Here is a 55,985-nt window from a genome sequence, read left to right as displayed (position 1 = left end):
AAGATGAGTCAGACCGGATCAATACCTACCGTTTCGATCTACGGCATTCCTTTTTCCAAACTGACGATGAAAGAAACGGTAAAGGTTCTCCAGGAAGCTGTGCTGTCCAAGCAGACACCACATCAGGTCATTACAGCCAACCCCATTATGGTTATGGCAGCATTGGAAAATCCCGCAATCATGGAAGTCATGCAAGCTGCGGAAATGATTGTTCCTGATGGAACAGGTGTCGTATGGGCTGCGAATTATTGTGGAGATCCTGTAGCTGAGCGAGTGCCGGGATTTGAGCTTTTACATGAATTGCTGCGTGTTGGAGAAAACTATCGATGGGGCGTATATCTGCTTGGTTCCACCCCTGAGGTGATTCAAGAAACGGCAGTTCGGTTACAACAGCAATATCCGGCGATTCGAATTGTGGGTTATCGCGACGGTTATTTTGGTCCGGCTGAGGATGAACAGGTCATCGCTTCCATTCGGGAAGCGGCACCTGATCTGTTGTTTGTAGCACGTGGGACGGACACCCAAGAACCGTGGATTCACAAGCACAAAGATGCATTACAGGTTCCCGTAACCATGGGCGTTGGCGGTAGCTTTGATGTGATTTCGGGCAAAACCAAACGTGCGCCTATGCTGTTCCAAAAGTTAAGGCTGGAGTGGTTCTATCGCTTATTGCGTGAACCAAGCCGGGCAGGCCGGATGCTTGCGCTTCCGAAATTCGCTGTTAAGGTGATGCGTGACAAAGAAAACGTGACGAAAGTCCGTTAAAAACAGGTAATTGCGAGATAAATGCGTGTTTTTGCTAGAAATTGAGGATGGCTTTTCGGGTGTGATGAGCGTATAATTCATTCCGGATTACATGTGTGCCACTCCATGAAAAACGGAAGTTGTTGCACACGGCCACTTCGATGTCAGAATAACCTTTTGATCGCTGTTATCTCTGGATTTCTTTTATCCACCTTTACAAGGTTGAAATCCCGCGATAAAGGCGAACGCTTCGCTTCTACAGGTTATTTCTGCCCTCTCCGTTCTGGTGCAAATTGCATTTTTCATCAAAAGTGACTAACAAATAATTTTTATATATAAAAAGAGATCAGGGGATTTATAATTTCGTACAGGTATTATAATTGGGGGTCGAATGTTCAAATGGTAGCGATCTTTATCATTGGATTTATCGTGTCAATGGGACTGGCTCTTGCCCTGACACCACTTGTCAAAAAGTTCGCAGTCCGCATTGGCGCAATGGATACGCCGAATGCACGTAAAGTACACACACGGATTATGCCTCGTCTTGGTGGTCTGGGGATATTCCTGGCCTTTATTATTACAGTTGCTGCATTGCTTCCGTTTGTATCGGCATGGTTCACAACTCGGGACATGAGTTTTGTCAGTGCGTTTCTGATTGGTGGAACAATTATCGTGCTGATTGGAGCATTGGATGATCGGTTTGAACTGTCGGCCAAAGTGAAGTTGCTTGGTCAGATTATTGCTGCTTCTGTCGTTGTATTCGGATTTAACATCCGGGTAGATTTCGTTAACATTCCTTTTCAGGATTCCTATTCTTCACTCGAAGCTTGGGTATCCATTCCGCTGACGATCTTCTGGATCGTTGGTGTAACGAATGCGATTAACCTGATTGACGGCCTGGATGGTCTGGCTGCCGGTGTATCTGGTATTGCAATTGGTACCATTGCCGTGATGTCCTTCCTGATGGGTAACATGATGATTGCCTTGATGTGCCTTGTGTTGTTGGGTAGCATCATTGGATTCCTGTTTTTCAACTTCCACCCAGCCAAGATCTTCATGGGGGATACCGGATCGCTATTCCTTGGTTTCTCTCTGGCGATGCTATCCATGCTGGGATTCAAACAAATTGCTATCGTGTCCTTTATTACACCGCTGATCATTATCGGTGTGCCACTCTCGGATACCTTCTTCGCGATTATCCGTCGTGCGGTACAACGGAAACCGATTTTCGCACCGGATAAAGGTCACCTGCATCACTGCTTGCGTGAACTTGGATTCAGTCACCGCCAGACGGTACTGATCATTTATGGAATTGCCGCATTCTTCGGAGTTTTGGCGATTATCCAATCATCCGCTGCCATGTTCGAAGCGAACTGGGTAACGTTCGTGGTCATCTGTATCATGATGTTCTTCCTCCAGGTGGGAGCAGAAGTCATCGGACTTGTTAGCAAAACGAGAAGACCGGTTATTAACTTTCTGATGCGCATGCGCGTCAAGTTGAATCCGGAGACCCGTTCGAAATCATAAATAGATAAATGTAATGGTTACAGCTATTCTTGAATATTATTCCAGACCCAACCTTATCCCTAGTGGATAAGGTTTTTTGTTTATTTTGAGATTTTTACTAAATAATTGGAACCTTTTGCCGATATATAAAGGTAACTGACTTAAAAGAGGAGAGATGATTGAATGCAACGTACGAAGAAGCCGTTAATCTGGCTGATGATGGTGGCGCTGGTTGTATCTCTAATACCAGCTGGCCTTGCACCAGTCGCATCGGCGGCGGGACAGACAAGTTACTTTACTCCTGATAATACAGCCAACGTTCCATTGAAAAGTACAGTAGGACTCAAAATGACTGGAACAGGCTCTGATGTTCTTTCTCGTTCGACTGCTTTTGTGGTAACTAGCGCGGAGCAAGCTGTAACAGGCACGTTTACGAATGTTACTGGCTCTACGTTAGGTGCCAACGTACAGCTATTGAATTTAAAAGATGGAACATGGGTTCCAGACAGTTCAAGATTAGCACCAGCTGTTGTCACAGTTGATCCTAATCGCCCGGATAATCGCTTTAACGCAACACTTACTTTGTTCCCTGGAATGAACAAAGTAACGTTTACCGGTTCCCAAGGTCCAAGTGAGCGTTCCGAAAGTTTTTATATTTTGTATGACTCTATACCTTACATTGAGAAACTGCAGGTTTTGGGTGGAGCGGATAATCTCGATCTAAATGAAGGATCGCAGGTTGTTGTGGATACAGGTGATGTGACGATTCAAGGTGTAGCTCACAACTCCTCCAAAGTAACAGTAACACTGAATAATGGTGAGGCTTTACCAACATCTTTATCGACACAAGATGGTACATTCTTCTCACCTATGCTTCGATTAAAATCAGGTAAGAATGATCTGGTTGTAACGATTGAAAGCGGCGTAGACAAAAATAAATTCACGTATTCTCTGCTCTACTATGATGAAGAAAATCCGTTCTCTCAACTCGATCTGAAAGAGGGCTCAGATGGGCTGTCTCAGAGTATGTTAACTGATCGGCCTACGTATGGGGGGGATCCTGCACAAGCCCGTGTAATGGTTGAATTGCTTTTGCCGGATGATAAAACCACTGCTGTTCCTGAAATCTCTGTGGATGGTGTGTTGACTAATATTGTTCCCAAGATTGAACCCATTCCTAGTGTGGGGATCAACACACCTTCATATTCTCTGTTTTCATTCGAAATTCCATCTTTGAAGTTTACAGAATCAGCAACTGGCACACCTCCAGTCACTTCGATTGATTCTTTACAGAATCATTCGTTGACTGTCAAATATGGAAAAAACACAGCCAGTGCAAACATGAATTTTCAATATCTAGAGAACGAAACGGTAATTACGGATTTAAGATACCTTAAAGACTACAGCGGTTCTGGTGATGCACCAGAAGGGGTACCACTTTCGGGTTCTAGTGTCACTTCTGCAGATTTCTATATCCTTGTAGAGACTAGCAGAAATCCTAATGGAAGCCTGTTGACAGCGGAATATCTTCCAAGGAGCACAAGCCCAATTGAACTGTCAACAACGCCTATACAGGTATCTCCAACGAAATATATTTATCAAATTAAAGGTTTCAAAAACGGAAATCAAACGGTTCAGTTTAAATTTACTGGATCAAAATCAAGCAAAAACGCAACGATTTCGTTTGCGTCCAAAAACTATATTTTTGTGAGCAACCTGACGGATGGCCAAACATATGATATGAATTCCAAAAAAACAGATAAATTGTTGCTTGAAGGTAAGTACGTTGATTTTGCCACATTAGATAGCAAATACTTTGTAGCAGAGATTTTTGCGAACGGAGTTAAAGTGTATTCAACACATCCTGCAGCGAACACAAAGCAAAAACAATTGACTTTGGGTGCTGATGGAAGTTTCGAGGATGTTGAGATTGATATCGATGGGGACACAGGACCATTATTCTTTGGGGAAAACCGTATTGTATTAACGGGAACAGGAACTGGAGATAAAGGCCAACTGAATGAAGTAACTAAAGAATTGCGTATTTACATCAATGATAACAATGTATCTACAATCAATAATTTTCAACCTGCACCAAGTAAAAATCGCTCGACATTCCTTGATCCATATAATCCGGATGACCAATGGGTGAAAAACCTGTTTAACCTTTCCACGGATTTCACATTTGCGGACAAGAAATATACGACCAGCCTGAAAAACTTTGACTTGGCTATCCGTGGTGCAGGGGCGACTCGAATGAGCTTGAGTATGGGTACTCAAACGATTTTTGACTTGAACATACCAGATGGATCGGCAACTAATACAACTTGGCAAGATCCAATAATCTCTCCTGAGTATGCACTGAACAATGGTAATGTTATTGTGGATCGTTCCGGAAGTCAGAAGGACTTTGTGGTGCGGTTAAGAGACTTAAAAGCGGAGACACCAGGAACATATATCTACACACTGGATTTGTATAACAAAACAGGTGCAAAAACGAGCCAAAAGGTAGAAGTGGTCAGAGAAGCAGCGGGTTATCGCATCTTGGCTCCACGTCCTACTTCAGGCAGCCAAATTGTTGTAAGCAAAAACTTTGTTCATTTTGATATTGAGGCTGAAGGAGCTACTTCCGTTGTTATTGACAAAGAAACGGCTAAAAAGCTTCAAGGCACAGAAACAGATCGTTTTGCTTTGGATTATGTGGGGCTCAAGGCTGACAAAGTGAATAAAATCAAGTTGACGATTGATCGAAATGGTGTCAAAACAAATGATACAGTGGAAGTGTACTATACAAGCAACACTGGTGTTGACTCTCAGTATATGGCGCCTAAGGTAGCCAACAAATATTCAGCATTCAATAAAAAGCTGGAACTGAGTTTCCCGAAAGGCACGGTAATGCAAAGCACGGACCTCAGCGGGATTGCTAAATTCTATCCAAACAACAAGCTGCTGTTTGGTATTGCTGACCCGAACACAGGAATTGTGGAGCGGAAGAACGACTATGGAAGCATCGTTGGTTTCAGAACAGAAGCAGAGGACCCGAATCCATTAAGCGTTCCCGATGACTATTATAGAAGGTTCTCCGCAATTGTAGGGGACTCTGTAAACTTTAGTCCAGTTTCCGAAATTTACTGGGTAAGCGGCGGCCTTGGGGAGTCCGGTACAAGAGGAGATAATAATTACAAAGAGCCAACGAATGGAATTGGCCCTTATACTGTAGATTCCTTATACGGTAATCCTTTGACGCCTGCAGAGCGAAAAATCAAGCCTTCACAACGGGGTACATTAACTCTTGCTTATGATCCAAATGTAGTAGATGATGCTGGTTCAACCATTTCCGTATTTTACTATTCTCCAAGCAGAGAGTGGAGACGGATTGGCGGCGAAGTGGATTCGAAGAAGCATACAGTGACCGTTCCTTTTGATGAGTTTGGTTATTATAAAGTAATGAAGCTGAGAAGAAGTTATAACGATATCACCAACCATGGGTGGGCAAGAAATATTCTAAATGCACTCTATGCTAAAGGGTTCATGGCTCCATTGCGCTTTGAACAATTCGGTACAGATGACCGTACTTCGCGTGGAGAGTTTGCGACTCTTCTTGTGAAAGGTTTGAATTTACCAATTACGTCCGATAGCAGAAGAACATTCACGGATGTTGCACCAGGTACAAGTTCATTTACATGGGATTATGACAGTATCGAGACCGCAGCGAGAGCGGGTATCATTACTGGCCTGACAGATGGTGTGTTCGGACCGGATCGTCCGCTGACACGTGAACAGGCTGCAGTGATGATTGCTCGGGCACTAGAACTGAAAATGGTTGCTAATGATAGCAAGCTTCAAAGTGCACTTGCTAAGGCATTCATCGATTCCGGCAGCATGGAGAGTTATGCTGGACCAGCGGTACAAGCTGTGACGAAAGCCAAGATCATGGAGGGTTCTCCGGTTACAGTGGCTGGACAGAAGAAGCCGCAATATGCATTCAACCCGAAAGGTAATCTGACACGTGCAGAAGCGGGTAAAATTGCAGTTGAATTGCTTAAAAAGAGCACAAAAGTATTCCCTAAAACCTTGAGTTAATTCATTTGATACATCGATGCAATTTAGGAAGGACCTGTCCCTTACTCTAAAGGGGCAGGTCCTTTTCATGGCTGTCAATGAATTGACATAGAGTACTTCTATAATAGAAGAAACAGAATTTTTACCAATAACTATTTTTGTAATTTGCTAGAGTATAAGATACAATAACGGTAAATACACAATGATCTAGAGGGTGAAGTTAGCTAATGAAACCGATTTATTCAAAAGCCCAGCTGGGCTACATGAAGGCAAAGACACAGTTTGAGAAGCAGGCAGTCATTCTGGAGAAAAAGTTGGAAGATACACGTAAGACTCAGGAAATCTCTCAGGAAGTTATGGAAGGGCTTGTACAGTCCACTGGCTTCCATGATGCGTACAACAATCTGGTGCTGGCTGAGAATGAGTTGATTGAATGGTCTCATACAACGATGAAGCATGAGAAAACGTACCGTGAGAACAGACAACCAATTGACGATATGTATCTGAGATTGAACAGCGATCCAAATATGCGTGCCCAAATTATTGAACTCGCGATGAAGATTAAATAACTTATATTTCCAGAACTGCAGGAAAAGCATCCCAATAGGGGTGCTTTTTTATTTTATTTTTTGTGAATTTTGTCGCTTCATAGGTTGAAGTTGCGGGTATAAATAAACGTTGGTAGCACAGACAAACCAGAGATCACAATTCCAGATTCACTGCTGTATCAACGGTTTGAAAAGGTTTTGAATGGCTTCAATACCCGCACTGTACCTATACATAAAAAAAATCGAAACTTTTTTTGTGCAATCCGCAACTTTTTGAAATCTATTGCGTTTAAAGTGTAGAGTCGAAAACATTGGGCCTGTTACCAAGAATGACCTCGTGAAGAATCTTGTCTATTTTTTAGAAAAAATTGCTTTACGGCACGAGGGACCCATTGTATAATACGTAAGGTAGGATTAGGAAACTACTCTATTTACGTGTGATTCTGCTTTACAAACTAGTTTACAAGTTTCTGTGATATGCTCACAGACATCATTTATATTAACTTGCTCACAACTCTGGGAAGGGGGTGCAACAATATATGAGGAATACGAGCGACCCTATTAAAAAAGAAAATTCAAATGTTATGAACGCCCAAGGAGGAGAAAAAAAGGTTATGAAGAAAATTTTATCCGTAGCATTGTCTACAGCAATGGCATTCTCAATGTTTGCATCTGTAGCATTCGGTGACACAGCAGTTTCCGCACAACAACAGTTTGATGCATTGAAAGCAAAAGGTATCTTCAACGGTTATCCGGATGGTACAGCAGGTCTTGACAAAGACATGACTCGCGCTGAGTTTGCAAAAGTTATCACTAAATTGCTGGGTCTGAAAGAGATCACTGGAACTCTTTCTTACACTGACAAAAACTACACAGCTAAAAACTGGGCTGTACCTTACATCGAAGCAGTAACTGCTGCGGGTATCATGGAAGGTAAAAACGTTGAGAAGAAAATCTTCGACTTCAACGGTAAAGTGACTGTGTCCGAGATGGCTACAATCCTGACTCGTGCATTGGATCTTGAAATCCCAACTGAAACAAACAACACTGCTCCAGCTTGGGCTAAAGGTTATGTTCAAGCAGCAATCAACGCTGGTTTGGTTGATGCAAACACTAACTTCACAGCTAACGCTTCCCGCGAATTGTTGGTAGGTGCAGCTTTCGCAATCGATCAAGCTCAAAGCTTGAAAGTATCTTCTTACACAGTAACTGAAGCTGGTAAAGTTGTTGAGTTCAAAATCAGCGACGGCGAAACAGTAAAAGTAACTTTGGATAAAGCTCTCGAAGCTAACAAAGAAACTGAAGTGAAATTTACTTACAAAGATAAAGAGTTCACTGAAAAAGTTACTTATGTAACTACAGTAGCTCAAGCGGTATCTTCCGTATCTGCTACAAACTTGAAAGAAATTACAGTTAAGTTTGATGGTACTGTAGATCCAAACTCTGCTGAAAGCACTAATAACTATGTTGTTAGCGGATTGACTTTCAAAAGCGCTACATTGTCTGAAGACAAAACTACTGTAACTTTGTTGGTATCTGAAGGTAACACTTCTTTGACTAACCAAAGATCCACTAGTCTTCAAATCAACAACGTTAAAAATGCTGATGCAACTAAAACATTCACACAAAAAGTAGAGTTTACTCCACTTGATGTTGCAGTTCCAGAAGTAAAAGAAGTTAAAGCTTTGGGAACAAAAGCTTTCAAAGTAGTATTCAGCGAGCCGGTTAAACCAGAATCTGTAAACGCTACTTCTTTCCGTGTAGATAACAACGTAATTGCAGCTTCTGTAAAATACGTTTATCCTAACACTGCAATTGTAACTACAGATCTGACTGCTGGTGAGCACACATTGCGTGTGAGCGGCGTACAGGACTACTCTGGTCTGTCCATCGTTCCAGTGGAAAGCAAATTCACAGCAACTGAAGATACAGCTGCTCCTAAAGTAGTTGGTGTTAAATCCAACGACTTGAAAGAAGTAACTGTTGAGTTCGACGAAACAGTGAAAAGCGTTGCAAGTGCATATGCTAACACTACAGGCAACACTGCACAATCCATTGAAATCAACGACAACAAAGTTACATTGAAATTCAACAATCCGTTGAATGTATCGGAAAACACAGTTTACTTGACTGCAGTATCCGACTATAGCAACAACTCTGCTTCCGTTGATACTAAAGTAACTCCAACATTGGACACAGTTCGTCCAACAGTTGTAGATACTAAATTCAAAATGGAAAATGGTAACTACATTGCTGAAGTTCAATTCAGCAAATCACTGAAATTGGATTCCGCACAAAACCCAGAGAACTATGTTCTCAAAGATGCAGATGGTAAAGTTGTAACTGCTTCTGGATTGACTTCTAAAGGTCACCCAGTAATCACACCAGTTTATACTGATAACAATAAAACTGTTAAAGTTAACCTGGGAAGCAGCTTGAAATCTGATGCAACTTACACTCTGACTGTATCTGGTGTTATCGATACTGCTTACATCGGAAATGTATTGTTGCCTTACACTGCGACACTGAACGCTAACACAGCTCAAAACGGTAGTGTGACACGTGTATGGTCTGATGTGACTAACGGTGTTCGTTACGTGTATGTTCAATTCAACAAAACTTTGGCTACTTCCGGTGACGGTAATGCTCTGGATGCAGCTAAATATATGGCAGTAAATGTTGATGCTAATGGTGTTGCTACTGGAACAGCTCAACAAATTGCTAAAGAAAACAATGACATCACATTGATTTCAACAAACACTGTTAGAATCGCTGTTACAAATAATTCTAGCATTGACTGGACTCAAGGCGTTAAAGTATCCGCGAGCTACATTAAAGATTCCGAAGGTAAATACTTCAACAGTGGTAACTACACTGTAGGATCTAACGTTGGTTCTTCCGAAGTACTTGCGACAACTAACGATGTATATGCTACAAGCCGTAACGAAGTTAAAGTTAAATTCAACACAGCGTTGTCGAATGTTAACTTGGGAGACTTCGATCTGAACGGAATTCGCCCTACAAGCTACACAATGGCTGATTCTAACAAAACTGTAGTTCTGAAGTTTGCTGACAACACAATCTCTAATGATGTTGCTGGTTATACTTTGAAAGCTACTAACCCTAGCACTCAAGATAGCTTCGGTAACAAACTTCAAGCGTTCACTGCAACCGTAAAAGATGGTATTGCTCCAACGGTAACTTTGAAAGATATCGTTAGAACTGGTAACACGGTTACAGTAACTGTATACGCTTCTGAAGCTCTTACTCAAGATGGCAACTATGGTGCGGCTTACATCCAAGGATTGTTCAGCATTGATGCGGGTAGCGGCGTGACTACAACAGTTACAGGTGCTTCTATCGGTACTGATGCAAGAACAATTACAGTTACTGCAACAGTAGCTGGTAATACAGATGGAAAAGTAGCAACTGTTAAATTCGACGGTGCTAAAAACAAAGCAGCAAAAGCTATTAACGACGCAAACGGCAATGCATTGGATGAGTTCTCATTCGGTAAAGAGCTGTAATTTATATCTTACTAAAACAGCCTTGCATCTTTATAGATGCAAGGCTGTTTTTTTTTCGCCTTGCAGGGGTAATAAATTGGCGGTTAGTCTGAAATAGTTTAACAGTAGGAAATCACCCGCTTGAGGTACTGATGATTGCGCTCAAATGGTGAATCACCGTATGCCGAATGCTACGTACGAGAGTTGAGAGGTAGGCTACTCAATTAATGAGAGTCCTCCCTCTCGATTATATTTAACTTAGAGAACTTTTAAATTGTTGATAGACAACAACATCGTAACTTTCTCTCCTTTCCAAACGTTTATACTATAAGAGCAACAAGCAACTTATGGGAGGTTTGGGAGTGAATCAAAAGAAAATGTTTGTGAGCTTGCTCGCGAGTGTCTTGTTGATCAGTTCAACGGCTGGCATTACCATGGCAGCGAGCACAACCAATAAAACGTCTGCCACCAATTCAAATAGCAGTACATCGAAGAAAACGACAACAATGCAGAAGGTTGTACATACACTCGGTAACCTATCGGCTGTTAAAGTGACAGCACGAAGTTCGGTAAGGTTAACAGATGTAAATATCTTGGCGCAGGACGATGGGAATGTGGTTACATATACATTGTCTTACAAGAACAATGACAGCACCCCAATGATGATGCTCGATTACTGGAGCAAAGTGAAAACCAAGGGTGGAACATCATTCTCGCCCAAACTGATCGCAAAAGATCAGGAAAAGAAAACAGTCTCGCCTGGATCAACAGTTGAGTTGACCTATGTCATGAAAGTGGGTCGCGAGGTGAAACTCAGTGATCTGAACTTCCTCATCGTGAAATGGGATTTCAGTCAGGCTAACTATGAACGTACGCTGGGTAAGTTTAACGTGCCCGCATCCTATAGTATTACTACACCTATAGGTAAACCAAAGACGGTTCGTCTAAGCGACTCTGCGGTGAAGGTGAAAGTATCTGGCATTAAAGTGTTTCCAGGTGAAGATAAGAATCAGTATGTGAAAATTGGCGTGAATTTAAACAATATTAGTTATAAATTGCTTGAAAATCCGAATATCAAATGGATCTTGCGTACACCAAGTGGTACCAATTATCCGTTAACTCCGGATAAAGACAGTACGAGTGTCAGTATCCAGGCTCAAGCTAATAAGGCCCTCAGTCTGATCGCATCTCTTCCTACGTCAGTGAAGCTGCAAAAGTCTGAGCTGTTGCTAGTAGAGGAACAGGGTGAAGAGAAAAGTGTTCTGCCTGTTGCTGCATTGCAATTGCCAGAGGCTAGTAAAACGAATGTAGAAGTCGCTGCCAATCAACCAAACATGATTTCAGTTGAAGGACAACGACTGTCCACATTGCTTGAATCCGCTAAAGTCCGAATCGATGATGGTGAGTATAGCCTTAATCTTCAAATGAAGCTCAAGAATGAAGGCAAGAAAGTCATTAAGGTGCCGATGTATACCTTTGAGGTACGGAGTACAGACGGAACAGTCTATCCAATCGAAACCAAAGCATTGGATACATTGAAGTTGAACCCAGGCGATATTAAGACAATTAAGCTCAGTACAACCCTTCAGGGTGATGGTAATACAAGCAAAATCAAGCTTTATGTAATGAGTCCGGTAGACAAAAATGAAAGCACAGAATCCACAACGTCTTCTCCTACGAATGGATTTGTCTTCTCCTATCCTGTAGGTGTCTATGGTATTCCTGAATCGGTATCCAGCGGAGATGGGTTGACGACCGAAACGGTCATTAAGAATAACAAAGGTACATTTGGTGTGTCTTTTGGATCGTTACAGCGGTTGCCGTGGCTTGATAGTGATATTATTGCCGCAAAAGTGACCATTCGTAATGCAGGTAACAAAACAGTTCAACTTCCTGAGCTTGAAGCGATGTTTATGATTGATTCTGCTGAGATTGAAGGAGACAAGAAGCTAATCTACACACAAAGTGGAAAGTTAATTGGAGCCGGCATGACAACAGAGGCTTACCTGTTAACCAAGATTCCTTCCGAATTGCGTATATCTCGTCTGGAACTAAGTTTGAACGAGAAAGTTAGTGAAGAAGAGACGAATGAGTGGATCACGTTAAATACGTCCGGATTAATTCCACCCTTATCTTATGTTGGAAGCGGCAAGACATACACTTCGGGTACTGCTGATAAAGAGACGGAAATGGGTGTGCGGAGAACGATTCGTTATCCGGGAACATCATCGGACATCGTATATACCGAATTCGAAATGACGAACAAATCATTGCGTCAAAGTGGTCTCGGTAAACTGGTAGGTTACTACAAAACATCGGATGGCCAGTATTACAGAGCAACTGCGAAACAAGCAGAGCGTCTGCCTGGGCCGGGTCAGAAGTCAATTGTTACGTTCTGGGCTAAGATTCCGAAGTCCGTTACCTTCTCAGACCTGCGCCTAATAGTGGGTGAAGGCATTGCAGACAGCAAGTTTGTAACCGGTGAAGGGGAAGCGACTGCTTATGTGAATGCTTTGGCATTCGAAGTACCGCCAACTTCCATTAGTGTTCAAGGCACGCTGACCAATATTAATCTCTATCCTTACTCCTGGACTGCCAACAGTGTAAGAGCATATCTGGCAGGCAGCTCGTCTGTACAGATCGAGATGAATTACAGCTTATCCCGTAATGAAGAGATTGAGATGGGTGAGAACGAGCACAAGTTAATCCTTACAATGACCGATCAAGCAGGTAAATCATATGAAAAAGAGCTGACCTTAGGAACCGATCTGAAAGTGGGAACCAACCAGACACTGAGCTGGAGCGTAGAAGACAGCTTCTTCGAGAAGTTGCGTGGTGGTTCTTATCGTTTGACAGTATATGATCAATTTCAAGGACAACGTATCCGTCTTGCAGAGCAAAGTTATGGATACGACATTTCTAAGCTTCCAAAAGAAGAACCGGAGTTCCCTACGTTCCCATCGGATGGGTTTTGAAATAGAACAGGCAGCACTATAATTATCCACAAAACCTCGTTTCCACCCCAACGGAAACGAGGTTTTGCTTGTCGCATCCCTATTTTTTCTCTATAGTTAAAGTTAATAGATTACCAGAGGAGGAAAATGATTCACATGAAACCTTATATGAAAGTATCCCTCGCCGCGCTTGCCATTGGTGTTGGCGTATGGGTTGGGTCGGTATACAGCAATACAGCCATCGGTGCAGGTACAAGCCAGCCAGGAACAGCAGACGATCCGGTTGTAACGAAGAGTTATGTAGACCAGCAGATTCAAAAAGCAATGGGTGGTGGCGTTAGCACGGGTTCTGGCAACTCATCCGGTAATAATTCCGGATCTACGGGAACCGGGAACTCAGGTAGTACAGGTGGAGACACTTCTCTTCCTCCACTGGTCTCGGGCGCTTCTGAAGCCGTTGAGATCGTAACCGTGAAGCCGGGGCAACAGCTGATCGGTAAGTCTGGCGCGGAGTTCATTGTACGTAGCGGCAAAGCTGTGATCGTCAGTGAAGGTACGAATGGTGTAGCTGATCTGACGGACGGGATTGACCTGACGAATGGACAGGCAGCACCGACCAATCACCTGCTCTCTTTTCCAAGGGACGGACGGGGGATCACGGTCTTGGAAGGAAACAAATACAGCTTAACCGTAATGGTACGTGGTGGATATACTCTGAAATAGGTTTTGTAGCTGTTAAAGGAATTATTCATTAGTCATGCATTTCATTTGCTCAGATTACCCAGTTCTAACAAACATTAATACGGCTAGCCAACCTTGTTCCTGCTCACTCTATAACTGTTGACAATCAATTAATGGAGGTGCAGGAATCATGGCTAGAAGCAATCGCAAGGTGGTACCCGAAAGTCGTCAAATGCTGGATCAAATGAAGTATGAGATTGCTGCAGAGTTTGGTCTCAATGTAGGTTATGGTGGCAGAGGTTTAGCTGGTGCGGATACAGAATTTGGATCTGAACTGGGTGAAGTGAGTGATCACTCTTATGGGCAATACAAAGGGTGGGGACATCTGACTTCCCGCGAGAATGGATCGGTTGGTGGAGAGATCACCAAAAGGCTAATTCGCCAGGCAGAACAGCACTTATAGGGCATTTTCCTTACCCCATTTCGTTTGACACGTCTTGACAAATACGTTAAGATGGCACTTGAGGTATGCAACCTTTTCCACTAGGGAAAGGTTGATTTTCGTTTGAGGCAATTACCTGAAAAATCCTTATCTTCGGTACTGCGGACCCTGCGTCCTTATTCCATTTTGGAAAGCTTCGAGGGTACAGTGAACGAATCGCTGTCATGTTTTGTTCGGGCAATCGCCATACTACTAGTTATGGGAGGTTGAAACTTCATGTCTGTTAAAGGCCGGCATCTATTTACATCGGAGTCTGTAACCGAAGGACATCCGGATAAAATCTGCGATCAGATCTCAGACGCCGTATTGGACGCGTTCCTGGCGAACGATCCTAATGCTCGCGTAGCTTGCGAAGTTTCCGTAGCCACAGGCTTAGTGCTTGTCATCGGTGAAATCAGTTCAGCTTCTGAATACGTGGACATTCCGTCCATCGTTCGTAATACAATTAAGGATATTGGCTACACACGTGCCAAGTTCGGTTTTGATTATAACACTTGTGCAGTTCTGACTTCTCTGAATGAGCAGTCCGCTGATATTGCCCAAGGCGTTAACGCAGCGCTTGAGAATCGTGACCCGGAACAAGTCGCTCGTGAAACAGAAAACATTGGTGCAGGTGACCAAGGTCTGATGTTCGGTTTTGCAACGAACGAAACACCAGAACTCATGCCTTTGCCAATCGCTTTGTCCCACCGTATCGCACGCCGTCTGGCGGAAGTGCGTAAGAACGGTACATTGGAATATCTTCGTCCGGATGGTAAAACTCAAGTAACGATTGAATACGACGGTGACAAGCCGGTACGTGTGGATACAATCGTTGTGTCTACTCAGCACGCTGAAGAGACTACACTTGAGCAGATCCAAAAAGACATCAAAGAACATGTAATCTTGCCTGTCGTTCCAGCTGAATTGCTGGATGAGCAGACTAAATATTTCATCAACCCAACAGGACGTTTCGTTATTGGCGGACCTCAGGGAGATGCGGGCCTTACTGGACGTAAGATCATCGTAGATACCTACGGCGGTTATGCACGTCACGGCGGTGGTGCGTTCTCTGGTAAAGATCCAACTAAAGTAGACCGCTCTGCAGCATATGCGGCTCGTTACGTAGCGAAAAACCTTGTAGCCGCAGGTCTTGCAGATAAAGTGGAAATCCAGCTCGCTTACGCGATTGGTGTAGCCAACCCGGTATCGATCAACGTGGATACATACGGAACTGGCAAAGTCAGCGAAGAGAAATTGGTTGAGCTTGTTCGCAACAACTTTGATCTTCGTCCGGCTGGCATCATTCGTATGCTGGATCTGCGTCGCCCAATCTACAAACAAACCGCTGCTTACGGTCACTTCGGCCGTACAGATCTGGATGTACCTTGGGAACAAGTGGACAAAGTAGAGCTTTTGAAAACTCAAGCAGGTCTGTAAGTTAGGTGCAATAGTAATGAAGCCCTTGATTCCGTTAAGGAATTAAGGGCTTTTTTGTGCTTCCATCGATTTCACTGCTTGTCATGGACAAAGGAAAAATTATGGAATATATCCCCAAATAACTAAATGAAATCCCTTCTCCAACCGAAATACATAATGAGGTCTGTACATCAGACAGGAGAAGAAATGCAGATAAGGGGGAAGATCAGTGGAATTGAAGAGAATTGCAAGAAAAGGCATGCTCGGAATCTTAATTGTTATGCTGACGGCTCAAGGTTGGCTTACGGGTTGGAGTGGAGTCGAGCAGGAAGCATATGCGGCCAATGAATTAAGTGCAAATGGAATAACGAATACTGTTCCTGCGGTGAACGGCAAAAACGTCGATGGATCATTGCCGTTACGTATTGAATTTGCGAGACCGGTTTCAAAAGTAATCGGTCCGGAAAGTAAGATATCCATTAAACGTGTCAACGATGATTCAGAGGTTGTTTCTGTAGACGTATCCAGTGAACTGGTAACGATTGAAAGCTTAGGGCCAATCACGAATCCTTCTGTACCTATGAACGATACCGAACCGTCTACAGGAGAAGATACAGCTTCACCACCACCTGAAGGGAAATTTGTAAGCATCCAACTCCCAGAAGGAAATATTCTTCCTGGTGGAACATATTACGTTCAAATTGATGCAAATGCATTTGCTTACATGGATGGTGAGAATCTTACTTTATTTCCAGGATTATTGAACAAAGCGTGGACGTTTAGTACTCAAAATATAGGCTTGCCGGCAGTTACAGGCAAGATACCCCAGAACGCAGCTGTTCAGGTGAAACCTTCGGATCATTTGACAGTGTCGTTTAGTCTACCGGTTGTTGCTGGAGCAGGCACACTTCAAATTTATCAAGGGAGCGGAACAGAAACTTTATTTGAAGCAATTCCAATCACGTCTAAAGGATCACCACGAATTACTGGTCTTGGCACTAAGACGATTACAATTGATCCTGTAAAAAATTTCAATAACAATAGTACATATTATATCGTGATACCTGAAGGTTTTTTACGAGATCAGCAGGGGAATGACATCCGTGGAATCAGCGGCATGGATTGGGGATTCAATGTGCAGTCGGACCCAACTTCCCTAACGGTGTCCACCTTGTCTCCTACCAATGGCACCACGAATGCGCCTTTGTCGGGCAACCTAACAGTGACGTTCAACAAGGAACTGGACCGTAGCTTCCCAGGTCAAGCCATTCTCAAGAAAGCGAATGGAGCAACGGTTGATTCGAGGACAACTTTTAGTTCGAACAACAGACAACTGATTATTACGCCAACAAGCACATTAGAGAATAATATGAACTATGTTGTCGATATTCCTGCCAATATGTTTCGTGATCAAGCAGGTAATACATTCGCAGGTTTGAATGGATCTACATCATGGGCTTTCAAAACCTTAAGCAGAGATACAACATTACCTGTAATTAAGAGTGCCAAGATGCATAGTAACAACACGATTCGTCTAACGTACGACAAGTGGCTTAGTAGCATCAGCCCACTGAGCAGCAGTTATACCGTTACCGTGAATGGAGAGAATCGAAACGTTAGTTCCAGTTATATCTCAGGTGACAGTGTATATGTTGTCTTGGATACGGGTGTAGCGGTAGGGCAAGTTGTGCGGATCGCATATGCACCCGGTACTACAGGTAATCGTCTTACAGATCAATCTTCCAATGCTGCGGCTGCTTTTGGCGCAAGAGATGTGGAGAACGGTTTAGATTCTGTCATGTCCAAGCCGCGAGAAGGTAACGTGTATTACAGTACAATGACGTTGTACTACCCTGAGACGGTATATATCACTTCAAGTGATGCAGCAAGACAATTCAGTGTAACTGCGGATCAGTCGGCTGTAGGCATCAATAGCATATCGATCAATGGCAGCTCTGTGGTGACGTTGAATCTTAGTCGATCCATTACGGATGGTGAAGTCGTTCAGGTTGCATACACGCCAGGTTCATGGCCTGTAAAAGATACACGTGGACAGGCCCTTGCTGGATTCAGCGGCTTCTATGTCCGCAATTCAATTGATACCAAACCACCTGAGTTTAAGAGTGCTGAGGTGAGTGGTAACAAGTTATGGATGCGTTACAATGAACCACTGAACACGACGAATAAACCGCTCAATAGCCAATATTCTGTTCTGGTCGATGGTAAGCCAGTCTTCGTTAATGATTCCGAGATCGAAAATGATCTGGTTACGTTAACGCTGGCTTCAGCGGTGAAGGATACACAAAATATATCGCTATCATATGTACCTGGAGCATTGCGATTAACGGATCTGAACAATAACCCAGCAGGATATCTCAATCTGACTCCAGTAACGTACACATATGGAAATGGCAAAATTCTTTCGGCTACGCTTCAGGGAGACACGGTTCAGATTAATTTTCGTGATTCAATCCAGTCCCAGGCTGCACTAACAGCATCTCAGTTCAGTGTAGTGATTGGTAATTCAACCACAACTGTATTGTCTGCTTCAGCTTCTGGCTCTGTGGTGACGTTGAAAGTGGATACTTCAGCAGTAACATCGACAGCTACTCAGACGGGAACGGTGAGTTATGTACCTGGGGCTTTGCCGTTGCGGGATGCGTCGAATGTCACGATAACAGCATTTGGCCCACTTACGTTACAACAGACGAATAATAGTTCGAACAATAATCAGTCGGGAAACCGTCCTTCCTGGTTGGCAGAATTGGATGCATCGAGCTATGGTCAGTCTTTACTTGTGATGAATAACACTACGGCTTCTGCTGTATCTGCGATGTCCCACTATAATCGCCCGACTCGTCAATTCAACGTGGATGCAACCAAGTTGATTCAGTCCTTTGAATACGCTGGAGCAAACGGGAAATTGACTCAGCCGGTGGTATTTGAGATTCCGGACAGTGAATCGGCTGCGTATGTTGGATTCCCATTAAATGCACTGACTCAGATTGCTGCAAGTTATCGCACTGGCACTATTGGTGTGAAATATGGCGATCTTCTCTGGACGGTGCCACTGTCTAATTTAGATATGGCGGCTATGAGTCGGAGTGTAGGAACATCAAACACAAGTACTACGACAGGAGCAGCGGTCCCATCCTTATACGTTCAGTTAGAGACGGTACCTGTGTCTTCATCGGGAACGATGGAAGGCTTGATTGCAGGTGCAGGAGCGCAGAAGCTTGGCAACTATACGGACGTATATTTGTATACCGGTAATGGAACAAACGATCAACGTGTAGATCAGAATGTCAAAAGCCAACTGGCCATGCAATTGGCTGCCAATACCCCAAGTGTAACATCCGGATTTACGTATATCGATCCAGTTACATTTAGGTTATCCAATGTACCTAGTTCCTTTAAAAATACGACAGGTGGTGTAGTTGTTCAAGGACAGCTGAATGGCAATCAGTCGGTAGTCCCTGTTAACAACATCGTTAGTTATCCGGATACGGCGTCACACTGGGCTAGTGAGGTCATTAAGGAGCTCTCTGCCAAATGGATAATTAACACACCAGGTGGTTCCTTCTACCGACCGAATGAGAACATTACACGTGCGGAATTTGCTGAATTGGTCGCTAGAGGTCTAGGACTGAATGGAGAACCTACTGCAGCAAGTCGTTTCCAGGATGTTCGTAGCGGTAGTGTAACAAGTGCCTATATCGGTGCTGCAGCTGAAGCGGGGATCATTACGGGGAATACCGATGGTACGTTTAAGCCGGATCGTCCCATTACGCGTGAGCAGATGGCACTTATGATGGTACGTGCGATGAACTACGGTGGGAAAACAGTCTCTCTTCAATCTTCGGCTGCTAGCACTCTATCCAAGTTCAAGGACAGCAACAAAATCCAGTCCAAGGATTCTGTTGCCAAAGCGGTGGAGGAGGGGATCATTCAAGGCATGACAGCGAGAACATTCGAACCCCAAGGGAACGCGACTCGCGCTCAGGCAGCAGTGATGTTGAAACGGGTACTGGACAAATTAGGATATCTATAAATTAATAGGAACACTTCAAGGAAGCTCATTTCTTGAGGTGTTCTTTTTATATAATTAGATAAAGGACTAAAGAGAGCTGAAGTTTTATAGAAAGGATGACTTTTTTTGAACATTACTAAGATACTCAAAAAAGTATTATATGAACGACTTCGAAAATTATCATTCGTTTATCAAGACTCTTCATCCAATCCTTGGGAAGGAAATATATGAATCATAAATGGACTTCTGTTGTGCTTACTCGTGCACAACAGAAGTCTATTTTTTGATTAGTTTAACTACATAGCAGAATCGTATGGAATTGATTAACCAATATATACCTCAATCTTGGCTGAGGGCGTAACTTTTTCCACAAAAAGCAGTCTATTAATAGAAGAGTATACTAGAGATCTCGCTATCGGCTGCCTACTTGGCAGTGTTCGTGATGTCTAAGATTGATATACAAGATGGGAGAGACGTTTCAGACATGCTGGGGAAACATGAGAAACAGCTGGAAGACGTTAAGGGCAGTAAGGTGAAGAAATGGGCGATTGTGACGCTGGCGGGTGTGATCTGGATTGCACCGGTGATGAGCGCAGGCGGGCAGATGTGGTCAGGCACTTCGTGGCAATCGGTGGCCGCTGCAGCATCTACGAATACAAGCAAGTTGAGTGAAGAAATTCTGACTTCGGGTGCGAAGCTCATGAAATACAGATATACAACAACACGTTCCGGTTCCAAGGTCAACGTACTGGCGGATGTAATCCAGGTGGATTTGCAGAACCCCTATGTGAAGCTGGATGTGATGACAGGCAAGGGCGGTAATCTAAACAGCAAACAGAGCACAGGTGCCATGGCTAAGGAAAATGGTGCAGTAGCCGCTGTGAATGGCGATTACTTCAATGTAGCCGGAGAGCTCGCCCCTATTGGTGGACAGGTCTCCGATGGCGTACTGGTCTCCACACCTTCTGAGCTGTCGGGTATGTATGCCCTCACGGTGACCAAAGATGGAAAACCGATGATCGATGAGTATTCCTTTGACGGAACAGTGAAGGCGCAGGATGGTTCAACCTTCGCTTTGCGTGGGATAAATAAAGAGGATTATACGGTAGAGTCGGGTGCGGTGAAGTATAGTCATGCCAACTCGATGTATATTTATACACCGGCATGGACCTCCTCCAAACGTCCAAATGATCCTTCCACAACTCCAACAGAGGTTCTCGTGCAGAACGGAGTAATCACCCAAATCTCGGATAAAAAAGCGCTAAACATGACGGTGCCGAAGGATGGGTACATTTTGCGTGCGCATGGAACAGCGGCGACATGGATCATGAGCCATCTATCCGTTGGCCAAACCTTGGATGCGGATTACAAACTGAAAGCTAAAACAACTGGGCAATCGGTCGATCCCAGTAACCTGGAGATGATGATTGGCGGTCACACCATTTTGGTAAACGGTGGCAAGGCAGCTTCCTTTTCCCGTGATATCGCATCTTCCGGCATTGGTGGCATTCGTGCAAGAACGGCAGTAGGGTACTCCCAGGATGGTCGGTATGTCTACATCATCGCAGCGGAGAAAAACAGTAACAGCAGCGGGATGTCGCTGACGGAACTGCAATCCTTTATGACCAGTGTGGGTGTCTGGAAAGGCATGAACCTGGATGGAGGCGGCTCCACAACAATGGTAACACGTCCGTTGGGTGAGCAAACCGCTGGTCTGACGTTCAACACAGAGTATGGCACCGAGCAACGTCAGGTTGTAAACACACTAGGTGTGTTCTCTACGGCTCCTGTAGGTAAACTGAAGGGCTTTGCCGTGAGTGGCAGTCAAACGTTGCTGGTGGGGCAAGAGGGCAAGTACACAGCCAAAGGATATGACACCTACTACAACCCGATTGCAACAGGCGATATCAGCATGTCCTGGAAGTCCAGCAACAACAGCATCGTGAGTGTCAGCAACGGCACGATCAAAGGCGTGAAGCCAGGTACAGCAACGCTGACGGCAACGAGCAATGGAGCTTCATCTTCTATTAAAGTATCGGTATTGGGTGGAAGTGAATTGGCTTCCCTGACAGCAGGATCGGGTCTCGGTTCGCTCAATGCAGGCACAACGATGTCCATTCCTGTAACGGCAACAACGAAGAGTGGACAAAGTGTTACGGTTCCGGCAGACTCGCTGACATGGGAATTTATCGGGTTCAAAGGTAAAGTGACTGCTGACCAATTAACGGTATCTTCAGTCAATTCTGGTGCACAAGTGGGATATGCCATTGGTCGCTATGATGGTTACAGCACAGTCGTAGTACTCTCGGCATCTGCCAGCGAAACGATCTGGGAGAACTTCGAGAATGTGAATTATCCGATCAACTTCACGACGAATGCAGCGGGTGTAACTGGTACGGCAACCGTTACAGTAGGAACAGATGAGAAAGCCGGCTCCAATGTACTGCAACTCGGTTATGATATGACTGCTGGAACAGGCAAAATGTACGCTTATGCACAACTGAATGGCTCTACCGGTAGAGAGGTATCTGCTGCAGCTACATCGATGTCAATGGATGTTATGGGAGATAAAAGTCTGAACTGGCTACGTGCCGAATTCACAGATGCCAATGGCAAAACGGTATATGCCGATCTCGCCAAGGCAATTGACTGGAACGGGTGGAAGAAGCTGAGCGTGGACCTAAACGGACTGAACATCGCCTATCCGGCGAAGCTGAAGCGGGTCTATGTAGTGAACGTGGAAGAAGGTCAGGATGAGCGTGCGAAATCAGGCACGGTTGCTTTTGACAATATCGCATTCACGATGCCTTCCAAGTCCAGTGAAGTAGGATTGCCTACGGGTACAGCTTCGCTTGTGCTTGGACAGAAATCGATGACGGTGAACGGAACGAAAAAAGCGATTGATGCAGCACCAGTCCTGAAAAATGGTACAACGTATGTGCCAATCAAACATGTTTTGGACGCTTTTGGTGGTCAGGCAAGCTGGGATAGCAAAAATCAGCGAATCACGGTATTACGTGGTGGCAAGCTGATTGATCTGGTTGTAGGGCAGAAAGAATTCATTCTGAATGGTAAAAGACAGAGCGCAACTGTTGCACCATACGTAACGGGTGGCAGGACTTTAGTCCCACTTAGACTCGTTTCCGAGCAACTTGGTCTGACTGTAAAATGGGAACAGAAAACGAAGACCGTTACCATCTCATCGTGATATGGTATGATATATACCGGAAACGATAGAAATGGAGTCGAACAAACGTGGATTTACAAGCCGATGCCATAGACCGCGTCATTAAAAACGCCATACAAGTCATGGAAAACAGCAAATATCAAATGTTCGAAATTATGGACGCAACTCGCGATGAGCTGAAAACACTCAACGAGGAGTTAAAGTCGGTGCTGAAGGAAACGGCGGAAACGATCGAGAAAGTAGATCAATTGGAGCTGAACTACCGCCGTTCCCGGATCCGGCTGACTGAGGTTAGCCGCGACTTTGTCCGTTATTCCGAGCATGATATCAAGCAGGCGTATGAGAAAGCAACACAGCTGCAGCTGGATCTGATGATTTATCGTGAGAAGGAAATGTATCTGAAGGCCCGTCGGGATGATCTGCAGAAGCGTGCCAAAAATGTGGAAGCTTCTGTGGAGCGTGCCGAGACCATCGGTTCGCAGATGGGTGTTGTACTCGAATACCTGTCAGGTGAACTGGGTCAAGTGACCCGGATCATCGAATCTGCCAAAAATCGACAAATGATTGGTTTGAAAATAATTTTGGCCCAGGAAGAAGAGCGGAAACGTATTGCTCGTGAAATTCATGACGGGCCTGCCCAGATGCTCGCCAATCTAGTGCTTAGGACGGAAATTGTAGAAAGAATGCTCATTAAGCAGGATTTTAAGATGGTCCAGGCCGAAATAGTAGATTTGAAAGGCCAGGTTCGTTCCAGTCTTGAAGAAATGAGAAAAGTTATTTTCAATCTGCGTCCTATGGCACTGGATGATCTGGGACTGATTCCAACGCTTCGGAAGTACGTGCAGGATTTTGAGGTAAAAACGAAAATCCGGTCGCTTTTTGAAACAAGAGGTAAAGAACACCGTTTATCTTCCGCGATGGAGGCTGCGATCTACCGCCTCGTACAGGAAGGTCTGTCGAATGCTGCAAAGCATGCTTATCCCACATATGTTGTGGTGGAGATTACATACCAGGCTCAGCTCGTCAAAATTGTCGTTCAGGACAATGGGCTTGGGTTCAAACCGGAGCTTCTTGCCAAGAAAAGCAAGGATCATACCCACTTCGGTCTGATTGGGATGAGAGAACGGGTTGAACTGTTAGAAGGAAGAATAGAGATTGAATCCGGAGAAAATCAAGGAACCAAAATAGTGATTCATATCCCGACAAACGTGGATAAGGGAAAGGAGTAGCAGGATGATGGAAAACCGTGATACTGGTAAAGCATCGATTAAAGTTCTTTTGGCTGATGATCATCAGCTGTTCCGTGAGGGACTGAAACGCATTTTAAATATGGAGGACGACATTGAGGTCATCGGCGAATGCGGCGATGGTATACAAGTGCTCGAATTCTGCAATCAGGATAAACCTGATATCGTATTGATGGATATTAACATGCCGATCGAAAATGGGGTTGAGGCAACGGAGAAATTGCGTGAGCTGTTCCCTGATGTCAAAGTGATTATCTTGTCCATTCATGATGATGAAAGTTATGTATTTGAGACGCTTCGTAAAGGGGCTAACGGGTACTTGCTGAAGGATATGGAGGCCGAGTCTCTGATCAATGCGATTCGTTCCGTGCATGAAGGACATGCGTTTATTCATCCGAAAGTAACCGGCAAACTGATCATGCAGCTGCGTCGTATGACGTATCTTAATGAAACAGGGGCAATGAGTGAAGGAGCTTCGAAGGAAGCAGGCGTTAAATTTGTCGCTGGCGACAATAACCCGCTCACACGTCGTGAGGCTGAAGTACTTCGCTTGATGGCAGAAGGTAAGAGCAATAAAATGATTGGTGAATTCCTGTTCATCAGTGAAAAAACAGTAAAAAACCATGTCAGCAGTATTCTGCAGAAGATGGAAGTGGATGACCGTACACAAGCCGTTATCAATTCGATTAAATATGGTTGGGTTACGCTCTAATACCTTATGTTTTTCGTAAAGCGGTATTCTTACGGTAAGTCAGTCCATTGGTTGATTCAACCTAGACGAAGTATAGATTGGTGTTCACTCGCGCCCTTTCCAGAATGTTGGATTGGTCTGCGGGTTAATGGACTTTATCACTGCAAATGAGCAAAGTGTAAGGTTGTGCGGAACATATGTTCAAGCTTAGGCGTGAATGAATGACCTGGCCTGTCTTTCTTCGTCCGGTGTCGATCAGAGTGGAATATGAGCGATAGGAAATGCAAGTGTAACCCTTCAGGAAGTACAGCATATACTTGTTGTATACAGGGATGTTCGCCATGGGTGAGCATGACCTTCCGAGGAGGTGCAGTTGCCATGGTTGCTCATCTGACTATGATTCTGCTCATATACTTCCTGGCGGCAATGGCCGTTCATGCCATGCACCAGCGCCATCTTTCCCGTCCGGAATCTGAAGGTTTCGAGCAGATCCTGCTCATCCCTTCCAATCAGGCAGGGCGGATCGAAGGCATTGTAAGAGAACTTTGCCGGGAATTGTTATATCGTGGTAAGAGCTTCAGATTAACCGTTGTTGCTGATCGTACAGAAGCGGAAACGATTACGATTATTGAAAAGCTTATGCAAAGGCAAGGCATGGAGACATCTTATCTGCCTGCTGTCCCTGCTGATATTGAACGGGTAGCACAGACCGATCACACGTTTCGCCTGATTGATTTGCGTGAGTCAGAGCAATAAATCAGCATGTGAACGGGAAATGGGATTATCATTTCGCAGATCTACAGTGAAAAGATTACAGCAGAAGCTGTAGTCTTTTTTTGTAATTGTAGCCAAGTCTGCTTTTAAATTAAAAATGGGTTTTTATGCAATCTATGGTTATTGTCTGGGTATGAGGAGTTCTTGAACACTAAAATAAACTTTTCGAAGTCAGAACTCTTAATTTAAAAGTATAGACGATTCAGATTGGAAAAAGTTTCGCTTTTTAAAGAAAGATTCTGGTTATTAGCAGAATTGGTGTGTGTGAACCAGAGATGATAGATCAAATGATATAATGAAAGCAGAATCTTCCATTATATTGACCTATGGTATATTGAACCATATAATTACTTAAAATGGATGTTGAGCGTGGGAAATGTGTGTTTCTGGAAGGGGGTATCTTCTTGAGTATATTGGATAAGACGATCCGAACAGAATTTTTACATTACATAGAGGAAAACAAAATCCTTCTCTATCATTTTGCAGAGAGATCAGGCATTAATTCTGGAACGCTAAGCAGGGTGATTAACGGTTCACAGCCTGTATCGGTTAAAATTCTGGATATTTTGACAGAATACATGGGATTGGAAGAAGGATATTTTTATGAACAGTATGTGAGTGAGTTGTCTAATGATTCTACGATGAACTGGCGACGACTGCGTCCGTTTATCATACGCTGTGCTGAGCTTGGAAAAAACGATTGTATTGAACGAACTGTAGATCTAATGATGGAGAATCCTACGTATATCAAACCTTTGTTTGATTGTGCCGAATCATTCAACATCGAAGGGAGAGCGGAAGCTGCATTAATTATTTATCGTAAAGTGTGTGAGGGAGAACGGTACCAGCATGCCGAACGGCTGGCTATTTGCCAGTATCGAATATTTAAACTTTCGATTAATGATGATCAGCAAAATAATCTGGAACATGCAGTGCAATTCGATCCTTATGTCGTGCGTCTTAATGAGTTGGAGCAACTGGATGCGCTGAAGGATCTGATGAATCTATATCTCTCATTGCGTCGTTGGGACAAAGCGGAGCAACTGGCAACACGAATGGGCAAACTGGCGAGGGTACAATATGAAATCAAACATCAACGGATTAGAAGGGGGAAGAGTTATCAAGAGCCTTCCAAAGCGTTGTTTGGTTATATTTTATACTCGGATTTGATCATAGCATCAATATATGGAGAAAAGAATGAGTATCAGCAGGCGTTATACTACGTCTCATGCTATGAAAATCACGAGTGGGTTATTGAGAATGATCTTGAAGCGGAGCTTACAAAGAGTCAGTTTCGGGAGTGGGCAACAGCAAATAGGTACCTCTTTGAAATAATGACAGGAAGAATTGAGATTTTAGATGAGTATGTGGATTATTTATCTACAAAAGAAAATGAGATTCTACGTGGATTGTTTAAGCTTATTAAGGCAGCACTAAGTTATAATATAAATATGGATCATGTGTTGGAACGCTTTAAGACCGCGATATCATCATTTATGATCACACATGAGAAGGTAGGTTCTTATACCAATCAGATTATAGATGATCAGTTCGTGAATTTCTTGGCAGATGTAGCGGATTATTATCTAAACTCAGACCGGATTCGAGTTGGGATTCAATTTATACTGGATAGTTTGGCAATCTCAGCTAGAATTAATAATGATGCTTGTATGGTCAGAGGGTTCTGTACATTTGATTCCATTCGGCATTTAGCAACAAACGAAGAGCTTCATAAGTACACTACACTGCTGAAGGAGGTCCGAAAAGAGAGATGAAGATAAAATTCATAATCATTGCTACCATAATTACCATCACAACAATGGTGGTACCATTTAATACGTCTTCTGCTACGGAGAATGTACCACCTGAAGTTCCAAAAATTTTAACGACTAATTCTCATGGTCAAGGTGGTTGGTAGATATTATTTTATAGATTATAGATAGTTACCTGTAAGAGGATGGCCGCAATTCATTTTCTTATAGGTTTTTTGTATATCTGACATGAATCTTGGTTTTTACATAAGAGGTTACACTGTTTCATAGAGGTGAGGATGCTATGAAATATGTTGTGAACAATCAAGAAAACGACTTGGAACGTGAACGGGAAAGCTTGCATGCGTTGGTTGCGATTTATGGTTTACAACATCCAATGGTAATTAAGCAATCCGAGATTTTGGATGAGTTGATTAATCGGTATAATCGAATGTTTCTCAGGCATCTCCAAACTAAGTAATACATAACCGGTTCCTGTAAATTTTAGACCAACATGATTGAAGTAAATGTACTTCGTAGAATAAGGTTCATCTAGATGATATTTATAATAGTCCGGTTAGAAGTTGTTCAGCACTTAATCAGTAACCTGTAATTCGAGTTGGGAAATAAACTTTTTGTAATGGCTGAATTTGTAGAGTAGAGATTCAATTGGTATAGTAAATAAGTAGATTCATCATAAGAAGATTGAATATGGACATGAAGCACATGCTCCGGCGAACAGCCGGGTTGGCATGTGCTTTTTTTGCGTTCAGAGAAATTAGGATGGGGGAGCGTATATGAAGGTTGCTATATATGTGTGCCGTGTAGGTGAAGGGTGGAGCATGGTCTTGTCCCTCGATATTCGAGTGGATTTGGCTTGGTGGCTAGAGGGAGGAAGTGGTCGGCACGTGCTGCGCTGGTTGTTGTTAGATACGGCGTTGCCACTAAGTCAGGCATCTTGGTTGGTTGAACATTTTGATACGGAGCGAGGCATGGATCACTGGGGTGAGCGCGAATGGCAGAGCTATCTTGCGCGGAAGCTGGATGTATATGAGCTTGCCTCGGGGGAAGTTGAGGCCAGAAAAGGTATAGCAGGCAAAGCGGGGAGTGCCGCTGTGCGTGGCATTCAGGTAGGCGGGATGCCCGAGCCGTATCCCGCCGGGCAGTGGGCTCAGCTGGAGCGGGAAGCGGCCCTGCTAGCTGAGCGGATCAGCGGCCGCCAACTACTGGCGGCCGAGGCGGAGGCGTTGCTGGCGGATACCGCCCAGCCGCCAAGGGAGTGGCGCGCGGCTGCGCAGCTCGCGCGCTTGCACGGGCGGCTGAGTATCACAGCCGCCCTCGAAGGGCCTGCCACGCGGCGTCGGCACGCGTGGCTTGGACGCGCGCGGAGCGCGCCCCGCTGCCACCGTTGTGGCAGCGAAGCCAGGCAGCGCGTGCCCTGCGCTGCCTGCGGCCTGGCGGCGTGCGCCTACTGCGAGGCCTGCCTCGCGCTGGGGCGCAGCCGTGCTTGTGCGCTGCTGCTACGCAGTGCAGCGCAAGGGGCCGTGCCACGACGCGGCGAAGCACCGCGTGGTACGGCCTTGGCCCCCACCGGCGGCGGGCTCGCCCGGTGGGGGCTTAGCGCAGCGCAGAGCGCGGCAGCAACCGCGGCGCTAGCGTTTTTGGCCCGGCCGCCCGCAGGGGATGGGCCGGGGCGATTTTTGCTGTGGGCTGTGACCGGGGCCGGCAAGACCGAGATGATATTCCCTCTACTCCAACATACATTGGATCGTGGTGGACGAGCACTGGTCGCTACGCCGCGCAGGGATGTGGTGCTGGAACTAGCTCCGCGTCTAGCTAAAGCTTTTCTGGACACCTCACTCGCTACCCTTTACGGAGGCAGTGACGAACGCTGGAAAGACGCTCAGCTCACGCTCGCGACCACACATCAACTGATGCGTTTTCACCAGGGATTCGATCTCGTCATTATCGATGAACTGGATGCTTTCCCTTATCTAACAAATAGTAAATGATAAATAGACGAAAAAAATCAGTTAAATTCGTGTGCTTTGATATAAAACGGTAAAAACTTACCTTTTCCCGATGCTGTTTTCCCATTTTTAACTCTGCATTCGATGACTATCTCTTTGAATATCATTTGCATAAACTCTCTTTTGTCGGGATCGTCCATCACATCCCATACGTCTGGCAATCCAAAAACTCTTTGTATGTGCTCTTTTTGTTTGTTGTCGCCATAAGAATTCTCAATTAATAACAATCTCTCATGTATCATTGTTTCTTTTTCATCTTCTTCTTTTTTTCTGTCTCTCAGATCTTCACCACTTATCAAATCCTCCACGTACATGTACTGCCACTTTTTCCTTCTCTCGGATATGGATTTCAATTCTTTAGTCAGGGTTTCAAGTTCATCGTAAGAGTTGGATTCATCACTAGAAATTTCTACCTTGCTTGAATCAAAATCCATTTTACCAATGTACTCACGGATAAGTGATTCTGCTAAGTCTTGTTTTAGAAGAGGCAGATCGCAACCTTTTGAAAGAGATCTACTCGAACAAATATAATTGTAATAAGGTTCGCCAGGAGTTCCGTCTTTCTTTTTATTTCTGTATGGTCTACCGATAAGGGTGGCTCCGCAGCGTGCACATCTTAAAACACCAGTAAAACGGTATTCTCTTTTTTTGGAATGTCCGTAAAATTCTTTTCTTTTCATTCTTTCCTTATGTTCTAAGTACTCCTCCCAAGTATACACACATGGAAATCCTGTCTCAGACCAGATTACATTAACTAATTCGTCTTTCTTTCTTGATGCATACTTTCCGTTTTTCTTCTTTTCTCCATATCTTAACCTTCCAGCATAAAAAGGATTGTCGAGCACATACCAAACTGATTGCGCTGACCATGGCTTACCTTTTTTCAGATAACCTAGTGCATTCAGCTTTTTGGAAGTGCTGCCCAATCCTTCTCCACTCATATAAATTTCTCGCAATTTTCTTAACACTTTAAATTCATCAGCAGCAGCAAACATATTCTTTACGCTTTTATCCCAAGTGTATCCAAATGGAACGGGTCCGCCATGCCAATTGCCTTCTCTAACTAACTCTTCCATACCGAACCGAACTCTCTCTGAAAGGTTTTCCCGTTCCCACTGAGCCATTGCAGCTACTATGGTAATGAATAGCTTTCCCATTGCGGTTGTTGTGTCGTAAATTTCTGTGGAGGATCTAAACATAATGTTATTGCGTTCGAAAGTTTTTAATAATTCATACAAATCACTAACAGACCTTGTTAGACGATCTAGCCTATAGACGAGAATAACATCAAATTTTTTCGATTCAGCGTCATTTAAAAGGCGTTGCAACTCTGGTCTATTTAAATCTTTAGCCGACTTACCCTCTTCAGGATAAATATCTATAAGATCCCAACCATCTTGTGATTTGCAGAAGTTCATTAGCTTCTCTCTCTGTGCATCCAGTGAATATCCTTCTTTAACCTGTTCTTCAGTTGATACGCGTATGTAACCGGCAACTCTCATTATTCTCAACCCCTAATATTTAATATCATAACCAGACATAAACCAAACCAATTTACCTATTACACGTAGGGCAGGTTCGCCCTCACTACCACTAAATGTTTTGGCAACATGTTCTGAGTTATAGCTATCTGGTTCAAGCACAGTAGTGTTCTGTAATTGGTAGTAACGCTTCAAGGTAGCATCATATCCATTGATAGCAACCGCTACAACATCACCGTTGTTAGCTTCTTCTTGTGGTGTGATAAGCGCATATGAATTATTAGGAACTACTTTGTTCATGCTATCTCCATTTACTTTAAGAAGAAATGATTTAGGGTATTTCAAAGCAATGTTTTTAGGTACTTCTATATATTCCTCAACCTCCAACATTTCAATTGGAGTACCTGCAGCAATGGAACCATAAAGCGGTTTTACATAAACTCCTTGCTGTGATTCATTCGAATCTTCATAATCAATCATTTCCATTCCGTTCTCATCTATAAGATTACTTTTTTTAATACCAAAGTGTTTAGCGATCTTTTCAATAGCGCCCATTCGAGGTTCTTTATTGTTGTTTTCCCAAGTTGAAACGGCTTTATTAGTGACGCCAGCAATATCAGCCAAGTCTTGTTGAGACAAACCATATTTATTTCTAAGTGTTTTAATGTTGTTTCCGATACTCATAACGCAACTCCCGTTCCTGTTTTTAGTAGATTATATATCGAATGTTGAAAAAAATCAACTTTGGTTAGATTTTTTTAGGTTTTTTATTGTTGACAATCTACTTTCGGTAGATTATTATAGCCATATCACCAACGACAGGAGGTGAATACGATGAATTTTACACTAAAGCAAGCAAGACTTCTGTCAGGGTTTACTCAGGCACAAGTGGCTAGAGAGCTTGATGTACATAGAGATACGTACATGAAGTGGGAAAGAAATGCCGATTCTATGCCAGTCGGAAAAGCGAAACGTGCTTCCGAATTGTTTGGGAAAGGAGTTGATGAAATTTTTTTTACCCACGAGTCTACTTTAAGTAGATAAGAAGAATAAGGGAGTGATCAGTATGCAGCGTACGCAACCCTCAGAAGAGGCAATGAAGAATATGTATTCCTTTCTAGGGAGGATCTTACCGAAGTATGTGTCTGAAATTAATCAGATCACTGAGGAAAGGGAGCGACTAGCTTCAAATGATCGCTCTCAACACAAAACTGCTTGATTGGAGGCAATCGCATGAATCAATTGGTCTTTATACAGAACGGTCAAGCGGTAACAGACAGTCTGATCATGGCTGAAGTATTTGATAAAGAGCACCGCAACGTGCTTGCTGACATTGAAAAGCAAATCGAAAAGTTGGATGAGGCTGATTTAAATGAATGGAGGGTGCTGAACTTTCAGCAGACCCAGTATCAGCATAATCAAAACAAACAATGGTATCCCAAGTTCGACATGACAGAAGATGCTTTTGCAATTGTAGCAATGTCTTACGTTACTCCAGAAGCAATGAAGATGAAGGTGAAATTTTTAAATGAATTCAAACGAATGCGTAGCGAATTAACCATCAATACACAATCGTTATCTCCAGAATTGCAGATGTTTAATCAAATGTTTCAGGCTGTCGCAAAAGTGGAGTTGGAAGCAGCCGAGACCAAACAGAAAATTGTCGAGGTTCAAACCAAAGTAACTACCATCCAAGAAACAATCCTTCAACGAGATGACAACTGGCGCCAGAAGATCACAGGCATGCTTAACGGAGCTGCACAGCGATTTGGTGGACATCAGGAGATACGGAAGGAAAGTTATTCCCGACTTGAAGAACGCGCTCATTGCAAACTGAATACACGCTTGGCTAACCTCAAGGATCGTCTCGAAGAGAGTGGAGCAACTAAAACAAAGATTGAAAAGGCTAACCGCTTGGATGTGATCGAAGCTGATCCTAAGTTGAAAGAGATTTACTCAACCATTGTTAAGGAATTATCTATCGGTGCTTTGCTGTGAGTTGTGTAACTTCGTTCATATGATTATCAATACGTTGTTACCAGATTCTAAGTTTCAAAAAAATATATCTAGTGGAGGAAAGAAAATGGAAAGATATTTCAGATTAACAGAAGAGAACGCTTTGCAACGTGATTTCATTGCTTATAAGCATAACGCAAAACTTATAAGAGAACTCATTATAGAGTTCAACACGACTCACGGGATTGAGTCAGGCGTGTATTACGCAACGGATGAAGCACTTTACATCATTCCTACAGAAAATGATTTAGAAAAGCATTCATCAGTACTTTGCACTCCGATTGAAGAGGGTCTTAGGAAGTTTAAAATCCATTCTAAAATTGGTAAAGCGTGGTCCAAAGAAATAAAGGATAAAAACCTAAACGTCCTGCGGAAGCCGCCAGTAGCGTTTTACTTCCCTAGATTCGGAGGCGGTAGAATTCAAAGCAGAATTTTCGAAGTTAATGGAACTGTGTATTGTAGCCTGAACCCATGCGAAGACTCAAACATTGCCGGAATGATCGAGATGAAAGCTAGTGAGTTCTTTAAGGTCATAGAAGAATCTGAATCGAAGAAAGGATGATATAAATGCCAACACCTACTGAATCATTAATCGGTGCTTTCGAAAACTGCAAGAATCGTAACTGCACTAAGGAGCAGCTTGAAAGCTTCTTGGATCGGGCTAAGACACAGTTTGCTGGAAATGAAGGTATGCAGTCAATTATTGCACATTTGCAAGATCAAATTTGAGAGGGTGATAAGAATGAATAATTTGGAACAGACAATAGAAGAGTTGAAGGGCGAGGCTCGTGATTCTTGGAGTGGAAAAACAGGAGAAGAACGTGCAGAAAGACTTGAACAGTATTTGAGAGATAAATTACAGGAATACTCAGAGGCCTTGAACATTCCACAGGAAGAAGTCTTGGAATCATGGGAACGTAACAGAACTTACAGTGCAATTAATTATTATCAAGATTCGAATCAGCCTTCGATCAAAGCAGGTAAGGTAAAGGTTTTCGATTCTGTAGAAGACATGTTACAAGCAATCGGAGAAAAGAAATTTAGATGCCCTTCATGTGATGGCGTATCAACAAGCCCATATGAATGCAACAGCGGAATAACGGTTGTCAAGAAGAAATGTGACTGGAAGGTGTATGGGTTGTTCGGTGATTTAGGAAAAGGCATTCATGTATTCTGCAAAGACAAAATGAGTGGTAATACAATTTTCATGCCATTGTCTTGGGAAGAAGTTACTGCATAAATGATTAAAAAATGTCCATAAGGAGCGACTAACAATGAGTAAAAAACACTATCTGCTTAACGTAACCGGGTTCTTTGCCCAAATGGAGGAACGTATGAAACTGGATTGTCGGCCTAACATCGCTGAGCATGCCAAAAAGCAATATGAGAAGTACAACCGGCAGCTGGAAGCCTTACGCAAATGATGATTCCATGGTGGTTCTGGGTCGGATGGTGGCTAGCGATGAATGTGGCGATAACCATGGCGCTATGGGGGAGTGGTGATAAAGATGGACAGATTTGAGCAAGGTTTGCCTGATCCGCAACAAGCTAAGGTAGTGGGATATTGTGCTAATCCTTCTTGTGGCGGCGAGATTTATGAGGGGCAGCAAGCGGAATGGTTCGGTTTAGATCAATACCGTTGTATACCGTGTCTTTTTGAAGCAGAAGGAACATTAATCTCAGCAGAGGGTGAATGAAATGCAGATTCGTATCAAGGCAAGTGATGAATTCGAAGATAGATTCGCTCTTAGCTTATCAGGCGGTCAATACAAGGATAGCCCTTATCCAATGTTCGTTTTCCAGAATGAGATGCAACGCAATAGTTACGATCAAATCAGACGTCAAAGGAAGGAGGAAAACGGGGATGGATCAAATCAAAAGGGTAATCCGGAAGCTAGAACAGCTTCAAGAAAATACCGCAGTTCACGGGAATTCCGCATCTAGCATAATGCGAGAGACAGGAAACTTCTTGCAGCATGATTTGGATGAAGTCATTACATTGTTGCAAGATGCCCAAAACGAACTAGAAAGCAAAACGACTCCAAAGGCGGCAACCTCTGAAGTCGTGTAATACACATTTGAAATTGAATTTACGGTCATATTACCAAATTTCTAGGAGGTTGTAAATAGATGAACTCATTAAACCCGTTATTTCAAGAGGAACTGGATGAATTGGAACAGCAGGAACAAGAGGAACGCCAACGGTTTACCGTGGATAGTTTGGATTCTTTGAACTGGGCATTCCGCAAACTTGCTGCATTGGAAGCTAAAGGTGCTGAGGTAAACAAACTCGCTGATGCTGAAGTGTATCGTATCGAGGATTACCGCCGCCGTGAACATGAGAAGTTGCAACGTGATAAGGACTTCTTTCAGGCTCTTGTAGCGGAATATGCCGCACGCCGCCGTGAGGAAGATCCTAAATTCAAAAGCGAGAAGACTCCTTATGGTGCTATCTCATTTAAGAAGCAACAGCCTAAATGGAATTACAACGACCAGGACTTGGTGAGCTGGCTCAATGAACACGGATATGAACAGTTGATTCGGGTGAAATGGGAACCGAACAAAACAGATATCAAGAAGACATTTACGCTTACTGATTCAGGTGTAGTGGTGGATGCCAATGGTGAACCGGTTGAGGGAATCCATGTTGAATATCGCGGTGATGAAGTCGTCATCAAACCGGAGGTGTAAGTATGATCTTTTCTGAATCCAATGCAGCTATTTCAAAAGCGCTTGTTGCCGCATGGGGCGCAATTGAAACACCTAAGCATAACGCCAATGTTCGCGTTAAAACCAAAAGCGGTCAAACGTATGAGTTTTCTTACACTGACTTGGACGGAATTTTTGAAGCAATTAAAGAGGTGTATAAAGAAAACAAAATTGCGGTGATCCAGGATGCAAAGACCGTTTATTCCGAACGAGGGGCGATGGTGGCAGTTGACACCTTGCTACTACACGAATCAGGGGAATGGGTTAAATCCGATTCATTAAGTGCTCCTGCTAAAACAGAAATGCAAGACCTCGGTGGGCAGATCACATATATGAAGCGTTATTCGCTCTCTGCAATCCTTGGGTTGCCTACTGAGAAAGATGATGATGCCAATGGAGCATCTGGTAATGAGGTGGAGTTTACAAGTGATCCTCCAAGAAAACTATCTGACGCTCAAGTTAAACGATTATACGCCATTGCTAAGACGAGTGGAATAGATGCTGCTGATGTTAAACGGGCAATTATGAAAGATTACAACAAGACTCAGGCTGAAGACCTGACTAAGAAAGAATATGACGAGTTGTGCAGCCGCCTTGAATCGGCTGGGAAGGAGTAAATATGTTGAACAACGTTGTGCTTATTGGACGCCTAGTGCGAGATCCTGAATTGAGGTATACCCCTGCAGGTGTGGCTGTTACCCAATTCACTTTAGCTGTAGATCGACCTTTCACAAGCCAAGGTGGAGAGCGTGAAGCAGACTTCATTCCTATTGTTACATGGCGACAATTAGCCGAGACGTGCGCTAACTATTTGAGAAAAGGACGCTTAGCGGCAGTTGAGGGACGTATTCAGATTCGAAACTATGAAAACAACGAAGGAAAGCGGGTTTACGTGACTGAGATTATCGCAGATAACGTTCGTTTCCTTGAATCAGCCAATAACAATCGTCGTTCGTCAGAAGAAGAACCGGACGAACCAAGACGTAAAACCAATAGCGGCGATCCATTTGCAGATGATGGAAAACCGATAGACTTGTCTACTGATGACCTTCCGTTCTGATTATGGAGAACCGAGAAGAACAAATTATCCAGTATGCAAAGGAAATCCGAATCTTACGGAACGCCGCAGATGAATATGACGATGATACTCCAGGCGGAATAGTATCAAAGATTCAGTTACTCACTCAGGCTCATGTACTCATGGGCCGGGTATCCGCCTTTAAGGATGGAGAGTACAAACGGATCTATAGCCAACGGAAACGTGTCTACGCCGAAACTAAACGGGATGCAGCTAGGGGAGACAAGACAAACGCTGCTGAACTGGCAGTCCTAGAACACCGCGATCTGGAAGCTGAAGCATACGAAAAGATGCATTTTTGGAGAAATGAATTTGCATCCTTGACGGAGCATTTACATGAACTCAGACTCCGGTTAAGGGTCGATCTGAATACACACATTGGTGGTGACTAACATGGCGATACCATACAGCAAAGAACAACAGCTTAAGAGCAAGCGTGTAAAGCATACACAACGCCAAATGGGCGATATCAGCAGTACGGTGGATAGAGAACTTAAAGAACGTTCAAGAGGCATCTGTGAGCGTTGTGGTAAGGCTGTAGCTACAGAACGTGCTCACCTTACTGGACGGAAGCAATTGAAGAAGAAGACCGTTGTCACCGATCTGATGCATCTTTGCACACCTTGCCATGATTGGATGGATGAAACGACAGAAGGCATTCAAACGAGAAAATTCATTGCTTATGCAATCAATACGGCTCTACAAAATATCAACGAAAAATAGCGTGGTGGTGATATGGACGGATGGATCAGTCTCCATCGGAAGTTAATCGAGAGCGAGATATGGGAGAAGCCACCGCTTTATATCAAAGTATGGGTGTTCCTCCTCTTATCAGCTCAACATTCTAACTATAAAAACCTCAGACCTGGACAGGTGAGCACTAACATTCCAGAGATCATTGAGGCTTGCAAATGGCGTGTGGGTGCTCGTGTTGAGCGCCCAACTAAAGACCAAATTTATCAAATTATTGAGTGGCTACGAAAACCCAACGAAGGGGTACACGAAAGCAACGCGAAGGCAACGATGATCACGACAACGAAAGCAACGCACGGATTGCTTATAAACATCAATAACTACGGGCTTTATCAGGATAACAAAACTGACGAAAGCAACGACGAAGGCAACGACGAAAAAGCTACGAAACCGCTGCGAAAGCAACGGCGACCCGACAATATAAACAATAATGTTAATAACAACAATAATGAACAACAAAAAGAAGATAAAAAGAAATCTCCAAAAAGTCCTAAACGGACTTATTCAGAGGATGATCGATTTTATAAATTGGCTAAAAGATTTCACCAACTTGCTTATGAGAATGCAACGGAGATCGGAACAGCTCATCTCATTGAGAAACCAAACCTTCAGAAATGGGCCAATACTTTCAGGCTGATGATTGAAAAAGATAAGTGGTCTGAAGCTGAAATAGGCGAGGTTGTGAAATTCGCTTTGAAGGTGGATTCATTTTATCAAACAATCATATTCAGCCCTGATAACCTTCGAAAACATTACCAAGCTATTTTAACCAAAATGAAAACGCAGGGAGGCGGTGGACGTGGAAAGTATCAAAGCAGGAATGCAGGACCTTCTCAAGAGAGTAGAAGCAATGCAAGCCGCAACGAAGACCTCTTCATCGGAACAACAGAATCAGAAGATATTTCCGACGAACTCCTTCAGAGAATTCGAGGATAGTGAAGGTTGCCCTGAATGCGACTTTACTGGAACAATTAATACGTTCCGGTGGGAAGAAGACGAATCTTACACTGATGCCAAAGGACGTCCAATGAAACGGCAGGTTGCAGCAATTAAACCATGCTCCTGCCTCTTGGATAAAAAACTGGCAAAGTATACAGCGAACGAGAGTTTCACATATGAACAAAAGCAGCACACCTTCCAAAACGCTGTGATCGATACGAAGAATGCGAAACACTTCGTCAAGGCTAAGGACTTCATACGCGATATAGAGCAGCATCAGAAGGATGGGACATGGATGTATCTGTTCGGTGATGAAACGCGAACAGAGGGCAATCAGAGCGCCTACGGCACTGGTAAAACATACCTCATGGAGTGTATGGCTAATGAATTGGTTGCAAACAAGATCCCAGCCATCTTTATTACAGAAGAAACACTGTTCGGAGATATCAAGTCAACATACAGCAAAGAAGGTACTGAGACGGAAAGTGAAGTGTTAAACAGATACTTCAATGTGCCGGTATTGATGATCGATGACATCTTTACTTCATCGTATAAGGATTGGGCCGAGGGTAAGCTCTACAGCATCCTAAACGAACGGTTGGATAAAATCACGATCATGACAAGCAATTACGCTACAGGGCGAATACAGGAGCGTCTACCGGTAAACGGACGGAAGATTGCAAGTCGTATTGTGGGACAGTCGATGATGCTCGAGATGATTGGTCCAGATCGGAGAGAACGGAAGGCTAGAGAACGAAGAGATCAACAATAGAAAAGGAGTGACACCATGAAAGATCAAGCAGTTTTGTTTTATGCGATGAACGGGGTCTTGTATCCAGTTGCTTTATCTGAGAAGCAGTCCACTATGCTGCAGATGTTGGTCAAGATATTTGAACCCCTGCCGGTTGTGAAATCACATCCTCAAGGCGAAGCAATCAACCTTATCGAGAAGAAAATCGATGAAGCCAATTGACGACTATGACCTGATGGATCAGGACCCAGAAGAATTCCTACGCCGAGGCCGTGAAGCATTTGGAATAGAGGAGGTATCCCATGAACCCGCTGTTGAAAATGACGGACGACGAACTGATTGATACCACACAACAGTCTGAATTGGACTATGACATACGGATAGAGGCATCAAAAGAATATCTGAAGCGAATGGGAGTGATCGGAGATGACCGTGACGGAAGCGGAGAAGATTGAACGACCACAGCAAGACAAAAAGAGTATGACGAAAATTCATATAGCGTGTGAAGAGATGAATTTCACTTGGAAAATATCCCATGTTGAAGAGTTTAGGGACATGTGGCAAAGAGGCTGTTGTTTGATGGCAATCGCTGAGTATTTTAGCAGGCCGGTGATAGAAATCATTTTACTTGCAGCAGACCAAGCGGAAAAAGAAAAGATCAGTGAACGTCCAGGTGGGATGCTGGGAGGACTGCAATCATGGAAAGGCTGATCTTACCCGGCAAGGCACCTAGCGTAAACCATATGTACCGTAATGCTATGGTTCGTGGGCGCCGAATAAAAATCAAAACACCGGTGGCAGAAGCATGGTTTACAGACACAATCATCAAAGCATCGGTATGGCGCAAAGAGAATCAGTGGTCTACGGCAACGGGAAAGGTCATTGTAAGGCTTTGGTTCTATTTCCCAGATGCTAGGAGGCGCGACACTCACAACACCTTAAAAGCGATTATGGACGCCTTAGAAGACGCGGGTATTTATAAGGATGACAAAACGGCGTTACCTCAAATAATGGATTACGAAGTGGATCGTAAGAATCCGCGAATCGAAATAGAGTTCGAAAAAGTCGTATAACAACGAACTGAGGTGATTAATATGGATTTGGAATATGAACTCACTGAATCGGATTATAAAAGAGCGATTGCTAACGGAATTACACGAGATCAAGCGTACAAGAGATTCTATAACTTGGGTTGGGATAAGGAAAGAGTGGTTACTGAGCCGGTCAATAAAAAGGTTGATCGAAAACACTGGCATCGGATTGCAGCGGAACACGGCATCACACGAGACGCATTCAACACAAGGTTGTATCGAGGGTGGAGTGAAGAGGAAGCGGCTACCACTCCTAAAATCTCAATTGAAGGTGCACAGAAAAAAGCACATGAGGCATTGCGAAAATATCCGGTCGAGCTCCTTCAAAAAGCGGTTGATAATGGTATCTCGGAACAGACTTTTAGACGCCGCATTCGAGAAGGATGGGGTCCTGAAAAAGCAGCCACAAAGCCAATTTACAACAGACAAAATACGAAAGAGTTGATAAATAAATGAACCTAAAAATCAAAAAGATGCATCCAGACGCAATTATTCCTTCTTACGCTAAACAAGGAGACTCAGGATTTGATTTGGTCTCACTGGAAGATGTAATTATTTCTCCTGGAAAAACGATGAAAGTGCCAACGGGCTTGGCATTTGAGATACCTGAAGGTTATGAAATGCAAATCAGACCACGATCCGGATTGACGCTTAATTCAAAGTTGCGTGTTCAGCTTGGTACTATCGACGCCGGATACCGTGGGGAAGTTGGGATTATTGTTGATTATTTAAATGACGGAGATGACCTGATGAATATGTTCGTGATGAACAATATCAAGATCGAAAAAGGTATGAAGATCGCACAAGGCGTTATCTCTCCAGTAGTCAGAGTTTCATTCGAAGAAGCAACAGAATTAAGTAACAGCGAGCGCGGTGACGGCGGGTTCGGTCACACAGGCTTATGAACAGATTGAACGTATTGAATGAAATCAATCTCCTGATGGATCGGAAATGTAACGGATGCAAGACACGCAAGGTGATGGCAAAGGAAAATCCCAACAACATGATAAGAGTAGACAATCACTGTAACAAAAAATGTGATGTAGGTAAGCAAATCCAAGAACTCGGCAAGCAGCTGACCAAATGATCGGAGGGAAAGCATGCAGAAGCCAAACGAGGTGAGATATGACCCATATTTCTCGGAGATACCTTGGGACATCATCACAGACGACAAAGGCAAAGTGATCGGTGAAGTGTACTTGGTCTATCCAAAGGACGTTCCGGAGTGGATAAAGCCTAGGAAAAAGGTTCGGAGTTATCACCAATACAACGCATAACCCACAGGGAGGGATAGAACGTGGATAACAACACATATATGGGAGCCAACATTGAAGTGTATACACCCTCCGGACGGCTGTTTCGTAAAGGAAAAGTTTTCAACGTGAAAGGTGACGCCGTTTGCTTTGTGATCGAGGGAACGGACATTGAAACAGCGGTTTACCTCAGCCAAGGCGTAAGGATTGAGATAGTAGATTAATCCACCAATAAACCATCTAAGGGAGGATACACCCATGACATACAAGGTAGAGAACATTGTAGATTTCAACGATGGGATTGCTTTCGTGCTTGATAAGCCAATTGAGTACACCTATTACAAACACGGAAATTTGATTATCGGTTTGGACGAAACATGCACGTTTGTAAAGTGCTATTTATACCAAATGATACCCGGATTCGACGCATTTGCTGGTCATAAGTTTGATATCACTTTAGAGGACGGAAAGGTCATTCACTGTGATGGTCAATGGTGGGATGGAGGGTATGACAGAGCAGCTGAACTGCTTGGTGAAAAACTGGTTCACGCCAGTTACAACACTGCTGAAAACCTTCGCAATTGTTATGTATTTTACGGGAGTGAGGCAGTGGCGAGTAGCTTGGATCAACTTCGCGAGACATACACCGGGGAAGTTCAAGGATACTGGGCGTATGAAGCCTTTTTGAACGGAAGAGATAAGCCCATTAGAGAGGATCGGCCCTTCAAAGGTATTGGAAGGATTTAGGCTCACCCCACCGGGGATAACAGAGGAAGGGAGACAAGACACACATGAGAAAGCTGAGTGAAGAGTCGAAACGGAAAATGTCAGTAGCAGCGCGTAACAGATGTACTCCTGAATGGAGAAAAAGAAAGTCAGAAGCTTATTCAACGAAACTGGATCTCGAGAAAGTCAAATCCATGTATTCTCAAGGATTCACACAAAAAGAAATAGCTGATGAGTTGGGTGTTAGCCAGAAGGTAGTCTGGAGATTTATGAAAAACAACGGTATCCAGGCGCGCGTGGCAATGAAAAGAGATCAAAAAGGAACAAATAATAGTTCTTGGAAAGGTGGTAAATCCAAGACGAACAGAGGATATGTGACCGTCAGGATGCCTAGTCACCCTAGGGCGAAGGCTAACGGCTATGTATTCGAACATATCCTGATTGCGGAGAAAATGCTTGGGCGTGAACTTAAATTTATGGGTATGCACCATCCTGAAAGCGAAATTGTCCATCACATAAATGAGAACAAAAGAGATAACAGACCTAAAAATTTGAAGGTCATGACAGTTAGTCAGCATGTGAAGCTGCATAACTCAATAAGAAGATTGTTCAAGGGTGGTGATGCACATGCCAACTGAGGAGAAGATGAGAAAACTTAGCTTATTCTCTGGCATTTGACCGGAGGAATCGACTTGGCAGCTCATTGGGCAGGCATGGAGACGGTAGCATTTTGTGAACGGGAGCCGTTTCCTGTGAAGGTTCTCCAGAAGAATTTTCCGGGAGTGCCGATTTACGACGATGTATGTACACTAACCGCCGAAAGGCTTAAGGAGGATGGAATCATTGGAGACGGTAGAACAATTGACATTATTTCAGGAGGATTCCCATGCCAACCTTTTAGTCATGCCGGGAAGCGAGAAGGCACGAGCGACGACCGTTACCTCTGGCCTGAGATTGTACGGATTCTTGAAGAAGTCCGACCCACTTGGTTTGTTGGCGAAAATGTTGCTGGGCTCATCAGTATGGAGCAGTCCGACAGCGAACTTATCATGGAAGACGACACAACTATATGCGAGGAAGCGGAAATGGTCCTCGAAACCATCAAAAGCGATCTTGAAAACATTGGCTATCAGCCCTTCTATGTTGTTATACCGTCTAGTGCCGTCGGTGCCCCGCACAGAAGAGATCGAATCTTCATTGTGGCCTACACCGAGAGCCAGCCTGAGAGGGGATTGCCCATCGGAGAGAGCGCGGAGGACACCAGATCTGCCTGCGGCTGTGAAAATGTGGCCGACACCCAGGGCGAACGATCCAGAGAAACGAGGAAACATCAATGCGTTGGATCCCAGGAACGGGCTTCCCGGTGCGGTGAGGATGTGGCCTACCCCAGCGGCTCAGGACTCGAAGAATGCAACTCTGCCTCCATCTCAAATAGACAGGGACACTGTACCAGGAGCAGTACTACGATCGATGTGGCCGACACCTACAGCAAGTCAGGATTGGAAGCCAGTCCGTCCGTTGGCACCGTCAGAAGCTTCAGGGAGTCACGGAACGATGCTTGTCGGTGCAGTGGGTCACACTCAACCGGAACTGATAGGTGGTCAACTGAATCCGAACTGGGTGGAATCCTTGATGGGCTTTCCAGTTGGTTGGACGGATATAGATGGCCAGCAGGACAAGGAGCAGAACAATTTGACTGGGAGCCACGAAGAGTAACGGTTGGCGAAACTCACCGCACAGGTCGCCTGAAAGCACTGGGTAATGCGGTAAACCCGGTTCAGATCTACCCAATCATGGCAGCCATAAAAGCAATAAACGATAGATTGTAGCACCCCATAACAGAGGAAGGGAATACCCTCCCTTCCCACCACACCAAATTTAAAGGAGCGAATGAAGATGAATATCGAACAGCACAACCATCAAGTAAACCGTCAGATTGAGGACTTGGAGCACAGCAAGGGGAATATGGAAAAAGTGATGGAACGTCTTGCAAGGCTGGAAAGCGTTGGTCCGTGGTGTGTTGCGTATGACCAACTCGACAGTATCAAACGCCAAATTAGCTTTCTGGAGAGTGCCCGTATCTAAAATATAGGCGGGTTTAGGCCCACCAAAGGAGAGATAACACACATGAATTACTCTTCAGCTGCAACTGAACGTTTGGAATCATACAACGAGAAAGCAGATGAGTTAGATCTACAAGCCGATTGGCAGGCAGAAGTGGGACATCAATTCTATCTTTACATTCAAGAGGCTAAAGAGCGGCGGGAAAGCATCACGATGTCAGTGTTTGCAAAACGGATTGATAAGTTTGCCAAAGAGTATTTCGAGCAATGACGACGAGGCTTGGGCCTCTAACCAAGGAGGGATATACATGGACAACAGCTTTCTTTATTCGCACGAATCCAAGTGTATGCAATGCTCACGCACGGTTATTGTTCACGGTAAGCAGTCATATGTCGTATGTGATAAGTGCCTTCGCAAACAGTTTCGTAAAAAGTAATTTTGGAGGGATATACAGATGGAATACACAATTGAACGCACTGACAAAGACATTTTGAAGCTTGCCAAGTGGTCGTTCTGGTACACAGGCGACAAGCTCATACTTCGCGGCTATCGTTTATACACCAGAGAAACCCGTAGACATGGATACAAAATCGTTCAGGACTATGACGGAAGCAGACCGAATGACACGGGTCGCGGCAAGCTCAAGAAGGAAGAGGTGCCTTTCCCATACCAAGTGATGGATGAGCTTAAAGAGAGGATCACACATGATGCAGTTACGTTAGTGGGCAATACATGGGCTGATCACCAGGAACTGAAGAACGAATCGAAGATGAGGGAGGAAGAACAGTCATGAGTAAGCAGGAAGAAATCAAACAAGCGTTGGAATTATCGAAGCTGGGTCATTGGCACAAAGTCGAATTCGATGCCAAGGCTCCTGAATATATCGCTTATCTACTGGAAGAGAACAAACGGCTTCGCAGCACACTTGAGACAGCACAGTTCCACCTATCAAGAGAACAGTACATGAGCGCAGAGGATGCGATTGTAGAAGCTCTGTCGGTGGGTCAGGAAGGAGAGGGTAACCAATGAGCGATATCCATCCCCTACGCCAAGGAGACAAGGTTGTAATGCATACATGTGATGAAGCCAATTTCGCAGACTATCACGGTCGGATCTGGACATGTGGATCGAATGAATGGGTATCTGGTGAGGGTGTATACGCTGAGCGGCTTGTAATTTTGGACGATTGGTTGAACGGGCCGTTCCTAACAAAGTATCTGCAAAAAGTAAATGTAGAGGGTTGAGGCTAGGGCCTCTCCCTACTAAGGAGGATATAACACATGGCAGAAGTAAATGCGGAACTATATGAATTCATGCGCGAGCGTGAAACAAGCTTATATACACAGGAGTTTCATAAGAACAAAACAGTCTTCGCCTTTGTACGTGTTGACTTTACTGATATTGCTGAGTTTGTGTCTGTGGTTGGCGAAGAAACATTTATTGAACGCGGTTTGCAGATCACGCTTTGTTCGGACGATGTTTGTATCGAAGTCAATGAATTTATTGAAGGTGACGGACACTATTTATCAAGCTACAGAAAGTGCTTCTCTGACCACGACTGGGAACATTACGAAGGACAAATTAAAGAGATGGAGGATATATAGATGTTGACCCGGGAGCAAGTGTTGAATGCCTCTGATTCAGATCTGAACGTTATGGTGGCTGAACACATCTTCGGATGGCAGCGCATATCAGGCCCTACGCACGACCATGACGGACCTGTAGAGCATGGAGAGGTGTTGGTGCCTCCGAACATGAGTGAATTTCCCGCTTACGCTATGATGCCTCCAAGAGGGAGTGTGTCGTTATCTTATTTTGTCAATCGAAACTGGTCAACAAACATGAATGATGCGTGGGAAATGGAATCGGAGATACTCCAGAAGCACTCAGGTGTACGAACAAGGTATGTATGGAGATTGAAGTTGGTAACCGATTGGGAAGACAAACAGCCGCACAACAGAGAGGAAATGAAGTTGATCCACGCCACACCAGAACAACGTTGCAAAGCCGCGTTATTGGCTGTACTGGACTTATAAACCAAATAAAGGAGATTGATGACTATGAAATTTTTAGATGTGCTGAAAGGAAATTATAAGCTATTTTGCTGCAAAGTGTGCCACGGATATTCAAGGCGTTTCCAGTTGAAAGACGGTCATTGTCCACATTGCAGTGGGCCAGTAGATAAAGCGTAGATCATAGGCCGAAGGCCAGCGAGACGACCGAAATACTTAACGAAGTGGAGGCCGGATAAGGGTATCTGGTCTCCCCAAATAGGAGGATATACAAGATGAGTAAATACACCTGTGGCGAATGTTACACGGCGTTTGAGCTTCCAGAAGACTTGAGATGTCCAACATGCAAAATAAGAGAAATTGTGCCCATGCAAGACGAAGTGGAGCTGTTGGCTCCCAAGGAAGGAGCGGAACAATGATTAATGAAATTGACTACACGGAATTAAAACTGATCGACTTCTACGAATACGATATTACTCCTAATGAAAAAGGAGAAATGATGATAGTTTTCAAAGTTGGAGAGGACAGCTATATGCTACCAATTTCGATAAAGGCATTGCAGCAAATGCTGTGGTTTGCAAAACAAAAGAGGGTTGAGGAAGGAGCGTATAAGCATGACTCTGTATGAATTTGGAGCGAGAGCATGGGATACCGAAACCAAAGAGATGTCATACGAGTTCTTGGAACGGAACTGGTTGAAGGTATGCATATGGTCACCGTACATGGTGTTGATGCTTAAATCCGGGGTGAAAGACAGCAAAGGTAAGGATTACTACGATGGCGATATCGTTAAAGTAAGCAGGTTGAATTTTGAGAGCAGTGGCCCGTTGCCTGAAAATCTGGTAGTGAGGTTATACGGAGGCATGTTCCAGTTATTCAGAGGCAAAGAACCTTTAATGGGCTTACATTTGGGATATATAGAAGACGGAGAAGTGATCGGAAATATCTACGAAAACCCTGAACTTTTGGGTGGGGAAGGAGCGGATACAGAATGATAGAGTGGCATAAATACGATCCAACAGACCGAAGCATACCGAGTCACGTACCACACCTTGTATCGAATGGGGAACGGTTTATGGTTGCTATGCATCAGAAAAGCTTGGATAGCGCTGGATATGAGTGGGCGCATTCTAACGCAGGATATAGAGTCGGCGGCGTTACACACTGGGCACCTATACACCTACCTCGTGAAAATGCGGAGCGTGTCGAGATCACTGTCACAGAATATATAGGAGACGCTATATCTTCAAAGACATTCGAAATCGGTAGGGAATCACTATTCAGTATGCCAAAAAGATCTACAGCACGAGCTAATAGATTTGTTACCAACCGTTTAGAGGGAATTATAGAGCGTATCAACCTACCTGGGGAGGAAACATAAATGGCACAGTATGAGTTCTGGGCACGGTTAGATAAAAAGAATGATGTGATTGATATACCGGATGAAGAATTCGAAGGCAAGACTGAAAAAGAAGTTGAGGACATGTTGTTAGATAAGCACATCGCATGGGATCGCAAACAGATATATGGAGGCTGGTACAATCTTGTCCTACCTGGGGAGGAAGAAGCATGAGAGAGATCATTTTCAGGGGTATAAGCAAAGACAATGGACAATGGGTATATGGAGGGATCGAGCAGATGGGCGGATTATGTTTCATACGACGATGTGAAGTAAAACCAAACACCGTTGGACAGTTCGTTTGTTTTGACCATAACGGCAACAGAGTGTTTGAGAAAGATGTTTTGGAGGATCAAGACGGAATTAGTGAAGTCGAGTGGGTGCAAGAACACTTCGCATTCATGTTATTCAGACAAAATCCGAGCAGATATCAGCACATTGAGGCCGATGGGAAATTGAGATTTAAAGAGGTCATTGGAAACGTTGTGGAACACCCACACTTACTAGAGGGTAGGGATGAAGCATGATTGAGTGGCGCGAATTTGATAAAAACGATCGGAGTATAAACAGTCATATTGATTACCTTGTAACAGATGGGAATGCGATTGATGTTGGATTTTTTTCACATAGCCCTACTGGTTATAGATGGTTTAAACGAACTGTATCCGTCCCTTGGGGTGAAGCGATGATGATGAATGTAACACACTATGCACCTTTCTCATTCCCAAGGGTCAAGGAGGATCAGGCATGAAGATGACATACCAGAAACATGATAAGTACTTGAATAAGCTAGGTAAAGACGTTTCACGCCGTACTAAAAAATACATTAAGAACTACTGGTACAGGGAGTATGAGTGGTTTAAAACAACTGATGATTATCTCCTCTCGCTTCTCCCAGATTGCAAATGGTGTAATGGCGGAGGTGTCGAACGAGCCAGCATGTGGGACACAGGTTATGCTTGCCCAGATTGCAGAGGAACCGGAAAGCACGGATGGCAGTACGACAAAAATCGCAAGATGGTCATGATGAAAGAGTTCATCAAACCAAGTAATAACGCGATTAGGTTGAAGCGCAAGGGTGTACTGAAGCATAAGCAAGTTGAACGGTGTTATGTCTGCCAGAAAAAGAACGTATATGGATACAAGCCTGAATACTGCTGCGGCGGCAACTATATTGGGTTCGAATATCCGTGTGGCTGCATGGGATTACCACTGGAACCGCCGTTATGCAGCGTGAAATGTGCTGAAAAAGTATTTGGCAAGAGATCAAAACGAAGATGAGAGGGTAGGGAGTCTATACCCAAGGAGGATACAAAGTGAAACTAAAAACAGGAAACACCTACTGGGGATATGTTGGATCAAGAGAGGTAGAGCGCAAAATAAACATTATCGAAACCAGAAATAGCGGAACAAGATACATTAACTGGACACACATAAAAAAGGATGGATCATTAGGCGCATCCAAGTGGTCGAGCGAAGATAAGTTTTGTAAGTGGGTTAAAGGTCTTTTTGAGGAGGATACAAAGGATGGAGGAAACTAAATTGAAAAAAACTAAACTCATGACCGTCTTGCTTAGCATCGCGTTATTTCTGACAGCATGCACAGACGCAGATATCGCATCTTCCAACATATCTAAGGCGGCGGACAACTTCGAGATTCCTCGACGGATCGTGTTTTACAACGGCATCACAGACAAGTACATGTTAACGGTCGAGGGTCGTTGTTCACTTGGCAATGCAGACAATCGGGACCAACAACTGACCGTTACCTGTAAGGTGGGCGAGGATCAATATAAAAAGCATTTCCTCGGACTGTCCGACAACGTTACGTACTTCGCTGAACAGCTTGAACCAGTGGACGTAAGCGTGTATCACTACCGGGTCACATTTAAGCCGCAGGCGATATTGCCGGACATCGATCTTAAAATAAAATAATCGGAGGTAGCACATGAACAAACAACAATTGCTAGATCACATGAAGGACTTGTATAAACAGTCACCTGATATCAACTACGACCAAGCATTAGAAGATTGCATCACATTGGTTGAACGTTTGACTCATATTGAAGAACCTAGCGCAACGTTAAGACACACTTATGTATACACGGTTATATCTACAGGCGAATCGTCCGAGTTTAGTATCATGGCTAACAACAGCGAGGATGCCGAAAAGTTGATCTTACCGCGCATTGCAGATCTGGAATTCACCGAAGTATCAGACATAAGACTGGGCAAGTTGCTTTCGGTTAGCAAAAAGGTAGGCGATAATTACGTAGCCTGTGAAGGGTGTGCATCATAATGAAAAACTATCTAGAACTACTACAAGACATATTAACCAACGGCAAACCAAAGGGTGATCGAACCGGCACAGGAACGTTATCGGTGTTCGGACGACAGTTGAGATGGGATTTATCTGAAGGCTTCCCTCTTATAACAACCAAGAAGATACACCTGCCATCTGTGGTACATGAGCTACTGTGGTTCCTAAGTGGTGATACGAATATCAAGTATCTCCAAGATAATGGCGTGAAAATATGGGACCCGTGGAGCGATGAAAACGGGAATCTTGGACCGGTGTATGGAAAGATGTGGAGAAAAACACCAGAACACCATTGGACAGGCGGCGAAACTATATTTGATGAGGAGTATTACACCATTGATCAGATAGCTAATGTTATAAACTCCATCAAAACCGACCCAGACTCACGCAGGCACATAGTCAGTGCATGGAATGTCGCGATGATTGGAGACATGGCCCTACCTCCATGTCACTACACATTCCAGTTTTATGTAGAGGATGGCAAGTTAAGCTGTATCTTCAATATGAGATCCACCGATATTTTCCTCGGGTTGCCGTTTAATATTGCAAGCTATGCTCTCTTAACCCACATGATAGCTCAACAATGTGATCTAGAGGTAGGAGAATTGGTCTACAGCGGCGCTGATGTTCATATCTACCTGAACCACATTGAACAAGTGAAAGAGCAACTGACTCGCGAACCATATCATCTTCCACAGTTACACATCAAACGTAAGCCTGAGAGCATCGACGATTACGTATACGAGGACTTTGAGTTCATTGGGTACAAACATCACCCAACCATCAAAGCGCCTGTATCGGTGTAAGGAGTGGTTGTATGGATGAGATAAAAGTAAAAGCCAAAACACACTGGGTTTGGACTTATAGAGCAGCAGAGAAAAACCCTTCAAGATCTACACCAGGCGTACCAATATGGCCTCATTATTTAGAAGATGCTCCAAAGTCTTGGTTGGATGAAGGATTGATAATGGATTCAGAAGATTTCATAAAAGAAGGACAAACAACTATATTCGATTTTATGTAAAGGGGAGAATAGGCATGATTATGGCTCAGCTTAGTCCAGAATTAAGCGTTACTGATTTGGGAGAGGCCACAGTACTCAATTATCAAAAGTCGCGGAAAATAGCGGACAAAGCATATGACAGAGCTAAGACAAGCGAGAATGAAGCAGACAAAAAAATAATCTCGGGTATGGTATCTGATTGTGAGTATGTGATTGAATGGTTAAGCACTGGTAGACGTCCAGGTAATAAACGCGGTATAGAGCGTAGGGCTGCATATCAGAGAGAGAAACTAATGGACCCATTAATGATGCAGGCATACGTCCAAAAAGGAAATGCAGGAAGCCCTAGCAACCTGAGCGATTGGGAGAGGTTCCAGATCGAAGATGCATTGACGGGATTGAGTGATCGGGAAAGGGAATGTTTTGTAATGTCTCGTGGTGAATGCTTCTCATACAACGATATTGCAATGATGCTGGACATAAAAAAATCAAGCGTGAAAGAATATGTGGAGAGGGCACAAGTTAAAATATCCAGAAACCTGCAAAATAGCCTATTTTTATAGAGGATAATCGAATTACAAAAGAACTCTCCTTAGTGGGTGTTCTTTTTCGTTATTACAATAAAGATATAAATAGACAATTTAAGAAAATGAATGTAATCTTGTTATGTGAATTTCAATGAAAAGAAGGTGGAGTTTTGAAAAAAGACCAAGCAAAAGAACAGCGTGATTTTCCAGAAAAGAAAGATTTGTATTACATAATATTTTTCCTTGTAGTCGTAGTAGTGGTAGTTTTTGTTATGAAATTTGAAAATCCGAAATTTTTAGTTGATCAATTATCATTAGGAGCTACTCTATTTTCAATATTGCTTGCTGTTATGGCTATTTTGATATCATTTATCCAGTCAAATGAATCATCTAAACAGAGTATGCAAATTACAAAGGAAATAAGTGATCAAAGTGGAAAGATAGGAACATTAAGTGATCAGTATGCAAAGTTTATTGAGGAACAAAGAAAATCCAGTGAAGAAACAGGAGAGAAGGTTTTAGAGACGCTTGAAAAATCTCAAGATATCTCCCCTGAAATTAAAAAAGAAGTTGAAACGGTAATAGCTGAAGCAAAATTAAAACAAAATGACGCTATACTTGATTTTGAAAGTAATATCAATAACATTAACAATTTTAACTTTAATAATCAGATTGAATACGATTTTCTATTTAATTTTATTATTCAAAATTACAAAGGAGCTACTAATGTAGATGTAATAAAAAATGATTTTGAGAAATACATCGGACACAGAATAAAGCATTCAGATCTAATGCTTTATTTGGGTAGAATGGAGAAAATAGGATTTGGTAAGGTGTCTTTCAGAAACAATGATGGTAGAACGGAAATGGTATTTCATTTGAATTAAAATATATATAAAAGAGCCTCCCTGAAAGAGGCTTTTTTTGTCCCACCATACGCCACCTATAGGTAGAGAGAATAAACAACTCTCTCTCCATAGGTTTTTTTTATGAGAAGGGTATTCTTTAACTCTGCCGAATCTTGTTATTGAGAAGGAGGTGGAGAGATGGGCCAATATTCAAACGAGAAAGAAACGCTACAATCAAACATCATAGCAAAACAAACCCGTCTGGATGGACTTGAGCGTAGAAAACGCTCCAGAGATGAGTCGGAAGAATTGTTAAATGAAGTAATCGCTAATGAAAAGAAAGAAATAGCAACATTACAAGCACAGTTAGATAAACTTGCTTAACGCTTTTGCACCCTGAGGGGTGCTTTTTTTATTTGCACTCACTTAAATCAGATGGTAAGAGTGCGGTTCTTATACAGCCGTGGTCGCTGGTTCGAGTACAGCAGTGAGTATTTATGCATCATTGCTACAATTGTTTTATACTATCTCTATGGAGGTGGGTATGAAGTGTCGGAACATGAAGAGAAACTTCAGCGTCTAAATGATTTTATGAAGGAAAGGTTAACCTGGTTTGCGGAGAATTCTTTTAATGCAGATGAAGCGCACAGGGTTCACCAACAAGCATTGGCTGATCTAAAGGATTTTGAAAAAGAATTGGACGAAGAGTTCGCAAACCGGATTGCTAACGAAATACTAAAAGCAATGGAAAAAAAAGAATACGAAGACAACCACACGATTGAGAAGTTAACCTTTACTCCAGCATTTTATTATGATCTTGGAACTGGAGGGCTAATTCACATCGATCACACAGGCAAGAAGTGGTTTCAAAACGTTGCTGTCGAAATAGATCCGCGTCAAACAGAAAAGTTCATTATTGATAGTCGCCCAATGTAGGCGGCTTTTTTATTTCATCCGTCTTTAGCTTAAAGGTAAAGCAGAGCGCAGCCAAGCGCCGACATGTTGGTTCGACCCCGACTGGACGGTTACAAACAAGGCGTTGACAGGAAATGAAATTATATGGAGGTAATGGTCATGTATACTCAGCCGCATCCAGAGAGCGGACCAACGAAGGTGATTGTGGTCAATGGAGACGAAATTGGCTCGGGAGAAGGTGGAGGAGCTGCAACCCCGCAAACAGTTTCTATTTTGGGTGCCGGTAGTGCAGTGGGAAGTGCAGCGTATCCAGCATCAGGCGTTGTAGAAAGATCCACAGATATTACGGTGTACTACGGTTCCTCCAATCAGGCAACAACGGGTACGTTCAGTACGTTCTTGATCGACATTAACAATAGACAAAGCATTCTTCCAGGTATACGACAAAATGTGAGCATTGCTCAAGTCACAAGCGCAAATGTGGGTGATGTTGTAACCTACACCATCCCAGCAGGATGCAAGTTGAGAGTTGAATACACAGCTCCAACAGGTGGCGGAACACTGTCCATCAAAGGAGTGGTTGGATAATGTCAAAGGATGGTTTGATAGCAGCGGCGGCGATGGGTGAAGCCCAAAAAGCTAATCGCGGAATCGCACCTTATGGATTTTCAGACACCAAAGGTAGAGAACAATACATCCCTCAGTTCAAGAAGCTTGAGGGCGATCCGATCTACACAGCGGCAAAGGCGCAGACTGGGAGTATGTATTGGTTTAGACCTATCGAGGTGGGACACTTAATTCCGAACGCCAAAGGTAGATTTTATGCAACATATTCAACGAACCATAATGCCCGTGGTGGTATCGGGTTGGCCTATGCCAACGATCCTAAAGGACCGTGGACCAGACATGGTGAGGTATACGTTGATACGGTTGAAGGTAATTCAACAGAAACACCTTTTGTTATGTGGAACGAGACGGAAAAACTGTTCTTCATGTACTATCAACAAAGCGGACTCGGCATAAACCAATCTACAGCACTTGCGACATCTACGGATATGCTTACATGGACAAGAGTCGGACTTTTGCTTGATAAGCCGCCTAACTTCCCAGGAGATGGACACACAGGGTATTTCGCAGTGTTCCGCACAGCAGAAAAATGGTACGGGTTTTCTGTAATGGGCGGCGGTGACTTTGGGCGTAAAGCGATGTGGATATCCCACAACGGGAGACAGTGGTTGTGTGACCCTAGAATGATGCTTGGCGGAAATGATGCAACTTTAAACTCGGTGGAAAACTTCTCGCGATCCAATGCAGGGCTTTTTGTCTACCGTGGTCAAACGTGGTGGTTAGGCATGCTTTCCGCATATGCTTCCGGTGGAGTCGCGACCGTAGCACGTCCCGCCATTGCGCTAATATCGGATGACTGGCGAACGCTCAAAGACAAGCCGAAACTTATCATGGACATTCCGACACTGCCTTGGGAAACAACCAACATGCAATCTATGACCGTTGCGGTGTTCGATGGGACAATCTATGTGTATTACAATACGGACAACAATGTGGGCCTTGCCTACTCAGTGGAGGTGTAGGGCATGCACATTACCGGACCTGATGGTAAGTTGATCCCATACGGCAAGGTGTACAAGTCTTTGGTAGCTGATTTCACAGACGGAACAATCCCGGCATGGCTTGAAACTGCAACTAAACTCGCGGCAGATGCTGCAGAGGTCGTGGGAGCAGGGACGACATTCGAACCGCTACCAGGCAGAGGTGACATAACTGTAACAGCACCAAGAACAAACAATTCATACGCCGATATCCGTACCAAGGTCAAATTCGATCCAACCAAATTCACAGCTATCAAATTCACCCTTGAATCATTGCAATTCACCGGAAATACATGGCAGACCGCGCAAATAGGCATAAAGACATCTGATAGCACCGCAGGCATTACGATGTTGCAATCCAACACCTCGGGAGCAGGCGCGGTGATCAGGGTTTATCGTTCAGCAGGAGCTGGTGGAAACGTCGACAGACCTATCAAAATGGCCCTGCATACGGTCGGACTTGCAGGTGATGAAGGACAGAACCGAAAAAATATTTCCTTGGTTTTGCTCACTGGTAAGCAGTACAACGCGGCACATGAAAGGCAATTCGTGCTCGTTATGAATGACGACCAAGTGGGAGCATATGAAGAAATCACTGGATTGCTTACACCTGGAGAATACATTTGCACAGCTCGCCTGAGTCCATTGGGACTGCCAGCAGAACAACCAGAACGTTACATCAAGACATCTAAAGTTAAAGTTGAGTTGTGGAGTAACTAGAAAGAAAGGGTAAATCTATGCCTGAAAAGCTGTAGAGGTGGCAGCGAAGTAGGGCTTACTCTTATTATGTATGGAAATAATCGGAACTTGATACGAGGAAATGAAGTATACTCTATTATGAGAATAAATCATAAAGAGGTGCGTAGTTTATGGAAACAACAA

The 55,985-nt window shown here is 43.8% G+C and carries 73 protein-coding genes, 1 tRNA gene and 1 pseudogene (1 of these 75 running past the window's edge); 73 read left to right on the top strand and 2 right to left on the bottom strand.

Annotated features, from left to right (window positions below):
* The first annotated feature begins 3 nt into the window (after positions 1-3).
* The 17 genes and pseudogenes from AC4E8D_RS28905 to AC4E8D_RS28825 form a co-directional block, all read left to right on the top strand.
* Complete coding sequence (locus AC4E8D_RS28905) at positions 4-765, top strand: WecB/TagA/CpsF family glycosyltransferase (RefSeq protein ID WP_490205568.1); 762 nt, start codon at positions 4-6, stop codon at positions 763-765.
* Positions 766-1,143: 378 nt separating this feature from the next.
* The gene (locus tag AC4E8D_RS28900) at positions 1,144-2,271 is read left to right on the top strand and encodes a glycosyltransferase family 4 protein (RefSeq protein ID WP_221821814.1); all 1,128 of its coding nucleotides are present in this window, start codon (positions 1,144-1,146) and stop codon (positions 2,269-2,271) included.
* Between the two features lie 162 nt (positions 2,272-2,433).
* On the top strand, positions 2,434-6,333 hold the full coding sequence (locus AC4E8D_RS28895; protein WP_221821813.1) for an S-layer homology domain-containing protein: 3,900 nt from the start codon (positions 2,434-2,436) through the stop codon (positions 6,331-6,333).
* Positions 6,334-6,539: 206 nt separating this feature from the next.
* A complete protein-coding gene (locus AC4E8D_RS28890) occupies positions 6,540-6,881 on the top strand; it encodes a hypothetical protein (RefSeq protein WP_036612519.1) in 342 nt (113 codons plus the stop codon).
* A gap of 518 nt (positions 6,882-7,399) precedes the next feature.
* The gene (locus tag AC4E8D_RS28885) at positions 7,400-10,387 is read left to right on the top strand and encodes an S-layer homology domain-containing protein (protein WP_221821812.1); all 2,988 of its coding nucleotides are present in this window, start codon (positions 7,400-7,402) and stop codon (positions 10,385-10,387) included.
* 341 nt (positions 10,388-10,728) lie between these two features.
* Positions 10,729-13,341: a hypothetical protein gene (locus AC4E8D_RS28880; RefSeq protein WP_339305884.1), complete on the top strand. Its 2,613-nt coding sequence runs from the start codon at positions 10,729-10,731 to the stop codon at positions 13,339-13,341.
* A gap of 135 nt (positions 13,342-13,476) precedes the next feature.
* Positions 13,477-14,043, top strand: coding sequence for a hypothetical protein (locus AC4E8D_RS28875; protein ID WP_221821810.1), 567 nt, complete (start codon positions 13,477-13,479; stop codon positions 14,041-14,043).
* 148 nt (positions 14,044-14,191) lie between these two features.
* Positions 14,192-14,464: an alpha/beta-type small acid-soluble spore protein gene (locus tag AC4E8D_RS28870; protein WP_017691962.1), complete on the top strand. Its 273-nt coding sequence runs from the start codon at positions 14,192-14,194 to the stop codon at positions 14,462-14,464.
* Positions 14,465-14,719: 255 nt separating this feature from the next.
* Complete coding sequence (metK, locus tag AC4E8D_RS28865; RefSeq protein WP_221821809.1) at positions 14,720-15,922, top strand: methionine adenosyltransferase; 1,203 nt, start codon at positions 14,720-14,722, stop codon at positions 15,920-15,922.
* Positions 15,923-16,130: 208 nt separating this feature from the next.
* Positions 16,131-19,952, top strand: a complete 3,822-nt coding sequence (locus AC4E8D_RS28860) for an S-layer homology domain-containing protein (RefSeq protein WP_221821808.1) — start codon at positions 16,131-16,133, stop codon at positions 19,950-19,952.
* A gap of 463 nt (positions 19,953-20,415) precedes the next feature.
* On the top strand, positions 20,416-23,139 hold the full coding sequence (locus AC4E8D_RS28855; protein ID WP_490206517.1) for a stalk domain-containing protein: 2,724 nt from the start codon (positions 20,416-20,418) through the stop codon (positions 23,137-23,139).
* A gap of 47 nt (positions 23,140-23,186) precedes the next feature.
* Positions 23,187-24,347: a sensor histidine kinase gene (locus AC4E8D_RS28850; protein WP_074092506.1), complete on the top strand. Its 1,161-nt coding sequence runs from the start codon at positions 23,187-23,189 to the stop codon at positions 24,345-24,347.
* A gap of 7 nt (positions 24,348-24,354) precedes the next feature.
* Entirely contained in the window at positions 24,355-25,077 is a 723-nt protein-coding gene (locus AC4E8D_RS28845; protein WP_026081439.1) for a response regulator transcription factor, read from the top strand.
* Between the two features lie 357 nt (positions 25,078-25,434).
* Positions 25,435-25,812, top strand: coding sequence for a hypothetical protein (locus tag AC4E8D_RS28840; RefSeq protein ID WP_036612497.1), 378 nt, complete (start codon positions 25,435-25,437; stop codon positions 25,810-25,812).
* A gap of 422 nt (positions 25,813-26,234) precedes the next feature.
* Positions 26,235-27,605 carry a helix-turn-helix domain-containing protein gene (locus AC4E8D_RS28835; RefSeq protein WP_490205567.1) on the top strand — a complete coding sequence of 457 codons (1,371 nt, stop codon included), beginning with the start codon at positions 26,235-26,237 and terminating at the stop codon, positions 27,603-27,605.
* Between the two features lie 280 nt (positions 27,606-27,885).
* On the top strand, positions 27,886-28,062 hold the full coding sequence (locus AC4E8D_RS28830) for a Spo0E family sporulation regulatory protein-aspartic acid phosphatase (protein WP_340399619.1): 177 nt from the start codon (positions 27,886-27,888) through the stop codon (positions 28,060-28,062).
* Positions 28,063-28,777: 715 nt separating this feature from the next.
* Positions 28,778-29,575: pseudogene (locus AC4E8D_RS28825) on the top strand (DEAD/DEAH box helicase family protein); the annotation flags it as partial.
* Positions 29,576-29,610: 35 nt separating this feature from the next.
* Here AC4E8D_RS28825 and AC4E8D_RS28820 read toward each other — a convergent pair.
* Together AC4E8D_RS28820 and AC4E8D_RS28815 are read right to left on the bottom strand one after the other, a co-directional pair.
* Entirely contained in the window at positions 29,611-31,113 is a 1,503-nt protein-coding gene (locus tag AC4E8D_RS28820) for a recombinase family protein (protein WP_490205566.1), read from the bottom strand.
* Positions 31,114-31,125: 12 nt separating this feature from the next.
* Positions 31,126-31,776 (bottom strand): LexA family protein, encoded by a 651-nt coding sequence (locus AC4E8D_RS28815; RefSeq protein WP_490205565.1) that lies wholly within the window; start codon positions 31,774-31,776, stop codon positions 31,126-31,128.
* Between the two features lie 150 nt (positions 31,777-31,926).
* On the opposite strand from AC4E8D_RS28815, the gene AC4E8D_RS28810 reads away from it, so the two are divergent.
* The 56 genes from AC4E8D_RS28810 to AC4E8D_RS28535 form a co-directional block, all read left to right on the top strand.
* A complete protein-coding gene (locus AC4E8D_RS28810) occupies positions 31,927-32,136 on the top strand; it encodes a helix-turn-helix transcriptional regulator (protein ID WP_490205564.1) in 210 nt (69 codons plus the stop codon).
* A 189-nt stretch (positions 32,137-32,325) separates the two neighbouring features.
* Positions 32,326-33,090: a Rha family transcriptional regulator gene (locus tag AC4E8D_RS28805; RefSeq protein ID WP_490205563.1), complete on the top strand. Its 765-nt coding sequence runs from the start codon at positions 32,326-32,328 to the stop codon at positions 33,088-33,090.
* Between the two features lie 85 nt (positions 33,091-33,175).
* Positions 33,176-33,670, top strand: coding sequence for a hypothetical protein (locus AC4E8D_RS28800; RefSeq protein WP_490205562.1), 495 nt, complete (start codon positions 33,176-33,178; stop codon positions 33,668-33,670).
* A gap of 5 nt (positions 33,671-33,675) precedes the next feature.
* On the top strand, positions 33,676-33,837 hold the full coding sequence (locus AC4E8D_RS28795; protein WP_490205561.1) for a hypothetical protein: 162 nt from the start codon (positions 33,676-33,678) through the stop codon (positions 33,835-33,837).
* 13 nt (positions 33,838-33,850) lie between these two features.
* Positions 33,851-34,348 carry a hypothetical protein gene (locus tag AC4E8D_RS28790; RefSeq protein ID WP_490205560.1) on the top strand — a complete coding sequence of 166 codons (498 nt, stop codon included), beginning with the start codon at positions 33,851-33,853 and terminating at the stop codon, positions 34,346-34,348.
* 34 nt (positions 34,349-34,382) lie between these two features.
* Positions 34,383-34,532, top strand: coding sequence for a hypothetical protein (locus AC4E8D_RS28785; protein WP_490205559.1), 150 nt, complete (start codon positions 34,383-34,385; stop codon positions 34,530-34,532).
* A gap of 84 nt (positions 34,533-34,616) precedes the next feature.
* Positions 34,617-34,805 carry a hypothetical protein gene (locus AC4E8D_RS28780; protein ID WP_490205558.1) on the top strand — a complete coding sequence of 63 codons (189 nt, stop codon included), beginning with the start codon at positions 34,617-34,619 and terminating at the stop codon, positions 34,803-34,805.
* A gap of 167 nt (positions 34,806-34,972) precedes the next feature.
* Positions 34,973-35,179, top strand: a complete 207-nt coding sequence (locus AC4E8D_RS28775) for a hypothetical protein (protein WP_490205557.1) — start codon at positions 34,973-34,975, stop codon at positions 35,177-35,179.
* Between the two features lie 59 nt (positions 35,180-35,238).
* Entirely contained in the window at positions 35,239-35,799 is a 561-nt protein-coding gene (locus AC4E8D_RS28770; RefSeq protein WP_490205556.1) for a host-nuclease inhibitor Gam family protein, read from the top strand.
* A 2-nt stretch (positions 35,800-35,801) separates the two neighbouring features.
* The gene (locus AC4E8D_RS28765; protein ID WP_490205555.1) at positions 35,802-36,434 is read left to right on the top strand and encodes an ERF family protein; all 633 of its coding nucleotides are present in this window, start codon (positions 35,802-35,804) and stop codon (positions 36,432-36,434) included.
* 2 nt (positions 36,435-36,436) lie between these two features.
* Positions 36,437-36,877 (top strand): single-stranded DNA-binding protein, encoded by a 441-nt coding sequence (gene ssb / locus AC4E8D_RS28760; RefSeq protein WP_490205554.1) that lies wholly within the window; start codon positions 36,437-36,439, stop codon positions 36,875-36,877.
* A gap of 2 nt (positions 36,878-36,879) precedes the next feature.
* Positions 36,880-37,287 (top strand): hypothetical protein, encoded by a 408-nt coding sequence (locus AC4E8D_RS28755; protein ID WP_490205553.1) that lies wholly within the window; start codon positions 36,880-36,882, stop codon positions 37,285-37,287.
* 1 nt (position 37,288) lies between these two features.
* Complete coding sequence (locus AC4E8D_RS28750) at positions 37,289-37,618, top strand: hypothetical protein (RefSeq protein ID WP_490205552.1); 330 nt, start codon at positions 37,289-37,291, stop codon at positions 37,616-37,618.
* A 150-nt stretch (positions 37,619-37,768) separates the two neighbouring features.
* Positions 37,769-38,584, top strand: a complete 816-nt coding sequence (locus AC4E8D_RS28745; protein WP_490205551.1) for a phage replication protein O — start codon at positions 37,769-37,771, stop codon at positions 38,582-38,584.
* Positions 38,469-39,359 carry an ATP-binding protein gene (locus tag AC4E8D_RS28740; protein WP_490205550.1) on the top strand — a complete coding sequence of 297 codons (891 nt, stop codon included), beginning with the start codon at positions 38,469-38,471 and terminating at the stop codon, positions 39,357-39,359. The genes AC4E8D_RS28745 and AC4E8D_RS28740 overlap by 116 nt, the downstream gene beginning before the upstream one ends.
* A gap of 15 nt (positions 39,360-39,374) precedes the next feature.
* On the top strand, positions 39,375-39,560 hold the full coding sequence (locus AC4E8D_RS28735) for a hypothetical protein (protein ID WP_490205549.1): 186 nt from the start codon (positions 39,375-39,377) through the stop codon (positions 39,558-39,560).
* An 80-nt stretch (positions 39,561-39,640) separates the two neighbouring features.
* Complete coding sequence (locus tag AC4E8D_RS28730; protein WP_490205548.1) at positions 39,641-39,793, top strand: hypothetical protein; 153 nt, start codon at positions 39,641-39,643, stop codon at positions 39,791-39,793.
* Positions 39,765-40,049 (top strand): helix-turn-helix domain containing protein, encoded by a 285-nt coding sequence (locus AC4E8D_RS28725; RefSeq protein ID WP_490205547.1) that lies wholly within the window; start codon positions 39,765-39,767, stop codon positions 40,047-40,049. Before AC4E8D_RS28730 ends, AC4E8D_RS28725 begins: the two co-directional genes overlap by 29 nt.
* On the top strand, positions 40,037-40,411 hold the full coding sequence (locus AC4E8D_RS28720; protein ID WP_490205546.1) for a RusA family crossover junction endodeoxyribonuclease: 375 nt from the start codon (positions 40,037-40,039) through the stop codon (positions 40,409-40,411). Before AC4E8D_RS28725 ends, AC4E8D_RS28720 begins: the two co-directional genes overlap by 13 nt.
* 21 nt (positions 40,412-40,432) lie before the next feature.
* Complete coding sequence (locus tag AC4E8D_RS28715) at positions 40,433-40,885, top strand: nucleoside permease (RefSeq protein ID WP_490205545.1); 453 nt, start codon at positions 40,433-40,435, stop codon at positions 40,883-40,885.
* Entirely contained in the window at positions 40,882-41,334 is a 453-nt protein-coding gene (dut, locus tag AC4E8D_RS28710; RefSeq protein ID WP_490205544.1) for a dUTP diphosphatase, read from the top strand. Before AC4E8D_RS28715 ends, dut begins: the two co-directional genes overlap by 4 nt.
* Positions 41,331-41,516, top strand: a complete 186-nt coding sequence (locus AC4E8D_RS28705) for a zinc-finger domain-containing protein (RefSeq protein ID WP_490205543.1) — start codon at positions 41,331-41,333, stop codon at positions 41,514-41,516. The genes dut and AC4E8D_RS28705 overlap by 4 nt, the downstream gene beginning before the upstream one ends.
* Positions 41,517-41,529: 13 nt before the next feature.
* A complete protein-coding gene (locus AC4E8D_RS28700) occupies positions 41,530-41,706 on the top strand; it encodes a hypothetical protein (RefSeq protein ID WP_490205542.1) in 177 nt (58 codons plus the stop codon).
* 20 nt (positions 41,707-41,726) lie between these two features.
* Complete coding sequence (locus tag AC4E8D_RS28695; protein ID WP_490205541.1) at positions 41,727-41,906, top strand: hypothetical protein; 180 nt, start codon at positions 41,727-41,729, stop codon at positions 41,904-41,906.
* Positions 41,907-41,940: 34 nt separating this feature from the next.
* Positions 41,941-42,429 (top strand): hypothetical protein, encoded by a 489-nt coding sequence (locus AC4E8D_RS28690; protein ID WP_490205540.1) that lies wholly within the window; start codon positions 41,941-41,943, stop codon positions 42,427-42,429.
* 44 nt (positions 42,430-42,473) lie between these two features.
* The gene (locus AC4E8D_RS28685) at positions 42,474-43,046 is read left to right on the top strand and encodes an HNH endonuclease signature motif containing protein (protein WP_490205539.1); all 573 of its coding nucleotides are present in this window, start codon (positions 42,474-42,476) and stop codon (positions 43,044-43,046) included.
* 75 nt (positions 43,047-43,121) lie between these two features.
* Positions 43,122-44,237 carry a DNA cytosine methyltransferase gene (locus tag AC4E8D_RS28680; RefSeq protein ID WP_490205538.1) on the top strand — a complete coding sequence of 372 codons (1,116 nt, stop codon included), beginning with the start codon at positions 43,122-43,124 and terminating at the stop codon, positions 44,235-44,237.
* A 67-nt stretch (positions 44,238-44,304) separates the two neighbouring features.
* On the top strand, positions 44,305-44,493 hold the full coding sequence (locus tag AC4E8D_RS28675) for a hypothetical protein (protein ID WP_490205537.1): 189 nt from the start codon (positions 44,305-44,307) through the stop codon (positions 44,491-44,493).
* Positions 44,494-44,535: 42 nt separating this feature from the next.
* On the top strand, positions 44,536-44,742 hold the full coding sequence (locus AC4E8D_RS28670; protein WP_490205536.1) for a hypothetical protein: 207 nt from the start codon (positions 44,536-44,538) through the stop codon (positions 44,740-44,742).
* Between the two features lie 184 nt (positions 44,743-44,926).
* Positions 44,927-45,265, top strand: coding sequence for a hypothetical protein (locus AC4E8D_RS28665; protein WP_490205535.1), 339 nt, complete (start codon positions 44,927-44,929; stop codon positions 45,263-45,265).
* Entirely contained in the window at positions 45,262-45,501 is a 240-nt protein-coding gene (locus AC4E8D_RS28660) for a hypothetical protein (RefSeq protein WP_490205534.1), read from the top strand. The genes AC4E8D_RS28665 and AC4E8D_RS28660 overlap by 4 nt, the downstream gene beginning before the upstream one ends.
* Positions 45,498-45,716 (top strand): hypothetical protein, encoded by a 219-nt coding sequence (locus AC4E8D_RS28655; RefSeq protein WP_490205533.1) that lies wholly within the window; start codon positions 45,498-45,500, stop codon positions 45,714-45,716. The genes AC4E8D_RS28660 and AC4E8D_RS28655 overlap by 4 nt, the downstream gene beginning before the upstream one ends.
* A gap of 36 nt (positions 45,717-45,752) precedes the next feature.
* Complete coding sequence (locus AC4E8D_RS28650; protein ID WP_490205532.1) at positions 45,753-46,076, top strand: hypothetical protein; 324 nt, start codon at positions 45,753-45,755, stop codon at positions 46,074-46,076.
* The gene (locus AC4E8D_RS28645; RefSeq protein ID WP_490205531.1) at positions 46,077-46,508 is read left to right on the top strand and encodes a hypothetical protein; all 432 of its coding nucleotides are present in this window, start codon (positions 46,077-46,079) and stop codon (positions 46,506-46,508) included. It begins immediately after the preceding gene.
* A 251-nt stretch (positions 46,509-46,759) separates the two neighbouring features.
* Positions 46,760-46,903 carry a hypothetical protein gene (locus tag AC4E8D_RS28640; RefSeq protein WP_490205530.1) on the top strand — a complete coding sequence of 48 codons (144 nt, stop codon included), beginning with the start codon at positions 46,760-46,762 and terminating at the stop codon, positions 46,901-46,903.
* The gene (locus AC4E8D_RS28635; RefSeq protein WP_490205529.1) at positions 46,900-47,112 is read left to right on the top strand and encodes a hypothetical protein; all 213 of its coding nucleotides are present in this window, start codon (positions 46,900-46,902) and stop codon (positions 47,110-47,112) included. Before AC4E8D_RS28640 ends, AC4E8D_RS28635 begins: the two co-directional genes overlap by 4 nt.
* Complete coding sequence (locus AC4E8D_RS28630; RefSeq protein WP_490205528.1) at positions 47,099-47,479, top strand: YopX family protein; 381 nt, start codon at positions 47,099-47,101, stop codon at positions 47,477-47,479. The genes AC4E8D_RS28635 and AC4E8D_RS28630 overlap by 14 nt, the downstream gene beginning before the upstream one ends.
* A 386-nt stretch (positions 47,480-47,865) precedes the next feature.
* Positions 47,866-48,057, top strand: coding sequence for a hypothetical protein (locus AC4E8D_RS28625; RefSeq protein WP_490205527.1), 192 nt, complete (start codon positions 47,866-47,868; stop codon positions 48,055-48,057).
* On the top strand, positions 48,054-48,410 hold the full coding sequence (locus tag AC4E8D_RS28620; RefSeq protein ID WP_490205526.1) for a YopX family protein: 357 nt from the start codon (positions 48,054-48,056) through the stop codon (positions 48,408-48,410). The genes AC4E8D_RS28625 and AC4E8D_RS28620 overlap by 4 nt, the downstream gene beginning before the upstream one ends.
* Positions 48,407-48,634: a hypothetical protein gene (locus tag AC4E8D_RS28615; protein WP_490205525.1), complete on the top strand. Its 228-nt coding sequence runs from the start codon at positions 48,407-48,409 to the stop codon at positions 48,632-48,634. The genes AC4E8D_RS28620 and AC4E8D_RS28615 overlap by 4 nt, the downstream gene beginning before the upstream one ends.
* A 99-nt stretch (positions 48,635-48,733) precedes the next feature.
* Positions 48,734-48,910 carry a hypothetical protein gene (locus tag AC4E8D_RS28610; protein WP_490205524.1) on the top strand — a complete coding sequence of 59 codons (177 nt, stop codon included), beginning with the start codon at positions 48,734-48,736 and terminating at the stop codon, positions 48,908-48,910.
* 84 nt (positions 48,911-48,994) lie between these two features.
* A complete protein-coding gene (locus AC4E8D_RS28605) occupies positions 48,995-49,120 on the top strand; it encodes a hypothetical protein (protein WP_490205523.1) in 126 nt (41 codons plus the stop codon).
* A 79-nt stretch (positions 49,121-49,199) separates the two neighbouring features.
* Positions 49,200-49,424: a hypothetical protein gene (locus AC4E8D_RS28600; RefSeq protein WP_490205522.1), complete on the top strand. Its 225-nt coding sequence runs from the start codon at positions 49,200-49,202 to the stop codon at positions 49,422-49,424.
* The gene (locus AC4E8D_RS28595; RefSeq protein WP_490205521.1) at positions 49,411-49,818 is read left to right on the top strand and encodes a beta-sandwich lipoprotein; all 408 of its coding nucleotides are present in this window, start codon (positions 49,411-49,413) and stop codon (positions 49,816-49,818) included. The genes AC4E8D_RS28600 and AC4E8D_RS28595 overlap by 14 nt, the downstream gene beginning before the upstream one ends.
* A 13-nt stretch (positions 49,819-49,831) precedes the next feature.
* Entirely contained in the window at positions 49,832-50,182 is a 351-nt protein-coding gene (locus AC4E8D_RS28590) for a hypothetical protein (protein WP_490205520.1), read from the top strand.
* On the top strand, positions 50,182-51,009 hold the full coding sequence (locus AC4E8D_RS28585; RefSeq protein WP_490205519.1) for a thymidylate synthase: 828 nt from the start codon (positions 50,182-50,184) through the stop codon (positions 51,007-51,009). Before AC4E8D_RS28590 ends, AC4E8D_RS28585 begins: the two co-directional genes overlap by 1 nt.
* 11 nt (positions 51,010-51,020) lie before the next feature.
* Positions 51,021-51,227: a hypothetical protein gene (locus AC4E8D_RS28580; protein WP_490205518.1), complete on the top strand. Its 207-nt coding sequence runs from the start codon at positions 51,021-51,023 to the stop codon at positions 51,225-51,227.
* 14 nt (positions 51,228-51,241) lie between these two features.
* The gene (locus AC4E8D_RS28575; protein ID WP_490205517.1) at positions 51,242-51,769 is read left to right on the top strand and encodes a sigma factor-like helix-turn-helix DNA-binding protein; all 528 of its coding nucleotides are present in this window, start codon (positions 51,242-51,244) and stop codon (positions 51,767-51,769) included.
* 134 nt (positions 51,770-51,903) lie between these two features.
* Entirely contained in the window at positions 51,904-52,620 is a 717-nt protein-coding gene (locus AC4E8D_RS28570; RefSeq protein WP_490205516.1) for a hypothetical protein, read from the top strand.
* A gap of 159 nt (positions 52,621-52,779) precedes the next feature.
* Positions 52,780-52,965, top strand: a complete 186-nt coding sequence (locus AC4E8D_RS28565; protein ID WP_490205515.1) for a hypothetical protein — start codon at positions 52,780-52,782, stop codon at positions 52,963-52,965.
* 36 nt (positions 52,966-53,001) lie between these two features.
* Positions 53,002-53,075: transfer RNA gene (locus AC4E8D_RS28560), tRNA-Ile, on the top strand.
* A 55-nt stretch (positions 53,076-53,130) separates the two neighbouring features.
* Entirely contained in the window at positions 53,131-53,517 is a 387-nt protein-coding gene (locus AC4E8D_RS28555; protein ID WP_490205514.1) for a hypothetical protein, read from the top strand.
* A gap of 138 nt (positions 53,518-53,655) precedes the next feature.
* Complete coding sequence (locus AC4E8D_RS28550; protein WP_490205513.1) at positions 53,656-54,084, top strand: hypothetical protein; 429 nt, start codon at positions 53,656-53,658, stop codon at positions 54,082-54,084.
* Positions 54,084-55,085 (top strand): glycoside hydrolase family protein, encoded by a 1,002-nt coding sequence (locus AC4E8D_RS28545; protein ID WP_339194292.1) that lies wholly within the window; start codon positions 54,084-54,086, stop codon positions 55,083-55,085. The genes AC4E8D_RS28550 and AC4E8D_RS28545 overlap by 1 nt, the downstream gene beginning before the upstream one ends.
* Before the next feature lie 3 nt (positions 55,086-55,088).
* Positions 55,089-55,823 (top strand): hypothetical protein, encoded by a 735-nt coding sequence (locus AC4E8D_RS28540; protein ID WP_490205512.1) that lies wholly within the window; start codon positions 55,089-55,091, stop codon positions 55,821-55,823.
* A gap of 149 nt (positions 55,824-55,972) precedes the next feature.
* On the top strand, positions 55,973-55,985 hold the beginning of the coding sequence (locus AC4E8D_RS28535; protein ID WP_490205511.1) for a hypothetical protein. It continues 242 nt past the right edge of the window; only the first 13 of its 255 coding nucleotides appear in the window; it begins with the start codon at positions 55,973-55,975; its stop codon lies off the right edge, out of view.

This window comes from Paenibacillus sp. SRL342, from assembly GCF_984798905.1.
The sequence above is the reverse complement of the archived record's forward strand: the minus strand, read 5'-3'. Positions and strand labels throughout refer to the sequence as shown.

Bases quoted from the DNA above. Each gene is read 5' to 3' on its own strand.
- AC4E8D_RS28810 (WP_490205564.1), top strand. From the start codon at position 31,927: ATGAATTTTACACTAAAGCAAGCAAGACTTCTGTCAGGGTTTACTCAG.
- AC4E8D_RS28870 (WP_017691962.1), top strand. From the start codon at position 14,192: ATGGCTAGAAGCAATCGCAAGGTGGTACCCGAAAGTCGTCAAATGCTG.
- AC4E8D_RS28665 (WP_490205535.1), top strand. From the start codon at position 44,927: ATGGAATACACAATTGAACGCACTGACAAAGACATTTTGAAGCTTGCC.
- AC4E8D_RS28905 (WP_490205568.1), top strand. From the start codon at position 4: ATGAGTCAGACCGGATCAATACCTACCGTTTCGATCTACGGCATTCCT.
- AC4E8D_RS28645 (WP_490205531.1), top strand. From the start codon at position 46,077: ATGTTGACCCGGGAGCAAGTGTTGAATGCCTCTGATTCAGATCTGAAC.
- AC4E8D_RS28590 (WP_490205520.1), top strand. From the start codon at position 49,832: ATGAACAAACAACAATTGCTAGATCACATGAAGGACTTGTATAAACAG.
- AC4E8D_RS28660 (WP_490205534.1), top strand. From the start codon at position 45,262: ATGAGTAAGCAGGAAGAAATCAAACAAGCGTTGGAATTATCGAAGCTG.
- AC4E8D_RS28620 (WP_490205526.1), top strand. From the start codon at position 48,054: ATGAGAGAGATCATTTTCAGGGGTATAAGCAAAGACAATGGACAATGG.
- AC4E8D_RS28700 (WP_490205542.1), top strand. From the start codon at position 41,530: ATGCAGAAGCCAAACGAGGTGAGATATGACCCATATTTCTCGGAGATA.
- AC4E8D_RS28730 (WP_490205548.1), top strand. From the start codon at position 39,641: ATGAACCCGCTGTTGAAAATGACGGACGACGAACTGATTGATACCACA.
- AC4E8D_RS28630 (WP_490205528.1), top strand. From the start codon at position 47,099: ATGACTCTGTATGAATTTGGAGCGAGAGCATGGGATACCGAAACCAAA.
- AC4E8D_RS28780 (WP_490205558.1), top strand. From the start codon at position 34,617: ATGGACAGATTTGAGCAAGGTTTGCCTGATCCGCAACAAGCTAAGGTA.
- AC4E8D_RS28565 (WP_490205515.1), top strand. From the start codon at position 52,780: ATGGGCCAATATTCAAACGAGAAAGAAACGCTACAATCAAACATCATA.
- AC4E8D_RS28625 (WP_490205527.1), top strand. From the start codon at position 47,866: ATGGCACAGTATGAGTTCTGGGCACGGTTAGATAAAAAGAATGATGTG.
- AC4E8D_RS28775 (WP_490205557.1), top strand. From the start codon at position 34,973: ATGGATCAAATCAAAAGGGTAATCCGGAAGCTAGAACAGCTTCAAGAA.
- AC4E8D_RS28795 (WP_490205561.1), top strand. From the start codon at position 33,676: ATGCCAACACCTACTGAATCATTAATCGGTGCTTTCGAAAACTGCAAG.
- AC4E8D_RS28805 (WP_490205563.1), top strand. From the start codon at position 32,326: ATGAATCAATTGGTCTTTATACAGAACGGTCAAGCGGTAACAGACAGT.
- AC4E8D_RS28690 (WP_490205540.1), top strand. From the start codon at position 41,941: ATGACATACAAGGTAGAGAACATTGTAGATTTCAACGATGGGATTGCT.
- AC4E8D_RS28675 (WP_490205537.1), top strand. From the start codon at position 44,305: ATGAATATCGAACAGCACAACCATCAAGTAAACCGTCAGATTGAGGAC.
- AC4E8D_RS28655 (WP_490205533.1), top strand. From the start codon at position 45,498: ATGAGCGATATCCATCCCCTACGCCAAGGAGACAAGGTTGTAATGCAT.
- dut (WP_490205544.1), top strand. From the start codon at position 40,882: ATGAACCTAAAAATCAAAAAGATGCATCCAGACGCAATTATTCCTTCT.
- AC4E8D_RS28640 (WP_490205530.1), top strand. From the start codon at position 46,760: ATGAGTAAATACACCTGTGGCGAATGTTACACGGCGTTTGAGCTTCCA.
- AC4E8D_RS28800 (WP_490205562.1), top strand. From the start codon at position 33,176: ATGGAAAGATATTTCAGATTAACAGAAGAGAACGCTTTGCAACGTGAT.
- AC4E8D_RS28605 (WP_490205523.1), top strand. From the start codon at position 48,995: ATGTCTGCCAGAAAAAGAACGTATATGGATACAAGCCTGAATACTGCT.
- AC4E8D_RS28770 (WP_490205556.1), top strand. From the start codon at position 35,239: ATGAACTCATTAAACCCGTTATTTCAAGAGGAACTGGATGAATTGGAA.
- AC4E8D_RS28785 (WP_490205559.1), top strand. From the start codon at position 34,383: ATGAGTAAAAAACACTATCTGCTTAACGTAACCGGGTTCTTTGCCCAA.
- AC4E8D_RS28635 (WP_490205529.1), top strand. From the start codon at position 46,900: ATGATTAATGAAATTGACTACACGGAATTAAAACTGATCGACTTCTAC.
- AC4E8D_RS28735 (WP_490205549.1), top strand. From the start codon at position 39,375: ATGAAAGATCAAGCAGTTTTGTTTTATGCGATGAACGGGGTCTTGTAT.
- AC4E8D_RS28595 (WP_490205521.1), top strand. From the start codon at position 49,411: ATGGAGGAAACTAAATTGAAAAAAACTAAACTCATGACCGTCTTGCTT.
- AC4E8D_RS28820 (WP_490205566.1), bottom strand. From the start codon at position 31,113: ATGAGAGTTGCCGGTTACATACGCGTATCAACTGAAGAACAGGTTAAA.
- AC4E8D_RS28790 (WP_490205560.1), top strand. From the start codon at position 33,851: ATGAATAATTTGGAACAGACAATAGAAGAGTTGAAGGGCGAGGCTCGT.
- AC4E8D_RS28610 (WP_490205524.1), top strand. From the start codon at position 48,734: ATGAGTGGTTTAAAACAACTGATGATTATCTCCTCTCGCTTCTCCCAG.
- AC4E8D_RS28540 (WP_490205512.1), top strand. From the start codon at position 55,089: ATGCACATTACCGGACCTGATGGTAAGTTGATCCCATACGGCAAGGTG.
- AC4E8D_RS28890 (WP_036612519.1), top strand. From the start codon at position 6,540: ATGAAACCGATTTATTCAAAAGCCCAGCTGGGCTACATGAAGGCAAAG.
- AC4E8D_RS28685 (WP_490205539.1), top strand. From the start codon at position 42,474: ATGAGAAAGCTGAGTGAAGAGTCGAAACGGAAAATGTCAGTAGCAGCG.
- AC4E8D_RS28830 (WP_340399619.1), top strand. From the start codon at position 27,886: ATGAAATATGTTGTGAACAATCAAGAAAACGACTTGGAACGTGAACGG.
- AC4E8D_RS28720 (WP_490205546.1), top strand. From the start codon at position 40,037: ATGGAAAGGCTGATCTTACCCGGCAAGGCACCTAGCGTAAACCATATG.
- AC4E8D_RS28615 (WP_490205525.1), top strand. From the start codon at position 48,407: ATGATTGAGTGGCGCGAATTTGATAAAAACGATCGGAGTATAAACAGT.
- AC4E8D_RS28545 (WP_339194292.1), top strand. From the start codon at position 54,084: ATGTCAAAGGATGGTTTGATAGCAGCGGCGGCGATGGGTGAAGCCCAA.
- AC4E8D_RS28885 (WP_221821812.1), top strand. From the start codon at position 7,400: ATGAGGAATACGAGCGACCCTATTAAAAAAGAAAATTCAAATGTTATG.
- AC4E8D_RS28580 (WP_490205518.1), top strand. From the start codon at position 51,021: ATGGATGAGATAAAAGTAAAAGCCAAAACACACTGGGTTTGGACTTAT.
- AC4E8D_RS28765 (WP_490205555.1), top strand. From the start codon at position 35,802: ATGATCTTTTCTGAATCCAATGCAGCTATTTCAAAAGCGCTTGTTGCC.
- AC4E8D_RS28900 (WP_221821814.1), top strand. From the start codon at position 1,144: ATGGTAGCGATCTTTATCATTGGATTTATCGTGTCAATGGGACTGGCT.
- AC4E8D_RS28740 (WP_490205550.1), top strand. From the start codon at position 38,469: ATGCAGGACCTTCTCAAGAGAGTAGAAGCAATGCAAGCCGCAACGAAG.
- AC4E8D_RS28715 (WP_490205545.1), top strand. From the start codon at position 40,433: ATGGATTTGGAATATGAACTCACTGAATCGGATTATAAAAGAGCGATT.
- AC4E8D_RS28670 (WP_490205536.1), top strand. From the start codon at position 44,536: ATGAATTACTCTTCAGCTGCAACTGAACGTTTGGAATCATACAACGAG.
- AC4E8D_RS28550 (WP_490205513.1), top strand. From the start codon at position 53,656: ATGTATACTCAGCCGCATCCAGAGAGCGGACCAACGAAGGTGATTGTG.
- AC4E8D_RS28585 (WP_490205519.1), top strand. From the start codon at position 50,182: ATGAAAAACTATCTAGAACTACTACAAGACATATTAACCAACGGCAAA.
- AC4E8D_RS28575 (WP_490205517.1), top strand. From the start codon at position 51,242: ATGATTATGGCTCAGCTTAGTCCAGAATTAAGCGTTACTGATTTGGGA.
- AC4E8D_RS28840 (WP_036612497.1), top strand. From the start codon at position 25,435: ATGGTTGCTCATCTGACTATGATTCTGCTCATATACTTCCTGGCGGCA.
- AC4E8D_RS28845 (WP_026081439.1), top strand. From the start codon at position 24,355: ATGGAAAACCGTGATACTGGTAAAGCATCGATTAAAGTTCTTTTGGCT.
- AC4E8D_RS28705 (WP_490205543.1), top strand. From the start codon at position 41,331: ATGAACAGATTGAACGTATTGAATGAAATCAATCTCCTGATGGATCGG.
- AC4E8D_RS28895 (WP_221821813.1), top strand. From the start codon at position 2,434: ATGCAACGTACGAAGAAGCCGTTAATCTGGCTGATGATGGTGGCGCTG.
- ssb (WP_490205554.1), top strand. From the start codon at position 36,437: ATGTTGAACAACGTTGTGCTTATTGGACGCCTAGTGCGAGATCCTGAA.
- AC4E8D_RS28755 (WP_490205553.1), top strand. From the start codon at position 36,880: ATGGAGAACCGAGAAGAACAAATTATCCAGTATGCAAAGGAAATCCGA.
- AC4E8D_RS28650 (WP_490205532.1), top strand. From the start codon at position 45,753: ATGGCAGAAGTAAATGCGGAACTATATGAATTCATGCGCGAGCGTGAA.
- AC4E8D_RS28725 (WP_490205547.1), top strand. From the start codon at position 39,765: ATGACCGTGACGGAAGCGGAGAAGATTGAACGACCACAGCAAGACAAA.
- AC4E8D_RS28750 (WP_490205552.1), top strand. From the start codon at position 37,289: ATGGCGATACCATACAGCAAAGAACAACAGCTTAAGAGCAAGCGTGTA.
- AC4E8D_RS28855 (WP_490206517.1), top strand. From the start codon at position 20,416: ATGCTGGGGAAACATGAGAAACAGCTGGAAGACGTTAAGGGCAGTAAG.
- AC4E8D_RS28875 (WP_221821810.1), top strand. From the start codon at position 13,477: ATGAAACCTTATATGAAAGTATCCCTCGCCGCGCTTGCCATTGGTGTT.
- metK (WP_221821809.1), top strand. From the start codon at position 14,720: ATGTCTGTTAAAGGCCGGCATCTATTTACATCGGAGTCTGTAACCGAA.
- AC4E8D_RS28815 (WP_490205565.1), bottom strand. From the start codon at position 31,776: ATGAGTATCGGAAACAACATTAAAACACTTAGAAATAAATATGGTTTG.
- AC4E8D_RS28680 (WP_490205538.1), top strand. From the start codon at position 43,122: ATGGAGACGGTAGCATTTTGTGAACGGGAGCCGTTTCCTGTGAAGGTT.